Annotated in this window: 52 protein-coding genes, 6 tRNA genes and 1 riboswitch (1 of these 59 cut by a window edge); of the genes, 50 read left to right on the top strand and 8 right to left on the bottom strand. The window is 36.1% G+C overall.

Annotated features, from left to right (window positions below):
* The 7 genes from mnmG to DS745_RS05850 form a co-directional block, all read left to right on the top strand.
* Window positions 1-465, top strand: partial view of a tRNA uridine-5-carboxymethylaminomethyl(34) synthesis enzyme MnmG gene (gene mnmG / locus DS745_RS05880; protein WP_129077349.1) — the end only. Its footprint begins 1,434 nt before the window's first position; 465 of the gene's 1,899 nt are visible here — the last part of the coding sequence; its start codon lies beyond the left edge, outside the window; it ends in the stop codon at window positions 463-465.
* Window positions 465-1,178 (top strand): 16S rRNA (guanine(527)-N(7))-methyltransferase RsmG, encoded by a 714-nt coding sequence (gene rsmG / locus DS745_RS05875; protein ID WP_129077348.1) that lies wholly within the window; start codon window positions 465-467, stop codon window positions 1,176-1,178. The genes mnmG and rsmG overlap by 1 nt, the downstream gene beginning before the upstream one ends.
* A 282-nt stretch (window positions 1,179-1,460) precedes the next feature.
* Window positions 1,461-2,324 (top strand): nucleoid occlusion protein, encoded by an 864-nt coding sequence (gene noc, locus DS745_RS05870; protein ID WP_129077347.1) that lies wholly within the window; start codon window positions 1,461-1,463, stop codon window positions 2,322-2,324.
* Window positions 2,325-2,550: 226 nt separating this feature from the next.
* Window positions 2,551-3,312, top strand: coding sequence for a ParA family protein (locus DS745_RS05865; protein WP_129077346.1), 762 nt, complete (start codon window positions 2,551-2,553; stop codon window positions 3,310-3,312).
* A complete protein-coding gene (locus DS745_RS05860; protein WP_129077345.1) occupies window positions 3,305-4,153 on the top strand; it encodes a ParB/RepB/Spo0J family partition protein in 849 nt (282 codons plus the stop codon). The genes DS745_RS05865 and DS745_RS05860 overlap by 8 nt, the downstream gene beginning before the upstream one ends.
* 117 nt (window positions 4,154-4,270) lie before the next feature.
* Window positions 4,271-5,431 carry an aminotransferase class V-fold PLP-dependent enzyme gene (locus DS745_RS05855; protein WP_129077344.1) on the top strand — a complete coding sequence of 387 codons (1,161 nt, stop codon included), beginning with the start codon at window positions 4,271-4,273 and terminating at the stop codon, window positions 5,429-5,431.
* Window positions 5,432-5,442: 11 nt separating this feature from the next.
* Complete coding sequence (locus tag DS745_RS05850) at window positions 5,443-6,144, top strand: DUF554 domain-containing protein (RefSeq protein WP_129077343.1); 702 nt, start codon at window positions 5,443-5,445, stop codon at window positions 6,142-6,144.
* A gap of 96 nt (window positions 6,145-6,240) precedes the next feature.
* Here the strand turns inward: DS745_RS05850 and yyaC are convergent, their stop codons facing one another.
* Window positions 6,241-6,858, bottom strand: a complete 618-nt coding sequence (gene yyaC / locus DS745_RS05845) for a spore protease YyaC (RefSeq protein ID WP_129077342.1) — start codon at window positions 6,856-6,858, stop codon at window positions 6,241-6,243.
* Window positions 6,859-6,961: 103 nt separating this feature from the next.
* On the opposite strand from yyaC, the gene DS745_RS05840 reads away from it, so the two are divergent.
* The 17 genes from DS745_RS05840 to DS745_RS05760 all read left to right on the top strand — a co-directional run bounded on the left by DS745_RS05840 (window position 6,962) and on the right by DS745_RS05760 (window position 23,484).
* Window positions 6,962-7,984 (top strand): YkvI family membrane protein, encoded by a 1,023-nt coding sequence (locus tag DS745_RS05840; protein WP_129077341.1) that lies wholly within the window; start codon window positions 6,962-6,964, stop codon window positions 7,982-7,984.
* A gap of 121 nt (window positions 7,985-8,105) precedes the next feature.
* Window positions 8,106-8,306 carry a DUF951 domain-containing protein gene (locus DS745_RS05835; protein WP_129077340.1) on the top strand — a complete coding sequence of 67 codons (201 nt, stop codon included), beginning with the start codon at window positions 8,106-8,108 and terminating at the stop codon, window positions 8,304-8,306.
* Between the two features lie 27 nt (window positions 8,307-8,333).
* Window positions 8,334-10,349: a molybdopterin-dependent oxidoreductase gene (locus tag DS745_RS05830; RefSeq protein ID WP_129077339.1), complete on the top strand. Its 2,016-nt coding sequence runs from the start codon at window positions 8,334-8,336 to the stop codon at window positions 10,347-10,349.
* Between the two features lie 326 nt (window positions 10,350-10,675).
* Window positions 10,676-11,776, top strand: coding sequence for a redox-regulated ATPase YchF (ychF, locus tag DS745_RS05825; RefSeq protein WP_129077338.1), 1,101 nt, complete (start codon window positions 10,676-10,678; stop codon window positions 11,774-11,776).
* A gap of 241 nt (window positions 11,777-12,017) precedes the next feature.
* Window positions 12,018-12,305 (top strand): 30S ribosomal protein S6, encoded by a 288-nt coding sequence (gene rpsF / locus DS745_RS05820; protein WP_129077337.1) that lies wholly within the window; start codon window positions 12,018-12,020, stop codon window positions 12,303-12,305.
* A gap of 31 nt (window positions 12,306-12,336) precedes the next feature.
* On the top strand, window positions 12,337-12,858 hold the full coding sequence (ssb, locus tag DS745_RS05815; RefSeq protein WP_129077336.1) for a single-stranded DNA-binding protein: 522 nt from the start codon (window positions 12,337-12,339) through the stop codon (window positions 12,856-12,858).
* Between the two features lie 87 nt (window positions 12,859-12,945).
* Window positions 12,946-13,185 (top strand): 30S ribosomal protein S18, encoded by a 240-nt coding sequence (rpsR, locus tag DS745_RS05810; protein WP_241657732.1) that lies wholly within the window; start codon window positions 12,946-12,948, stop codon window positions 13,183-13,185.
* A gap of 105 nt (window positions 13,186-13,290) precedes the next feature.
* Window positions 13,291-13,956: a potassium channel family protein gene (locus DS745_RS05805; RefSeq protein WP_129077369.1), complete on the top strand. Its 666-nt coding sequence runs from the start codon at window positions 13,291-13,293 to the stop codon at window positions 13,954-13,956.
* Window positions 13,957-14,313: 357 nt separating this feature from the next.
* A complete protein-coding gene (locus DS745_RS05800; protein WP_129077334.1) occupies window positions 14,314-15,249 on the top strand; it encodes a YybS family protein in 936 nt (311 codons plus the stop codon).
* Between the two features lie 15 nt (window positions 15,250-15,264).
* Window positions 15,265-17,235: a DHH family phosphoesterase gene (locus DS745_RS05795; protein ID WP_129077333.1), complete on the top strand. Its 1,971-nt coding sequence runs from the start codon at window positions 15,265-15,267 to the stop codon at window positions 17,233-17,235.
* Window positions 17,232-17,678, top strand: coding sequence for a 50S ribosomal protein L9 (rplI, locus tag DS745_RS05790; protein WP_129077332.1), 447 nt, complete (start codon window positions 17,232-17,234; stop codon window positions 17,676-17,678). The genes DS745_RS05795 and rplI overlap by 4 nt, the downstream gene beginning before the upstream one ends.
* Before the next feature lie 178 nt (window positions 17,679-17,856).
* Window positions 17,857-19,227: a replicative DNA helicase gene (gene dnaB, locus DS745_RS05785; RefSeq protein ID WP_129077331.1), complete on the top strand. Its 1,371-nt coding sequence runs from the start codon at window positions 17,857-17,859 to the stop codon at window positions 19,225-19,227.
* Window positions 19,228-19,643: 416 nt separating this feature from the next.
* Window positions 19,644-20,306: a 7-cyano-7-deazaguanine synthase QueC gene (gene queC, locus DS745_RS05780; protein ID WP_129077330.1), complete on the top strand. Its 663-nt coding sequence runs from the start codon at window positions 19,644-19,646 to the stop codon at window positions 20,304-20,306.
* Window positions 20,299-20,784, top strand: coding sequence for a 6-carboxytetrahydropterin synthase QueD (gene queD, locus DS745_RS05775; protein ID WP_129077329.1), 486 nt, complete (start codon window positions 20,299-20,301; stop codon window positions 20,782-20,784). Before queC ends, queD begins: the two co-directional genes overlap by 8 nt.
* Window positions 20,781-21,506 (top strand): 7-carboxy-7-deazaguanine synthase QueE, encoded by a 726-nt coding sequence (gene queE / locus DS745_RS05770; protein WP_129077328.1) that lies wholly within the window; start codon window positions 20,781-20,783, stop codon window positions 21,504-21,506. Before queD ends, queE begins: the two co-directional genes overlap by 4 nt.
* Before the next feature lie 4 nt (window positions 21,507-21,510).
* Window positions 21,511-22,002, top strand: a complete 492-nt coding sequence (gene queF / locus DS745_RS05765; protein WP_206662917.1) for a preQ(1) synthase — start codon at window positions 21,511-21,513, stop codon at window positions 22,000-22,002.
* Window positions 22,003-22,197: 195 nt separating this feature from the next.
* Window positions 22,198-23,484, top strand: a complete 1,287-nt coding sequence (locus tag DS745_RS05760) for an adenylosuccinate synthase (RefSeq protein ID WP_129077326.1) — start codon at window positions 22,198-22,200, stop codon at window positions 23,482-23,484.
* A 252-nt stretch (window positions 23,485-23,736) separates the two neighbouring features.
* Here the strand turns inward: DS745_RS05760 and DS745_RS05755 are convergent, their stop codons facing one another.
* Together DS745_RS05755 and DS745_RS05750 are read right to left on the bottom strand one after the other, a co-directional pair.
* The gene (locus DS745_RS05755) at window positions 23,737-24,633 is read right to left on the bottom strand and encodes an IS3 family transposase (protein WP_241657731.1); all 897 of its coding nucleotides are present in this window, start codon (window positions 24,631-24,633) and stop codon (window positions 23,737-23,739) included.
* The gene (locus DS745_RS05750; RefSeq protein ID WP_129077324.1) at window positions 24,633-24,926 is read right to left on the bottom strand and encodes a transposase; all 294 of its coding nucleotides are present in this window, start codon (window positions 24,924-24,926) and stop codon (window positions 24,633-24,635) included. Before DS745_RS05750 ends, DS745_RS05755 begins: the two co-directional genes overlap by 1 nt.
* Before the next feature lie 379 nt (window positions 24,927-25,305).
* Between DS745_RS05750 and DS745_RS05745 the strand changes: the two genes are divergently transcribed.
* From DS745_RS05745 to DS745_RS05640, 22 genes are all read left to right on the top strand, one after another.
* Window positions 25,306-25,381: transfer RNA gene (locus DS745_RS05745), tRNA-Lys, on the top strand.
* A 36-nt stretch (window positions 25,382-25,417) separates the two neighbouring features.
* Window positions 25,418-25,492: transfer RNA gene (locus DS745_RS05740), tRNA-Glu, on the top strand.
* A gap of 67 nt (window positions 25,493-25,559) precedes the next feature.
* Window positions 25,560-25,636 (top strand) — tRNA-Met (locus DS745_RS05735).
* Between the two features lie 99 nt (window positions 25,637-25,735).
* Window positions 25,736-25,811 (top strand) — tRNA-Asp (locus DS745_RS05730).
* Window positions 25,812-25,963: 152 nt separating this feature from the next.
* Window positions 25,964-26,039, top strand: a tRNA-Phe gene (locus DS745_RS05725).
* A 22-nt stretch (window positions 26,040-26,061) separates the two neighbouring features.
* Window positions 26,062-26,134, top strand: a tRNA-Thr gene (locus tag DS745_RS05720).
* Between the two features lie 204 nt (window positions 26,135-26,338).
* The gene (locus DS745_RS05715) at window positions 26,339-27,859 is read left to right on the top strand and encodes a peptidoglycan DD-metalloendopeptidase family protein (RefSeq protein ID WP_129077323.1); all 1,521 of its coding nucleotides are present in this window, start codon (window positions 26,339-26,341) and stop codon (window positions 27,857-27,859) included.
* A gap of 175 nt (window positions 27,860-28,034) precedes the next feature.
* Window positions 28,035-28,739, top strand: a complete 705-nt coding sequence (gene yycF, locus DS745_RS05710) for a response regulator YycF (RefSeq protein ID WP_129077322.1) — start codon at window positions 28,035-28,037, stop codon at window positions 28,737-28,739.
* Between the two features lie 3 nt (window positions 28,740-28,742).
* Window positions 28,743-30,569 (top strand): cell wall metabolism sensor histidine kinase WalK, encoded by a 1,827-nt coding sequence (gene walK / locus DS745_RS05705; protein WP_129077321.1) that lies wholly within the window; start codon window positions 28,743-28,745, stop codon window positions 30,567-30,569.
* A complete protein-coding gene (locus DS745_RS05700) occupies window positions 30,562-31,926 on the top strand; it encodes a YycH family regulatory protein (protein WP_129077320.1) in 1,365 nt (454 codons plus the stop codon). Before walK ends, DS745_RS05700 begins: the two co-directional genes overlap by 8 nt.
* A complete protein-coding gene (locus tag DS745_RS05695) occupies window positions 31,913-32,698 on the top strand; it encodes a two-component system regulatory protein YycI (protein ID WP_129077319.1) in 786 nt (261 codons plus the stop codon). The genes DS745_RS05700 and DS745_RS05695 overlap by 14 nt, the downstream gene beginning before the upstream one ends.
* Before the next feature lie 16 nt (window positions 32,699-32,714).
* Entirely contained in the window at window positions 32,715-33,509 is a 795-nt protein-coding gene (locus DS745_RS05690) for an MBL fold metallo-hydrolase (RefSeq protein WP_129077318.1), read from the top strand.
* A 109-nt stretch (window positions 33,510-33,618) separates the two neighbouring features.
* Complete coding sequence (locus tag DS745_RS05685) at window positions 33,619-34,833, top strand: S1C family serine protease (protein WP_129077317.1); 1,215 nt, start codon at window positions 33,619-33,621, stop codon at window positions 34,831-34,833.
* 142 nt (window positions 34,834-34,975) lie between these two features.
* Window positions 34,976-36,403 (top strand): sodium/glutamate symporter, encoded by a 1,428-nt coding sequence (locus DS745_RS05680; RefSeq protein ID WP_129077316.1) that lies wholly within the window; start codon window positions 34,976-34,978, stop codon window positions 36,401-36,403.
* Window positions 36,404-36,525: 122 nt separating this feature from the next.
* On the top strand, window positions 36,526-36,684 hold the full coding sequence (locus DS745_RS05675; protein ID WP_129077315.1) for a CxxH/CxxC protein: 159 nt from the start codon (window positions 36,526-36,528) through the stop codon (window positions 36,682-36,684).
* Between the two features lie 68 nt (window positions 36,685-36,752).
* Window positions 36,753-37,232, top strand: coding sequence for a 23S rRNA (pseudouridine(1915)-N(3))-methyltransferase RlmH (gene rlmH / locus DS745_RS05670; RefSeq protein ID WP_129077314.1), 480 nt, complete (start codon window positions 36,753-36,755; stop codon window positions 37,230-37,232).
* Window positions 37,233-37,680: 448 nt separating this feature from the next.
* Window positions 37,681-38,253 (top strand): hypothetical protein, encoded by a 573-nt coding sequence (locus DS745_RS05665; protein WP_129077313.1) that lies wholly within the window; start codon window positions 37,681-37,683, stop codon window positions 38,251-38,253.
* Between the two features lie 111 nt (window positions 38,254-38,364).
* Window positions 38,365-40,623: a putative bifunctional diguanylate cyclase/phosphodiesterase gene (locus DS745_RS05660; RefSeq protein ID WP_161568185.1), complete on the top strand. Its 2,259-nt coding sequence runs from the start codon at window positions 38,365-38,367 to the stop codon at window positions 40,621-40,623.
* A 298-nt stretch (window positions 40,624-40,921) separates the two neighbouring features.
* Window positions 40,922-42,181 carry an ATP-binding protein gene (locus DS745_RS05655; RefSeq protein ID WP_161568184.1) on the top strand — a complete coding sequence of 420 codons (1,260 nt, stop codon included), beginning with the start codon at window positions 40,922-40,924 and terminating at the stop codon, window positions 42,179-42,181.
* A 288-nt stretch (window positions 42,182-42,469) separates the two neighbouring features.
* Complete coding sequence (locus DS745_RS05650; protein WP_161568183.1) at window positions 42,470-43,174, top strand: Na-translocating system protein MpsC family protein; 705 nt, start codon at window positions 42,470-42,472, stop codon at window positions 43,172-43,174.
* A 195-nt stretch (window positions 43,175-43,369) separates the two neighbouring features.
* On the top strand, window positions 43,370-44,056 hold the full coding sequence (locus DS745_RS05645; RefSeq protein WP_129077309.1) for a Na-translocating system protein MpsC family protein: 687 nt from the start codon (window positions 43,370-43,372) through the stop codon (window positions 44,054-44,056).
* 215 nt (window positions 44,057-44,271) lie between these two features.
* The gene (locus DS745_RS05640; protein WP_129077308.1) at window positions 44,272-45,477 is read left to right on the top strand and encodes a glycosyltransferase family 2 protein; all 1,206 of its coding nucleotides are present in this window, start codon (window positions 44,272-44,274) and stop codon (window positions 45,475-45,477) included.
* Between the two features lie 220 nt (window positions 45,478-45,697).
* On the opposite strand, the gene DS745_RS05635 is transcribed toward DS745_RS05640, so the two are convergent.
* From DS745_RS05635 to DS745_RS05615, 5 genes are all read right to left on the bottom strand, one after another.
* Window positions 45,698-46,918, bottom strand: coding sequence for an IS110 family RNA-guided transposase (locus DS745_RS05635; RefSeq protein WP_129076981.1), 1,221 nt, complete (start codon window positions 46,916-46,918; stop codon window positions 45,698-45,700).
* 327 nt (window positions 46,919-47,245) lie between these two features.
* The gene (locus tag DS745_RS05630) at window positions 47,246-48,787 is read right to left on the bottom strand and encodes an IS1182 family transposase (RefSeq protein WP_129077307.1); all 1,542 of its coding nucleotides are present in this window, start codon (window positions 48,785-48,787) and stop codon (window positions 47,246-47,248) included.
* Between the two features lie 122 nt (window positions 48,788-48,909).
* Window positions 48,910-50,148, bottom strand: coding sequence for a two-component system sensor histidine kinase NtrB (locus tag DS745_RS05625; RefSeq protein ID WP_129077306.1), 1,239 nt, complete (start codon window positions 50,146-50,148; stop codon window positions 48,910-48,912).
* 158 nt (window positions 50,149-50,306) lie between these two features.
* Entirely contained in the window at window positions 50,307-51,500 is a 1,194-nt protein-coding gene (locus DS745_RS05620; RefSeq protein ID WP_129077305.1) for a SpoIIE family protein phosphatase, read from the bottom strand.
* 8 nt (window positions 51,501-51,508) lie between these two features.
* On the bottom strand, window positions 51,509-52,327 hold the full coding sequence (locus tag DS745_RS05615; RefSeq protein WP_129077304.1) for an alpha/beta fold hydrolase: 819 nt from the start codon (window positions 52,325-52,327) through the stop codon (window positions 51,509-51,511).
* 178 nt (window positions 52,328-52,505) lie between these two features.
* Here DS745_RS05615 and DS745_RS05610 point away from each other — a divergent pair, with 178 nt between their 5' ends.
* The 4 genes from DS745_RS05610 to DS745_RS05595 all read left to right on the top strand — a co-directional run bounded on the left by DS745_RS05610 (window position 52,506) and on the right by DS745_RS05595 (window position 57,466).
* Window positions 52,506-53,477: an AAA family ATPase gene (locus DS745_RS05610; protein WP_129077303.1), complete on the top strand. Its 972-nt coding sequence runs from the start codon at window positions 52,506-52,508 to the stop codon at window positions 53,475-53,477.
* Window positions 53,478-54,584 (top strand): DUF58 domain-containing protein, encoded by a 1,107-nt coding sequence (locus DS745_RS05605; protein ID WP_129077302.1) that lies wholly within the window; start codon window positions 53,478-53,480, stop codon window positions 54,582-54,584. It begins immediately after the preceding gene.
* The gene (locus tag DS745_RS05600; RefSeq protein WP_129077301.1) at window positions 54,574-55,890 is read left to right on the top strand and encodes a DUF4129 domain-containing protein; all 1,317 of its coding nucleotides are present in this window, start codon (window positions 54,574-54,576) and stop codon (window positions 55,888-55,890) included. Before DS745_RS05605 ends, DS745_RS05600 begins: the two co-directional genes overlap by 11 nt.
* 148 nt (window positions 55,891-56,038) lie before the next feature.
* A riboswitch (purine riboswitch) is annotated at window positions 56,039-56,138 on the top strand.
* Between the two features lie 38 nt (window positions 56,139-56,176).
* Window positions 56,177-57,466 carry an NCS2 family permease gene (locus DS745_RS05595; protein WP_129077300.1) on the top strand — a complete coding sequence of 430 codons (1,290 nt, stop codon included), beginning with the start codon at window positions 56,177-56,179 and terminating at the stop codon, window positions 57,464-57,466.
* Window positions 57,467-57,671: the final 205 nt, after the last annotated feature.

Raw genomic sequence — 57,671 nt, 5'->3', positions numbered from 1 at the left:
GAAAGACTTGAACAAGTTACTGTTAAACCGACACAGGAAGTGCAGTCACTGTTAGCAGAAATTGGTTCTTCACCATTGCAAGATGGTTACAAAGCATCTGTTTTATTGAAACGTCCAGAAATCACTTATGGATTTATTGCAAGACTATTTCCTAGCGAAGAAGAAGTGTCAGCCGAGGTTGCTGAGCAGGTGGAAATCCAAATCAAATATGCTGGCTATATTGAAAAGCAGTATCAGCAAATAGAACGAATGAAGAAAATGGATGATAAGAGAATTCCAGAAGATCTTGATTATCATGCTATTTCTGGGCTCGCAACAGAAGCGAGGCAAAAGCTGAGTGAAGTAAGACCACTATCTGTTGGGCAAGCTTCTAGGGTTGCTGGGGTAAATCCTGCGGATGTTTCAATTTTATTAGTATATTTAGAGCAGGGGAAATTAAAAAGAACGAAAGAAAGTGGTATATAATGAACAAAACGGAATTTCATTTACGTTTAGCTGAAAAAGGGATTACGCTTAACGAAACTCAAATGAAGCAATTTGATCTTTATTTCCAAGAGTTAGTAGAGTGGAATAACAAAATGAACTTAACAGCTATTACAGATGAAGAGGGAGTTTATTTAAAACATTTTTATGATTCAATCAGTGCAGCATTTTTCCAGGATTTTTCTAAGCCTTTAAATTTAGTTGATGTTGGAGCAGGGGCAGGTTTTCCGAGTATTCCGATCAAGATTTGCTTCCCTAATATTAAAGTAACAATTGTAGACTCGCTAAATAAACGAATTTCTTTTTTACAGCACCTTGTAAATACGTTAGGCTTAACGAATGTGTCACTGTTTCATGACCGCGCTGAGAGCTTCGCCAAGAAAAAAGAACACCGCGAGCAATATGACCTAGTTATGGCAAGGGCTGTTGCGAGAATGCCGGTGTTAGCCGAACTTTGTTTGCCTTTAGCTAAAGTAGGTGGAGCATTTTTGGCGATGAAAGGTCCAGAGGTTGTTAACGAATTGTCTGATAGTAAAAAAGCATTTACTACCCTTGGAGGAGAAATTGTCCGCAATGAAAGTCTTATATTACCTTTTGAGGAAAGTACAAGACACTTTGTTTTTATTGCAAAAAAGAAAAAAACTCCTCATACTTTTCCAAGGAAGCCAGGAACACCGAATAAAACACCTTTATAAACTAAAGAAGCTACTCAATTGGTAAGTAGCTTCTTTCATCTTACTACTAAATCTATTAAACTATAATAAATTTTTCGGAAAAATGTTTCACGTGAAACATTCTTAAGTGGTATTATTATATAGGGGCTTATAATAATTAAGATAGTAAGACTATTAGTTTAAGAGCCTGAAATCTAGATTATTATTCAATCATTTTTATAAAATGAACTAAAATAAAAGAAGGACTTTCTAGCTTGTTTAGCGAATAGGTTAGGAAGGTAGTTTTTAGAGGGTGGTGCTGCAATGAAGCCGTTTTCACGCCTGTTCGGTTTTAATGAAAAGAGCGAAGAAATCATTGAAGAAGTAAAAACAATTGACGAAATTAATGATAACGAAGAAGTAAAGCAACTTCCCGTAAAGGATATAGTTCCAAATCGCTTTCAACCACGTACTGTGTTTGTGGATGAGCGAATTGATGAATTAGCACAAACGATCCGTACACATGGTGTCATTCAACCAATTGTTGTCCGTGAGAGAAATGGGAAATTTGAAATCATTGCTGGAGAGCGCCGTTGGAGAGCTGTTACAAAACTCGGTTGGGAGCACATCCCGGCAATTGTAAAAGAGTTTAACGATGCGCAAACAGCATCCGTAGCATTAATTGAGAATTTACAACGTGAAGGCCTAACAGCTATTGAAGAAGCTGTTGCTTATGCTAAATTACTAGAGTTACACGGCTTAACACAAGAAAGTTTGGCACAACGTCTTGGTAAAGGTCAATCAACGATTGCTAATAAACTTCGATTATTGCAATTACCTGAAAAAGTACAAGAAGCTATATTAAATAGAGTTATTACAGAACGTCATGCAAGAGCTCTATTACCAGTTAAAGAAGTAGAGTTACAAGAAAAGCTTTTAGCTGAAGTAATAGAAAAAGGGTTAAATGTAAAGCAGACAGAGGAGCTTGTAAAAAGAATTTTAGAAGGTCCTGCAGATAAGAAGAAGAAACCACAGAGAAAAGCTTTTTCAAGAGATATGCGTTTAGCGATGAATACAATTCGTCAATCTGTCGATATGGTAGTGAAGAGTGGACTCTCCATAGATACTGATGAAGAAGATCACGACGATTACTATCAATTTACAATCAGAATACCGAAAAACAAATAATAATTTTATTTATGTACGACATTCCCGTTAATTTTATGGCTCACTTCCTCGGATTTGAGTTCTTTTTTTATTGTTTTTTTATATTCAACGTTTTTTTAAGTGAAAAAAAATACTTAGTTTTAAATTTTCATGATAAAATGATACTAATGCTTTTCAAATAAATTATTAGAAGTAACTCTACTAACTAAAAACTAGAGTTAAAGATATAAATGAGGTAGGTGAAACAATGGGGAAAGTAATTGCAATTGCAAACCAAAAAGGTGGAGTTGGTAAAACAACCACTGCTGTTAATCTAAGTGCGTGCCTTGCTCATATTGGCAAGAGAGTACTTTTGATTGATGTTGATCCCCAAGGTAATACTACAAGTGGAATTGGTATTGATAAAGGCGATGTTGAGAACTGTATTTATAACATCTTAGTTGAAGATATAAGTCCAAAAGAAGTGATCATGGCAACAGCTATTGAAGGATTAGATATTATTCCTTCTACTATTCAGTTAGCTGGAGCTGAAATTGAACTTGTTCCAACGATTTCAAGGGAAGTTCGATTAAAAAGAGCGCTTGAGCAAGTAGAACACAATTATGATTATATCATCATTGATTGCCCACCTTCTTTAGGGCTACTAACGATTAACTCTTTAACTGCTTCTAGTTCTGTATTAATTCCGGTTCAATGTGAGTATTATGCCCTTGAGGGGTTAAGTCAGCTTTTAAATACAGTAAGATTAGTTCAAAAGCATCTTAATACTAACTTAGAAATTGAGGGAGTGTTATTAACGATGCTAGATGCTAGAACTAATTTGGGTATTCAAGTCATTGATGAAGTGAAAAAATATTTTCGAGAAAAAGTATTTGCTACAATTATACCTAGAAATGTTCGGCTGAGTGAGGCTCCGAGCCACGGTCAACCTATTATTACTTATGATCCTAAATCTAGGGGTGCTGAAGTTTATATAGATTTGGCAAAGGAAGTGGTTGCAAATGGCTAAAGGCTTAGGTAAGGGAATTTCAGCTTTATTTCCCGATGTTGCTGACGATAAGAAAGAGCAAATTCAAGAAGTTCCTTTAAATGAATTACGACCGAACCCTTATCAGCCAAGAAAGATTTTCTCAGAAGAGTCGATCACCGAACTGAAGGAATCGATCTTAAATCATGGAATCTTACAGCCGTTACTAGTTCGTAAAAGCATTAAGGGGTACGAAATTGTAGTAGGAGAGCGAAGATTTCGTGCGGCAACAGAAGCTGGCTTAAAGACAATTCCTGTTGTCGTTAAAGAATTAACCGAAGATAAAATGATGGAATTTGCCTTAATTGAAAACCTGCAAAGGGAAGACTTAAACTCTATTGAAGAAGCTGTTGCTTATGATAAATTAATGAAGCATTTACAGGTAACTCAAGAGCAGTTAGCAAAACGTTTAGGGAAGAGTCGACCTCACATTGCCAATCATCTTCGTTTGTTACAACTTCCAAATGAAGTACAAGCTCTAGTTGAAAAAGGTGACCTTTCAATGGGTCATGGTAGAGCATTACTTGGTTTGAAAAACAAAGACAAACTGGAACTGTTAATAAAGAAGGTATTAGATGAAGGGTTGAATGTACGTCAATTAGAGCATCTAATTCAGCTATTAAACGAAAATGTTTCACGTGAAACAATTAAGAAAAAACCGGAACCGTCTGTTTTTATTAAAGAAAAAGAAGAGCATTTACGTGAGAGGTTTGGAACTGCAGTTGCCATTAAGAAAAACAAAAAAAGAGGGAAGATTGAGATACAATTTTACTCTGAAGATGATTTAGAACGGATTTTATCTTTATTAGAAGGACAACGTTAAAGATTAGGAATAGCTCTTAAGAGGTCTGACCCAATACCTAAGGGTTAGTCTCTTTTTTTTCTAGTAAAGAGGGCATAGTATACATAACTAGAAATAAGTTGTAAGGAGAGGGTTCAAATGTCGATTATCTACTTCGATCAAGCAGCTTCATCATTTCCTAAACCTAATACAGTCGCTAATGCAGTCGCTAAAGCTATAAATGAATATGGAGCAAACCCGGGTCGTGGTGGCCATCAGCTTGCAAATAGAGCTTCAGAAGTTATATATGAGACTAGAGCGAAGCTAGCAAAACTTTTTGGTGAGAAAGACCCGAACAATGTAATCTTTTGTCAAAATGCAACCCACGCTTTAAATCAAGGCATTAAGGGTTTTCCTTTAGAGAAAGGTGACCATGTAATTTCCACCTCTTATGAGCACAATTCAGTAAGAAGACCCTTGGAGTATCTTAAGCAAGAAAAAGGGATTAAGGTAACCTACTTGAAAAGCGATATAAATGGTCATATTTCTAAGGAAGATCTCATAGGAGAGATATTACCAGAGACGAAATTAGTAGTAACTAGTCATGGTTCAAACTTAACAGGGGCTATTTTCCCGATCGAAATGATTGGTTCTGTTTGTAAAGAAAGAGGAATTTCATTTTTAGTAGATGCATCACAGACAGCGGGTATATTGCCAATACATATGGAACAAATGAATATAGATATGCTAGCTTTCCCAGGACATAAGGGATTGCTCGGTCCTCAGGGGACTGGAGTACTGATTGTAAACAAATCAGTTGAGTTAAGTCCGATCTTTCATGGTGGGACAGGTAGTCATTCTGAACAAAAAGATCAACCTTCAGAGCGTCCAAATCGCTATGAAAGTGGTACTCTCAATACACCTGGAATAGCTGGTTTGTCTGCTGGAGTTGATGAAGTTGTTCGCATTGGGGTTGAAAATATCTTTGAGCATGAATGGGAATTGACGCAGTATTGTTTAGAAAAAATGAATAAGATTGATGGTGTGACAGTCTTTGGGCCAGATAGTAGTAAAAAGAGGCTTGCAGTTATTCCTTTTGTCATTGATGGTACTGATATTCAAGAGATTACAATGATATTTGATCAACATTATCAAGTTGCTTTAAGAGGTGGGCTTCATTGTGCGCCACTTGCACATGAAACAATTGGTACAATAGAAGCTGGTACTATTCGAGCAAGTTTCGGTATTTATAATACAAAAGAAGAAATTGATCAGTTTATTAATATGATAATTGAAATAAAAGAAGGTTTAGTTGGATAGGAGAAGGAATAATGGTGTTGTTAGGAACAATTGTAAATGGTTTAGCGATTATTATTGGCTCATTATTAGGTACACAACTTCGGAAAATTCCTGAAAAGGTAAAGGTTACTGTCATGCAAGCAATTGCTTTGGCAGTCATTATCATCGGAATAGGGATGGGGCTGAAAAGTGAAAATTTTTTAATAGTCATTGGTAGTTTAGCAGTTGGAGCAGTTTTAGGTGAAAAGTGGGACTTAGAAGATAAGCTTAATCGACTTGGTAGATGGTTAGAAGCTAAAACAGGAGCGAAAGAGGAAGGTTCATTTGCCAAAGGCTTTGTTACTGCTACACTCATTTATGTGGTTGGAGCAATGGCCATTGTCGGTGCCTTAGATAGTGGGTTGAGGAATGATCATGCAGTATTATACACGAAGTCAATGCTAGATGGTTTTTCAGCTATCTTATTTACTAGTACATTAGGTATTGGTGTCTTATTTTCTGCTTTTCCAGTAATGATATATCAAGGTTCAATAGCAATTCTAGCAACACAGATTACTCAATACGTTCCACAACATATTATGGACGCATTCATTGTAGAAATGACAGCAACTGGTGGGGTAATGATTTTAGCCATTGGTTTAAATATTTTAGGTGTAACAAAAGTAAGAGTAGCTAATTTACTTCCAGCGATTTTGGTAGTTGCAGTAATTGTTACAGTTTTAAATGTCATTTAAGATAGTTATTTATCAAAGTGAATAATTTACTCATAAAAAGAGACAACCTTTACTATACATGTAAGGAGTTGTCTTTTTTGTATTGTATCATTTCTTTTAGCTTGAAAAATAAGTGGGTTTTACAGGTTTTAGAAGAGATCGTTGTCTATCTTTCTGTAACTGTTTATCTGTTAATAGGACGCTCTCGGCAATCCTCTCAGCCATTTTAAAAACGAAATGTAATCTAGTATTTTGGAGAACCATATACTCCATAAAACCACCTACATTCACTATTCCAGTAATGTGAATGTCACCAACTGGCGGAAGATTTTTATTCACAGCAGCTCCTGGTTTCACTGGTCCATCATTAATTGAGATATACCCAACACTTGTAGAACGGCCTAGACATGCATCAACACCGATAATAAATGGGTTTCTATGTTTAGCATGAATTTCAGCTAATTTTTCCTCTAAGTTAACTGCATGTATAGGATCTTCTAACGTACCATATACGTGAAATGTGTTTAATTGACTCTCTAGTTTTGAACCTATGAGTGGTCCTAATGAGTCGCCGGTAGAGCGATCGGTACCAATGCATACAATAACAATATCTTTGGTTGATAGTTTTGGTAGAAGGTCTGAAAGTTGGTTTGAAAATTCAACTGTAGCATCGGCTTCATCAATATGAACGCGAAAAGGTAATTGCTTTTTTCTAAAAAGATTTCTTGTAATCATCCTATGACCTCCCCATCGATAAAAATAATAGTATTAGTATACGGATATTTTTTCCTTTATATACATACATACTCATCAAAAATTTTGAAAGGTTGCGTTTATCATGATAAGAGCAGGTTTGAAATGGATGTTTTTAATTATTGGAACGATGATTGGTGCTGGGTATGCTTCAGGAAGGGAATTATGGGAGTTTTTCGGTACTGAGAGTAGCTTAGCGATTGTTATATTTGCTGTATTATTTAGCATATGCGTTTCTGTTATATTAAGTATCAGTTATAATCAAAAAACAGTTCATTATCTACCTGTATTACAACTTCTAATGGGAAAAAAGTTAACTAGATTGTATGATTACATGATTATTTTGTATCTGTTTTCAGTTACTGTCATTATGCTAGCAGGTGGTGGAGCAACCCTCGAAGTTATCCAATTACCTTATTGGGTTGGGATTATTATTATTTCTTTATTATTGATTGTTTTGTTTTTCTGGGATACCAAAGGAATAACGTCAATGAATTCGCTAGTGGTACCTATTTTAATTGTATTCCTAGTGGGGATTTTACTTTCCTTTCAATTTCTCGATGGTTTTTCCATTAACTTAAGCTTTAGCAACCAGTCAAATTGGCCAGCTGCTTTCACGTTTACAGCATTAAATATATTGCCTTTGGTTGCTGTACTAGCGGGGATTGGTAGTGAAATAAAAACAAAGGGAGAAATATGGATTGCAAGTATTGGCAGTGGTGCTATTTTGGGAGGCATTTCAATACTTTATAACGAATCCCTTTTAAAAGTAGCACACGATATTATGTTCTACGAAATACCACTATTTGCAATTCTTAAGCACTACCCTTATTTTATGGTACTTGTTATGTCAGTTTTACTATGGGTAGCTATTTACACGACAGCTGCATCTGGACTTTTTGGTTTAACAAGTAGATTTAGAAAATTTGTTTCATTGCCTACTTGGGCAACTGCATCCCTATTAATTTTATTAATGATTCCTTTGACACAAATTGGTTTTTCAACATTAATTGCTGTATTGTATCCTCTCTATGGGGTGTTAAATTTATATATCCTAGCGTCTATCCTTTTGTATCCGATTGCCAAGAATTTTAAAGATGAAGTCTGAGAGTGCAAGACGCACTCTCTATTTTTTATTTCAATAGAAACTAATGTGGTCTGTATTGTATAATGACAAATAGATGATAATGGAGACAGGAATGTTTACTATGGTAGGAGGGGATTGTTTAATGGATAATCAGAAACAATTTGATCTACATGACGTTGTTGAAATGAAGAAACCTCACCCTTGTGGAGAAAATCGTTGGAAAATCATACGATTAGGGATGGATATAAGGATTAAGTGCTTAGGTTGTGAGCATAGTGTGTTAATACCACGTAAAGAGTTTTCAAGAAAGATAAAAAAGATTTTAGTAAAACATATAGAGTAAAAGAAACATCAAAAGGGAGAGGTTCATATGGAAGTGAAACAAATATCAGCCTGTCCCCTCAATTGTTGGGATACATGCGGATTTACGGTAACAGTTGATAGTGATACTGTGACTAAGGTAGAAGGAAACAAACAACACCCAGTAACAAAAGGGCATATTTGTAGTAGGGGAAGAATGCTAGAAACGAGAACAAACTCTTCACTACGAATAACAAAGCCCTTGAAAAAAGTTGACGGTCATTTTGAGAAAATATCATGGGAACAAGCATTAGATGAAATCGCAGAAAAGCTAATAGTTACCAAAGAAGTTTACGGAACAACAGCTGTCTTGCACAGTCACGATTATTCAAACAACGGATTGTTAAAAAACTTAGATTATCGGTTTTTTAATTGTTATGGCGGTGTGACAGAGGTTGTTGGTAGCTTATGTTGGGGTGCTGGAATAGAGGCACAAATCTGGGATTTTGGAAATAGTGCAGCGCATGCACCAGAAGATATTTTTAATAGTAAACATGTGGTTGTCTGGGGTAGAAATGCAGCGAGTACGAATATTCACTTGTTTGCCAATTTAATAGAAGCAAAGAAAAAGGGGATACATGTCACGGTTATTGACCCATTACATCATCAAACAGCAAAGTTAGCTGATACGTTTATTGCAGTTCGACCAGGGATGGACGGATTATTAGCTATCGGCATTATGAAAGTGTTAAAGACAATGAATGCCTTAGCTGAAGACTTCATACGTAAGCATACTTACGGTTATGAAGAGTTTGATAAGTATATAGACAATATTTCTATGGATGAGATTGTCGAGCAAACGTCAGTAACTGAAAAGATAATTCATGAACTCGCCTATCAGTATAGTAATGGACCTACTACCACGTATTTAGGTTTAGGTCTACAAAGATATGCTAATGGGGGCCATACAATCAGACTAATAGACGCTTTGGTTGCCGTAAGCGGAAATATTGGTATTAGAGGTGGAGGAGCAAATTACGGTCATCTCCCGGTTGGTCAATCATTTGATGTAGGCAATTTACTATTAGAGAGTAGAAAGAAAAATAGTAGAACATTTACACGGATGAACCAGGCAGAAAAGATTCTTTCAGAAAGTGAACCACCAATCAAGATGGCATTTGTTTCAAGAGGTAATCCGTTAACACAATTGCCCGACACTAATCGAGTGGAAGAGGCATTTGCTTCGATAGAGACAGTGGTCGTCATAGATCAGTTCATGACAGATACCGCTGAACTGGCTGATTACATTTTACCGTGTTCAACCGTATTTGAAGAAGAAGATATTTATTATGCTTCCATGTACCATAGCTATGTGAATTATGGACCGAAATTAGTCACGCCAAAAGGGGAAGCAAAATCTGATTTATGGATTTGGAGAGAGCTTGCTACACGATTAGGTTTCGGAGAAGATTTTGCCTTTAGTGAAGAGGAATTTCTAAGAATGGGACTAAAATCATTAGAAGCAAAGGGTATTACATTAGAAAAAATAAAAGAAGAAGGCTTTGTTAAGCTTCCCGTCCCAGATGTTCCCTGGGCTGATTTTACTTTTAAAACTCCTAGTGGAAAGTATGAATTTACGACGACGCTACCTTTACTAGAAGGAGAGGAAGGAGCATTATCGTTTCAGTATCCTTTAGAATCGGTAATAAGTTCAAAGTGCAAGAAGTTTCCTTATCACTTATTATCAAAACATCCTGCGAGATCTAATCATTCTCAAAATTATCATTTACTTGATGATAAAAGGGTAATTGTAGAAATATCCGAAAAGATTGGATTGGAAAAAGAGCTTACAGACGGTGAAGAAGTCATCATCTGGAATGAGCGTGGTGAAGTTACAGGGCATGTAAAAATCATGAAAAAAGCCCATGATGATACGATTAATATTGATGAGGGAAGATGGAAAAAGCTCGGTGGATCAGTGAATGTTTTGACATCCTCAGGTAGATCGGAAATTGGCTTAGGTGGCATACAATACGATTGTCTAGTGGATATAAAGAAAAGTGCAAGTGCCCTAGGAAAAATGTGAAGTCTTTTTCCCTGGTTAGCCCCGATAAGCAAATGTTCTGACAAGCAACTTCCTGATAATCTTCTTGCAAGCTTTGCGACGAGTAATCGCAGGAGCAAGTAGTGCGGGTTTTCACTTTTTAACGAGGAAAAAGGGCAGTTCACTTTTTCTTTGGCAGGTTATTTGACTCGAGGGGCTGGGCACTGGAGCTAGACAAGAAAAAACAAGCTTAACAAAGCTTGTTTTTTTCCTATTAAATACATATAATTGTGAAGGATTATTAGTTAATTTTTTAAATTCTATACTTATGTTTATATAAACTATATTTAATGAAGGAAGTGGCTTTCATGGCTTTAACAACTGGAATTGTTGGTTTACCAAACGTTGGTAAATCAACACTATTTAACGCAATCACTCAAGCAGGAGCAGAATCTGCAAACTATCCGTTCTGTACAATTGACCCTAACGTAGGAATTGTTGAAGTACCAGATCCTCGTTTAACAAAGTTAACAGAACTTGTTCAACCGAAGAAAACAGTACCGACAGCATTTGAGTTTACTGATATTGCTGGGATCGTAGAAGGAGCGAGTAAAGGGGAAGGACTAGGAAACAAATTCTTATCTCACATTCGCCAAGTTGATGCTATCTCCCACGTTGTTCGGTGTTTTGAGGATGAAAACATTACTCACGTTTCAGGCAGTGTTAATCCAATTCGTGATATTGAAGTGATTAACCTAGAGTTAATCCTTGCTGACCTTGATTCTGTAGAGAAGCGTATTAGCCGTGTTGAAAAATTAGCAAAATCAAAAGATAAAGAAGCAATCGCTGAATTAGAAGTACTAGTGTTGCTAAGAGAAGCTTTTGAAAATGAAAAACCGGCAAGAAGTGTAGAACTAAATGATGAGCAAAAGAAAATTGTACAAGGTATGCATCTTTTAACAATGAAACCAGTCCTATATGTAGCAAATGTAAACGAAGATGGGCTATTAGTCGCTGATGATAATCCGTTGGTACAAAAAGTAAGAGAGTTTGCCGCTGGGGAAAATTCAGAAGTAATCGTTGTTTGTGCGAAGATCGAGGAAGAGATTTCTGAACTTGAAGGAGAAGAAAAGGCAATGTTCCTTGAAGAATTAGGGATTCAGGAGTCTGGATTAGATCAATTAATTCGTGCCGCTTACAGTTTATTAGGATTATCAACCTACTTTACAGCTGGAGTGCAAGAGGTTCGTGCTTGGACAATCCGTAAAGGAACAAAAGCACCGCAAGCAGCAGGAGTTATTCATACTGATTTTGAACGCGGTTTTATTCGTGCTGAAGTAGTGGCATATGATGACCTAGTGGAAGCAGGCTCACACGCTCAAGCGAAGGAAAAAGGGAAAGTAAGATTAGAAGGAAAAGAATACGTTGTTGCTGATGGAGATGTAATCCACTTTAGATTTAACGTTTAAAATGTAGAATGAAGAATTCAAAATGTAGAGTGTAGAATGGTGGGGCAGTGGCTTCGAAGCACTTCTAAATAATAATTCTAGACTCTACATTCTACACTATCTTTAATTTACATTTTACATTTAAAATGAATTCTGTTATAATCGATAAATGCGAGTAAATGACAAGTTATATTGTTGTGTTATTCGCCCCTTGCTCCTCGTATAAAGAGGGGCCGCTAGACCAAAAGGAGGTGACGTACAAATGCGTAAATATGAAATCATGTACATTATTCGACCAAACCTTGAAGAAGCTGCAACTAAAGAGTTAATCGAACGTTTTAACGGCGTTTTAACTGATAATGGTGCTACTATCGACAAGGCTGATGAAATGGGTAAGCGTCGTTTAGCTTATGAAATTGAAGACTTCCGTGAAGGCTTCTATGTATTACTAAACGTAACAGCTGAGCCAGCTGCAATCGCAGAATTCGATCGTTTAATCAAAATTAACGAAGACGTAATTCGTTTACTTATTACTAAAGACGAAGAATAAGAACTAGTAGATAGAATGGGGAGGGGTACTGATGCTTAACCGTGTTGTTTTGGTTGGCCGCCTAACTAGAGATCCTGAACTTAAGTACACACCAAATGGAATTGCTGTGGCGAGTATTACACTTGCTGTAAATAGACCATTTTCAAACCAACAAGGAAATCGTGAAGCGGACTTTATCAATGTAGTGATTTGGCGTAAACAAGCAGAAAATGTTGCTAATTACTTACGTAAAGGAAGCTTAGCGGGAATTGATGGAAGACTGCAAACTCGCAACTATGAAAACAACGAAGGCAAGAAAGTTTTTATAACAGAAGTTGTTGCAGACACTGTACAGTTCCTTGAAACAAAAGGTGCTGGTGGTGGAAATCAGGGTGGTGGAGGAGAGTATTATAATAATCCTAACCCTAACTCAAATCAGGGTCAGGGTGGTTATCCTAATAATCAAAACCAAAACCAAAATAATTATGGCCGTAGTAATCAGTCATTTTCTGATGATCCATTCGCTAGTGATGGCAAGCCAATTGACATCTCAGATGATGATTTACCATTTTAGATCTATTGGCTTTTAACTATTAACTTTTATGAGGGGTAACCCTACGAATATAAAAATTTATCAGTGAAGGAGGTTTTTTGAATGGCAATGGGAGGACGTCGTGGTGGCCGTGGTGCGAAACGCCGTAAAGTATGTTACTTTACAGTAAACAAAATCACGAAAATCGACTACAAAAATGTTGACCTACTTAAGCGTTTCGTTTCTGAGCGTGGTAAAATTTTACCTCGTCGTGTAACTGGAACTTCTGCTAAGTACCAACGTCAATTAACGACTGCAATTAAACGTGCACGTCAAATCGCTTTATTACCGTACGTAAGCGGGGAATAAGGATTTATAAAAAGGGGATGGCTTATAGTCTATCCCCTTTTTTATATTTTAGCAGAAACTTACCTATAATAAGGAATGCCGGTTATTTTGGAAAGTAAAAAGGGGATGGTATGTTTGAAAAAGCAATTTGCAGTAGTTGGGCTTGGTAGATTTGGTGGAAGTGTTTGTAGAGAACTCTATAAGATGGGGCATGAAGTTTTGGCGATAGATATAAATGAAGAAAGAGTCCATAACTTTGCAAACTACTCCACACATGCTGTCGTAGCCAATGCTACTGACGAAAACACCCTATTATCTTTGGGGATCCGGAATTTTGAGTACGTAATTGTTGCGATAGGGGATAATATTCAAGCAAGTATTCTGTGCACATTACTATTAAAGGAACTTAAAGTAAAGCATGTGTGGGTGAAAGCACAAAATAACTATCATCATAAAGTGGTTGAAAAAATTGGAGCAGATCGTATTATTCACCCTGAAAAAGATATGGGGATAAGAATTGCCCATTATCTAGTTTCGGAAAAGATTATTGATTACATCGAATTATCACCTGATTACAGTATTATGGAGCTCATAGCTTCGAAAAAAGTAGCAAATAAGACAATCGCAAAGTTAGACATACGAGCCAAATACGGCTGTACGATCTTAGGAATTAAAAGAGGTGATGATGTCATTATTACGCCTTTTCCTGACCAGCTAATATTAGAAAATGATATCTTAATTTTAATTGGCCAAAATAATGACTTAAGAGTTTTTGAAGAAGAAGGATTATAAACTTAACCGAAATTTTTCTTATACTATCAATTATGGTGAAAATGAATAATTAATCTGATAGTATAAGAAAAAAATCGACTCTATTTTTAAAAAACAACAACTTCGTTTATAATCAGGAGAGTGAATAAGAGGTTTTTTTAGAAAGGTTCTTTTCGTAAACATTGTGGCTTTTTTACCCTAAAATAATCGGATAAATACCCTAGATGAAGATATCAGCCAATAAATTATGTAAGAAAAGAGCAATACTTACTAACTTAGTTGTGAATTCTTAGTATTTTGTGTAAAAATCCGGCTTTTGGGATTTTTACGAAAGCAACTAACTTTGCGAAAACAGCCTTTAGAGGAGAGGGAAGTTACATGAAAAATACAAAGGTAATGACTGAAGGGGCAATATTCGCAGCTATTTTTGCGATCCTTGCCTTCGCAACAGTTGTGCTACCAATTCTTGCTTCGGTATTAATATGGATTTTACCATTACCATTTATTGTATACACAGTAAGAAATGGGTGGAAACCTGGTCTGATGCTTTGGGTTGTCGCGTCGTTTGTTTCTTTTATTATTGGAGGTTTTGTATTACTTACAAGCGCCATTATGTTTGGAAGTAGTGGTATTGTAGTAGGAGAATTATACAGGCGGAAGAAATCTGCTTTTACTGTGCTCCTTGGTGGAAGTTTAGCATACATTGCTAATTTGATCTTATCTTTTATCGTAAGTATTGTTGTTTTTGATTTAAATCCTATTAAGGTGATTCAGGAATTAATGTTAGAGTCAGTGCAAACTGCTGAAGCAATGTTAGTGGCCATCGGTCAAGACCCTAGAACTCAACTTGAACCGTTACTTGATTTTATTGAAAGAATAATCTTTTTAGCACCATCGCTAATTATTACAACCGGAGTTTTTTATGCCCTTTTTATTCAGTTGATTGCATATGCTGTACTAAAGAGGCTACGAATAAAGGTTGCTCACTTCAAACCGTTTCGTGAATGGGGATTTCCAAAGTCTTTTCTCTGGTATTATTTAATAGCCTCCATTTTTATACTAGTAGGCCTAGAAGAAGGAACTGCTCTATATCTTGTTATGTGGAACTTGTTCCCTCTATTAGAAATTGCAATGACTATTCAAGGTCTAGCTGTTGTCTTTTTTTACATTCATGCCAAAGGGTTTCATAAATCTATATCCGTTATTGTCATCATCGTGACGTTTTTCTTACCATTTCTTCTTTATATCTATCGAATATTAGGTATAATTGATTTAGGATTTGAACTGCGAAAAAGAATAAAAAACTCGAGTTAATTAGGAGTTGAAATTATGCCAGAGTTTCTAATGAAAAGGTTGCATGGATATCATATCATTGCAATATTTACTGTGGCAGTTATTTTTATTGGGATACTGATGATATACCAATGGGTCATAGGGTTATTAGGATTGATGATCATTGCTCTCTTACTTTTTTATACAATACAAGCAAAAAGAACATTTAAAAAGGAAATAGAAGAATATATTTCGACGTTATCCTACCGTGTCAATAAGGCTGGTGAAGAAGCTGTTACAAAGCTTCCAATTGGTATCTTACTTTATAACGAAGACAAGGTAATATTGTGGGCAAATCCGATGGTGATGTCAATTATCGAGGATGATTGTATTGGTCAGCCGATAGCTAAAATTGATGAAGAGCTTCACACTGCCTTGGGTCTTGATCTAAAAGAAGTAACCATCCAACTTGGAGAAAATGTATTTCGTGCAACATTTAAACGTGAAGAGAGATTAATCTATTTCTTTGATATTACAGAAGAATCAAAAGTGAAAAAGATGTACGAAAAGGAACAAACTGTTATTGCTATTATTTATCTAGACAACTATGATGAAGTTACACAAGGTATGGAAGACCAGATTAGAAGTAAGCTAATGAGTCAAGTAACTTCAATTCTTAACAGATGGTCAAAAGATCATGGGATTTTCCTTAGAAGAACTTCTTCTGATCGCTTTTTAGCAATTTTTCGTCAAGAAGTGTTAGAAGAAATTGAGGAAACGAAATTTGATTTACTAGACGAAGTAAGGGAAGCAACTGCACGTGAAAAAATCCCAATCACACTTAGTATCGGTGTCGGCAGCGGCCAAGGTTCTCTGCAAGAACTCGGTACTTTAGCTCAATCGAGTTTAGATTTAGCGCTTGGTAGAGGTGGCGACCAAGTTGCTATTAAACAAAAAAATGGAAAAGTACGTTTTTATGGTGGAAAGTCTAATGCAGTTGAAAAACGTACACGAGTTAGAGCTAGAGTCATCTCCCATGCGATTCGTGACTTTATATTAGAAAGCGATCGTATCATGATTATGGGGCATATAAATCCTGACATGGACTCAATTGGAGCGTCAATTGGAGTACTAAAGCTAGCTGAACTAAGCGGAAAAGAAGGTTATATTGTTTTAGATCCAAATAACATAAGTAGAGATGTTGGTAAGTTGATGGAGGAAGTAGAGAAGCATGACCGTCTATGGGCACACTTTATCTCTCCAGAGGAAGCTTTAGAAGAAGTGACCTCGAACACTCTTTTAGTTGTTGTAGATACACATAAACCTTCTTTAGTCATAGAGCCAAAGCTTTTAGAACGTATAGATCGTGTCATTGTGATTGACCATCACCGTCGTGGTGAAGAGTTTATTAATGAAGCTGTTCTTGTCTACATGGAACCTTATGCATCATCAACAGCAGAGTTGATAACGGAGCTTTTAGAATACCAACCAAAGCAAACAAAACTAGATTTATTAGAAGCAACTGCATTGCTTGCGGGAATTATAGTTGATACAAAAAGCTTTGCAGTTCGAACGGGGTCTAGAACATTTGATGCCGCATCGTACTTGAGGTCACAAGGTGCTGATCCAAGTTTAGTGCAAAACTTATTAAAACAAGATTTAGATCAGTATATTAAGCGCTCTCGTTTAATTGAAAGTGCTCATATATATCGTAACGGTATCGCGGTTGCCAAAGGTCACCCTGATGAAGTTTGTAGCCAAGTACTAATTGCTCAAGCAGCAGATACACTCTTATCGATGAATGGTGTTGTTGCATCGTTTGTTATTTCAAAACGGAAAGATGGAGCGGTAAGTATTAGTGCAAGATCGCTTGGGAAAGTGAATGTACAACTTATTATGGAGAGGCTTGATGGTGGTGGCCATTTATCAAATGCAGCTACTCAATTAGGTGATGTCACCTTAGATGAAGCAGAACAATTATTAAAGGAAAAAATAGATGAGTATTTTGAAGGGGGAAAAACCGAATGAAAGTAATTTTTTTAGAAGATGTTAAAGGTAAAGGGAAAAAAGGTGAAGTGAAAAATGTTTCTGAAGGCTATGCAAGAAACTTTTTACTACCAAACAAATTAGCAGCTGAAGCAAGCGCTGGAAACTTAAAAACATTAGAAGTAAAGAAACAAGGCGAAGAGAAGCGTGCTGAAGAAAAGCTTAATGAAGCAAAAGCTTACAAAGATGAACTAGAAAAACTTACAGTTGAAATAAAAGCTAAGTCTGGTGAAGGTGGCCGTCTATTTGGCGCAGTAACTAGTAAACAAATTGCAGATACATTGGCAAAAATGAAGAAGAAAATTGATAAGCGTAAAATTGAGCTAGATGAGCCAATTCGAGCGTTAGGCTATACAAACGTTCCTGTTAAACTGCATTCAGAAGTAACGGCGACGATTAAAGTACATGTAGTGGAAGAGAAGTAATAATTGTCAATTGTGAATTGTGAATTAGGAATTAAAAGATGAGTGATAAATGTAGAATTGAAAATGGAGAATTGTTTTTAGGGAATAAGCTTCGAAGCTTAACTAGGCATTCTACATTCTAAATTCTACATTTTACATTTATAATGCATTCTACTTTTTATAAAGAGGTGAAACCATCATGAGTGAGTTATTCGCTGATCGTACTCCACCACAAAATATTGAGGCAGAACAAGCGGTTTTAGGCGCAATTTTCCTAGAAGCAGAAGCACTTGTTTCAGCATCCGAGAGGTTACAACCTGAAGATTTCTACCGGGCAGCCCATCAGCGGATTTACAGCGTGATGATCCATTTAGCTGAAAAAGGTGAGCCTGTTGATTTAATAACTGTAACGGCAGAACTCCAAGATAAGAAATGGTTAGAAGAAGTAGGCGGAGTCTCTTATTTAAGTGACTTAGCTAGCTCAGCTCCAACGGCAGCTAATATTGAATACTATAGTAAAATCGTTGAAGAAAAATCATTGTTAAGACGATTAATTCGCGTTGCATCTAATATTGCTGCAGATGGCTATGCTGAAGAAGAAGAAGTAGACACTGTATTAAGTGAAGCAGAGAAAACTATTTTAGAAGTTTCTCGTAAAAAAAATACAGGTGCATTTATATCTATTAAAGATGTATTAGTTGAAGCATATGATAATATTGAAAAATTGCAAAATAGGACAGGCGATATAACTGGAATTCCAACTGGTTTCTCTGAGTTAGATCGAATGACAGCTGGATTTCAGCGTAATGATCTAATTATTGTGGCCGCACGTCCTTCAGTAGGTAAGACTGCCTTTGCGTTAAACATTGCTCAAAATGTGGCAACAAAAACAGATGAGAACGTAGCAATCTTTAGTTTAGAGATGGGTGCATCTCAGCTAGTAATGAGGATGATTTGTGCAGAAGGAAACCTTGATGCTCAAAGACTTCGTACAGGTTCACTGATAGAAGAGGATTGGACAAAGCTAACAATGGCTATGGGTAGCCTATCAAAAGCGGGTATATATATTGATGATACCCCAGGTATTCGTGTTAATGATATCCGAGCCAAGTGTCGAAGGCTAAAGCAGGAAAAGGGTTTAGGCATGATTTTGATTGATTACTTACAGTTAATTCGTGGCGATGGCCGTAGCGGTGAAAATAGGCAACAGGAAGTTTCAGAGATTTCTAGATCACTAAAAGGGATTGCTAGGGAATTAGAAGTGCCTGTAATAGCCTTATCGCAGTTATCTCGTGGAGTAGAGTCGCGTCAAGATAAACGACCAATGATGTCTGATATTCGTGAATCAGGAAGTATTGAGCAGGATGCCGATATTGTTGCCTTCTTATATCGTGATGATTACTATGATAAAGAATCTGAGAACAAGGATATTATTGAAATCATTATTGCGAAACAAAGGAATGGTCCCGTTGGAACCGTTGAGCTTGCCTTTGTTAAAGAATACAACAAATTCGTAAACCTCGAACGGCGTTTTGATGAACGAGATCTTCCAGCGGGAGCAAACGCGTAGCGAAGCTACTGACCTCGTTCACCTCATGGTTTACTTCTAAGAAATACTACATGCAGCTTTGCCTCGAGGACCTACTGGACCGCAGAGGCAGGAGCGTAACTATCAATTGTCAATTGTCAATTATGAATTATGAATTAAGAATTGGTGAGAGTATTCACTTGGAGAATTTTTAATAGATTATTTGTTGTGCCATATAGAATGCAATCCCCTTTAGCGCGGTTAATGCACTAAAGGGGTTTTAGTGTGCTAATTACCAAGTTATAACGTATATTTTTAAAAAGAATTAATGTAGAATGTAGAATGTAAAATGTAGATATAAAATTTTACCATGTTACATTCTAAATTTTGCATTCTACATTGCATTTCGAGAGTTCGCGATCTCCTCTCGTTAAAAAAAACTAAGGAGTGGTTTATATATGAAGAAAGCATTGGTGGTTTTCAGTGGCGGTCAGGATTCGACGACCTGTCTGTTTTGGGCATTGAAGAACTTTGATGAAGTAGAAACAGTAACGTTCGACTACAACCAAAGACACAAAGAAGAGATAGAAGTAGCTAAAAAGATAGCTCAAGACCAAGGTGTGAAAAACACGGTGATTGATATGAGCCTGTTAAATCAGCTTACTTCTAATGCATTAACGAGAACTGATATTGAGATAAAAGAAGGCGAAGGTGGAGGGTTGCCTACAACCTTTGTTGATGGGCGTAATCATCTTTTCTTATCGTTTGCAGCAATCATGGCAAAAGCAAAAGGGATTAATAATCTAATCACTGGAGTTTGTGAAACTGATTTTTCAGGTTACCCAGATTGCCGAGATATGTTTGTGAAATCTTTAAATGTCACGTTAAATTTGGCGATGGATTACAATTTTGTCATCCATACACCGTTAATGTGGATTGATAAAAAAGAAACGTGGGCACTAGCAAATGAGCTTGGTGCGTTTGAATATATAAGAGAAAATACACTCACTTGTTACAATGGAATTATTGGTGATGGTTGTGGAGAGTGTCCTGCTTGTAAACTGCGTAGTGACGGTTTGCAAAAGTTCTTAGCTGAGCAAGGAGGAAAGCTCCATGTGTAATGATGGCTTATTTGGTTTTCGTATCGTTGATAATCTTCAGAAGTTAGGTGAAGATATTCAAATTAAGGATTTGAAATATCATAATAAACGTGTAATGGTAAGTAAAGAATTCACGTTTGATTCGGCCCATCACCTTCATCATTATGAAGGGAAATGCAAAAACCTTCACGGTCATACGTATAAGGTGATCTTTGGAATAAGCTCTTTTACTGATGAAATCGGTATTGCTATCGATTTTGGTGATATAAAGAAGATTTGGAAAGAGGAAATTGAAATCTACCTAGATCATAGGTATTTAAACGAAACATTACCTCTAATGAATACGACTGCAGAAAATATGGTTGTTTGGATTTATGAGAAAATGGCTGACTATTTGAAAAAAAGTCAGTTTCAAAGATTAGAGCCGAGAGTAGAATTTGTTCGGCTGTTTGAAACTCCAACAAGCTATGCAGAAGCTAGAAGAGAGTGGATGGAATGAGAATACCTGTATTAGAGATTTTTGGGCCAACAATCCAAGGCGAAGGCGCAGTGATTGGTAAAAAAACAGTGTTTATCCGAACGGCAGGCTGTGATTATCAATGCTCGTGGTGTGATTCTGCTTTTACTTGGGATGGAACAGGGAAAGATGACATTCGCTTAATGACTGCTGTAGAAATTATTGATGAGTTAAAAGAAATTGGATTGGAAAACTTTCAACATGTTACGATATCTGGAGGAAATCCAGCCCTATTGAAACAACTTGGCGAACTAGTAGATTCTTTGAAAAATTTACAAATGAAGATTGGACTAGAAACTCAAGGGACGGTTTGGCAGGCGTGGATGTTACGCATTGATGATCTAACAATCTCGCCTAAGCCGCCTAGTAGTGGAATGAATACTGATTTTGAAAAACTCGATGGCTTAGTAGAGTCCTTAACAAAGCGAATTGGCGAAGGTCATGTGAGTTTGAAGGTTGTTATTTTTGATGAGGGAGACTTAGCTTATGCAAAAAGAGTTCATCAAAAGTACCCAACTGTACCATTCTATCTTCAAGTAGGCAATGATGATCTAACAGTTGATGATGATGAACAACTTTCAATAAAGCTACTGAAAAAGCTAGACTGGCTTGTTAGTAAAGTGATTATTGATCCAGAATTTAATCAAGTAAGAGTATTACCACAGCTTCATGCTTTACTGTGGGGGAATAAAAAAGGAGTGTAATAATATGAGAAAAGATCATGAATTAGAAGGCGTATCTTTATTAGGTAATCAAAACGTTGAATATAAGTTTCAGTACGATAAATCAATTTTAGAAACATTTGAAAATAAACATCAGGATAATGATTATTGGGTTAAGTTCAATTGTCCAGAGTTTACAAGTCTTTGTCCGAAAACAGGGCAACCAGATTTTGCAACTATCTATATTTCGTATGTTCCAAGTGAAAAAATGGTGGAAAGTAAATCATTAAAGCTTTATCTTTTCAGCTTCCGTAATCAGGGAGATTTCCATGAGGATTGTATTAATATTATTATGAAGGATCTAATTGAATTAATGGATCCCAAATATATAGAAGTATGGGGCAAATTTACACCACGTGGTGGTATTTCCATTGACCCATATGCAAACTACGGGAAAAAAGGAACAATGTTTGAGGAAATGGCCAAGCAGCGTTTGTTCAATCATGATATGTATCCTGAAAAAGTTGATAACCGATAATGGTAAGATGGTAACTCAAGTGTGGGTTACCATCTTTGTTTGTTTTTACGAACAAAAAAATATTTATATATGAAAAATGTTCGGAATTTATTGACTTCACTAAAGTAAATTGTTACACTAGCTATGGTTTTGAATGAATAAAGAGAAAATAGTAAAAAGTATATATAGCATTGACAATTTGCGGAGGTGTACATAATGGCATCAGTTGTTGTAGTTGGAACTCAGTGGGGAGACGAAGGGAAAGGTAAGATTACCGATTATCTTTCAGAAAAAGCAGAAGTAGTAGCTAGATATCAAGGTGGAAATAATGCAGGACACACAATCGTGTTCGGTGGGAAAAAATACAAGTTACATTTAATTCCTTCAGGGATTTTTTATAAAGATAAAATTTGCGTGATTGGTAACGGTATGGTTATTGATCCAAAAGCTTTAGTTACAGAGCTTAAATATTTACATGACCAAGGTGTTGACACAAGCAATTTAAGAATTAGTAACCGCGCTCATGTTATTCTTCCTTACCATATTAAACTTGATATTGTAGAAGAAGAGAGCAAAGGTGCTAACAAAATTGGCACAACGAAAAAGGGGATTGGCCCTGCTTATATGGATAAAGCTGCTCGTGTTGGTATCCGAATTGCTGATTTATTAGATAAAGAAGAATTCGAAATGAAGCTTGAGCGTAATTTAAAAGAAAAAAATCGTATGTTTGAAAAGTACTATGAAGTAGAAGGGTTTACGAAAGAAGAAATCCTTGATGAATATTTTGAGTATGGTCAACAAATTGCTCATTATGTTGTTGATACTTCAGTAGTGTTAAATGATGCATTAGATGAAGGTAAACGTGTGTTATTTGAAGGTGCTCAAGGGGTAATGTTAGACATTGACCAAGGAACCTATCCTTTCGTAACATCGTCAAACCCAATTGCTGGTGGAGTAACTATTGGTTCTGGTGTAGGTCCATCAAAAATCAACCATGTTGTTGGTGTTTCTAAAGCATACACTACACGTGTAGGTGATGGTCCATTCCCAACGGAATTAAACAATGAAATTGGTGACCGAATTCGTGAAGTAGGAAATGAGTATGGAACTACTACAGGGCGTCCACGTCGTGTAGGATGGTTCGATAGTGTAGTTGTTCGTCATGCTCGCAGAGTTAGCGGTATAACTGACTTATCATTAAATTCAATTGATGTATTAACTGGCATTGAAAAATTAAAGATTTGTGTTGCTTACCAGTACAAAGGTGAAGTAATGAAAGAGTTCCCAGCAAGCTTAAAAATTCTTGCTGAATGTGAGCCAGTCTATGAAGAGTTACCAGGTTGGACTGAAGACATTACGGGAGTGAAAACTCTTGATGAGCTACCTGAAAACGCACGTCATTATATTGAAAGAGTCTCTCAGCTTACAGGGATCCCATTAACAATCTTCTCGGTTGGACCAGACCGTAATCAAACAAACTTACTAAGAGGCGTTTTTGCTTAATATAGCACGACAGAGGCACACCTTACTTGGTGTGCTTTTCTTATTTTTGAGTCTGGTATTAAATTTGGCTAATAAATTTTTGTTTTTGGACAATAAGCAATAAAAATTAGACAATATTGGAGTTCTGTCAAGAAAGTGGACATAAATAATTGGAACTTTTTTAGGCGGTAACCTACCGCACTTCGTTTGGTGGGGTGTTAAAAATGATTACTCAAAAACATGACTAATCACTTTTAACACCAAATGGACCATTTATGAGACAGAGTTACACTCAACTTGACTATGTTTTCTCTCAAATTGGTTAGGAGAACAATACCCTAAAGTTGAGTGTTTCCTTCTCTCATTATAAAAACCACCAATATAATGATTGATTGCCTTTACTGCTTCACTACGTGTCTTAAATCGTCTTCGATGAACTAAATCTTTTTTCAAACTTGCATGAAAGGATTCAATGCATGCATTGTCATAAGGATCTCCTTTTCGACTCATACTAATTTGAATTTCATGCTTATTTAACAGATCAATATAACCATTGGAACAGTATTGAGAGCCCCGGTCTGAATGATGAATTAATTGATCTGTAGGTTGTGGCTGCCTGGATACAAGAGCCATATTCAAGGCTTGTATTGTAAGTTCTTTCTTCATATGTGCTTCAGCTCTCCAGCCGACTATTTTTCTAGAAAACAGATCCATAATGCTGGCTAAATAAACCCAGCCTTCTAGAGTCCAAATGTAGGTAATATCAGAGACCCATACTCGATTGGGTTCATCTACATTAAATTGACGCTTAACCAGGTCAGGGTAGACGTTTAAATCATGATTAGAATCTGTAGTCACGACATACTTTTCTTCAGGTATAGCTCTTAGACCCATTTCTTTCATCAGGCGGGCTACTGTTTTTTCTGAGATAGTATATCCCCATTCAACTAGATCATCATGAACTCTAGGGCTTCCGTAAGTACCCATGCTTAGATGATAAGACTTTTTAATCTTTTGTTTAACTTCTTCTTTGTAGGTCTCCTTCTCAGATTGAACACTACTATTCTGCTTATCTACCCACTTATAAAATCCACTTGTGGAAACTCCAAGTACTTTGCACATCTTCACAACAGTATGTTCATCTCTATGAGCAAAGATGAAGTTATAGATTACATGGGGTTTTTCGTGAAGATGTGCATTGCCTTTTTTAATATTTCGTTTTCCTCTTTCAATTTTTGGAGTTCTGCCTCGTGTTGTTTCTTTAACTTTTCTAACTCTTTTGGGGTAATATACTCTTCTTTTGAACTACTAGTATTACGTCTTTGTTTAAAGTCTCTAACCCAATTCCCAACAGTAGAATGGGAAATCTCTAACTCATATGACAGTTCTCGAATTTTTCTACCTTCTTCTACTATTAGTTTCGCTACATAATCTTTATATTCCTGATCATAATGTTTCCCCATGTGAACACGTCCTCTTAAATGATATTTGTATTATACTTTATATCCATTTTTACGTGTCCACTTTTTAGACTAACTTTAATATATAGGTAATCTGGACAATAAAACAAGAGTTTTGGACAATAACAAGGTTAGATTTAGTAAAAAGTCATTTAAGTTAGGGGGGGAGAATGGCAATAATGATTGTTTTAGCAAAAAATATTTCGTTTTAAGAAAATAGTATTGATTTTAATGAAGAACTTCTGTAATATAAGAAAAGTGTTCAAAAGACACACAATAACTACTTTCCTAAAAAAGTTTTTTTGAAAAAGACTTGCACACATCTCGAAAACATGATATTATAAATATTGTCGTCACGAGATGACACGTAAATACTTAATAAGAGCCATTAGCTCAGTCGGTAGAGCATCTGACTTTTAATCAGAGGGTCGAAGGTTCGAATCCTTCATGGCTCACCAAAGTTTTTTGCAAGGCAAAATAACTTGCCTAAAAGTGGCCCGTTGGTCAAGCGGTTAAGACACCGCCCTTTCACGGCGGTAACACGGGTTCGAATCCCGTACGGGTCACCAATTTATTCTTGTTGAATAAATGAGGAATTTTGGGTATAATAATATTTGTGGTTACAACTTATATTATCGCGGGATGGAGCAGTCTGGCAGCTCGTCGGGCTCATAACCCGAAGGTCGGAGGTTCAAATCCTCCTCCCGCAACCAATTTATTTGCTACAAGTAACCGCAGGAGCAAATACCATCTAGTTTATCTAAAAAACCAACCAACTTATTGGACAAGTAGTTTCATTGATAACTTTATATGGACCCGTGGTGTAGCGGTTAACATGCCTGCCTGTCACGCAGGAGATCGCCGGTTCGATCCCGGTCGGGTCCGCCATTAAATGGCTCGGTAGCTCAGTCGGTAGAGCAACGAGCAAAACATCTCTGATTATACTACGAGTTGTCTCGACGCATAAGGCTTCGAAGCAATACTAGTAGAGGAAGAGACAGAGGTTGTAGCAATAATATTAGCGGGTAATTAAAAAGTATGGCTCGGTAGCTCAGTCGGTAGAGCAGAGGACTGAAAATCCTCGTGTCGGCGGTTCGATTCCGTCCCGAGCCACCATTTCTAATAAAATAAATAGTATGCCGGCCTAGCTCAATTGGTAGAGCAACTGACTTGTAATCAGTAGGTTGGGGGTTCAAGTCCTCTGGCCGGCACTCTTATAGTAATTATGAGTCTATCATTTATTTGATAGACTTTTATTTTTGGAATAAAATTACCAAAATTACTACAGTTTTATTACGGTTGTATATTTTCAGACAATTTTATGATATATTATGGTAAAATACAAAAGGTTACAAAAATTGCTTACTAGATTCATAGAGAGAAAACTGTAGGTATAGTAGTGTAGGAGGAGAACCATGGAAGATTACAAGAGCCGGTTAAATCAACTACAAGAAAAACTTATTGGCTTAACGAAAAAGAACATTAATTTATTTAAACATACATCAAAACAGTATAAAAAGTTAGGGACAAGCCTTTGCATAGCTGCATTACTGACGACAAGTGTACATACTACAGATCGTGTGAGTGCTGAATCCACACATTTGGCTAAATTAAATGTTGAAACAATCTATCATGTATATGTAGATAATAATAGAATAGGTGCTGTAGACGATAATAACTTAGTAGATCAATTAATAAGTAACAAGATCAATAAGTATTCTAATGAATACTCTGCACTTAATTTAGTCGTTGGTGAAAATGTAAAGCTAATACCAGAAGTTGTTTTTAACTCACGTACAAATACAAGTCTTACTCTTGCAGCTCTTGAGGAAAACTTAACAATAAAAGCTGAAGCTACTGCACTAAAAGTTGATGGCGAGGCAATTGCGTATGTAAGTTCTGAAGAAGAATATGAGGCAGTTCTTACAAAGCTGAAGTTACAGTATGTTTCAGAAGAACAATTACTAGCAGTTTTAAATGCTAAAGAAAACAATCAGACTATTGCTGACCCTGCTGTTGGTGAGAGGGTTATTAAGGATGTTAGACTATCTAAGGACATTACAGTTGATAAGGTTCCTGTGTATCCAAAAATGATCTTGTCTGTTGACGACGCAGTGAAACAACTTATTCTAGGAACACTAGAAGATGATGTTTATGTAGTTGAACCTGGAGATGTATTAGGCGCGATTGCACAAGCGCATGGTCTTTCAATGCAAGATATATTAGCTTTAAATCCTTCTATCACAGAAAACACATTGTTGCAGATTGGTGATAAACTAAATGTCACTATATATGAGCCAGTAGTGAAGGTAATTATTGAAGAAGCAACAAAGATTAAAGAAGAAATACCATTCCAAACAGAGACAAAAGAAGACAAGAATATGTGGCGTGGTGACACAAAGGTTCTGCAAGCTGGACAAGCTGGAGAACGAGTTGTCAGCTATAATATTGCCCGGGAAAATGGTAGAACAATCCAAAGGCAAATCGTCAGTGAAAATATTACAAAAGAACCTCAAACTAGAATCGTTGTAAAAGGAACGAAAGTAGCTACGTCAAGAGGTACAGGTAGGTTAGCATGGCCTGCTGTCGGTGGGTATATATCAAGTTACCAAGGAATGCGCTGGGGTAGGTTTCATAGAGGAATTGATATAGCTCGTCCTACTAACCGCAATATTCTCGCTGCAGACAATGGAACAGTCTCGTTTGCTGGGTGGGATGGTGGTTATGGCAATAAAGTTATGATTAACCATAACAATGGGATGACTACATTATATGCTCATCTATCCTCAATTGATGTAAGAGTCGGCCAAACAGTTTCTCAAGGTCAAAAAGTTGGTGTGATGGGTTCTACGGGAAATTCTACAGGTGTCCATCTACACTTTGAAGTACTGCAAAACGGAAAATTGAAAAATCCAATGGATTTTTTAAATAGGTAAATTAGATAGGTCTGGACCTTGCAAAAGTATTGGTAACACGTCAATCCTTTCTTGCATCGGCCAGATCTTTTTTGTTTAATTTTGTAAACAGGAAAAAAAGATTAATAGTATGTTAAAATGGTTGTAGTATAATTAATCGAAATTCGTTGATATTGAACCAGGAGTTGAGAAGCGTATGGAAAAGAAAATCTTAGTTGTTGATGATGAACAGCCAATTGCAGATATTTTAAAGTTTAGCCTAGAAAAGGAAGGTTTTACAGTTGAATGTGCTCATGATGGAGAAGAGGCTATTAAGAAGGTCATTCAGTTAGTTCCTGACTTAATTTTATTAGATATTATGTTGCCATTAAAAGATGGCATGGAAGTTTGTCGTGAAGTAAGAAAGAAATTCGATATGCCGATTATTATGCTGACAGCGAAAGACTCTGAGATTGATAAAGTTCTTGGTTTAGAGCTAGGTGCTGATGATTATGTGACAAAACCTTTTAGCACTAGAGAATTGTTAGCGAGAGTCAAAGCGAATTTAAGACGCCATCAGCAAAAGTCTGAAGAGTTAACTCCGGACAAAAAAGAAATTTATATTGGTTCACTTGCGATACAACCAGATGCCTATTTAGTAACAAAACGTGGTGAGGCAATTGAGCTGACACACCGTGAGTTTGAGCTTATATATTATTTGGCTAAACATATGGGTCAGGTTATGACTAGAGAACATCTCCTCCAAGCAGTTTGGGGTTATGATTATTTTGGTGATGTTCGAACTGTTGATGTAACTGTGCGAAGGTTACGAGAGAAAGTCGAGGACAATCCTAGCCATCCGAATTGGATTATCACAAGAAGAGGAGTCGGCTATTATCTTAAGAATTATGAGGAGAACTAACATATGCAAAAAGTCGGTTTTTTTAAATCGATCCATGTAAAAATCGTCATCATCTATGTTCTACTGATCTTAATAGCTATGCAGGTAATTGGTGTATATTTTACCAAACAGCTTGAAGACCAACTGGTTGAGAATTTTTATGATATGCTCGATGAGAGAGCTAGCTTACTTGCCTATAATGTTGAACAGGAAATGAGAAAAAACAGAGATGACTCAACTCCCACGTTACGATCAGACATAGATGTTCTTCTCCGTGAGTTTTTCTCAATTGAAAACGCAGAAGTGCAAGTAATAGATAAAAATAAAGTCGTTTTAAGTGTGTCTAACTTTCAAAAACGTCATGTTATTGGACAGCGGACAACAGAAATTCGAGTGAAACGAGCTCTCCTTGGTACAGATGATGAGGATATTCTCCGTGATCAAAATACAGGGCACCGAATGCGTGTATTAGCTGTACCTGTAAAATCAGAAAACGAAACTATTGGTGCCATTTATATAGAGGCATCTATGGAAGAAATATATGAACAAATGCGTCAGATAAATCAAATCTTAATGACAGGTACGATTATTGCTTTAGCAATTACTGCTGCATTAGGCGTGCTTTTAGCGAGAACAATTACAAGGCCGATTCTTGATATGCGAAAGCAAGCACAGGTACTAGGAAAAGGAGATTTTTCTAGGAAGGTTCATGTTTATGGAAAAGATGAAATTGGCCAACTAGCGATTACATTTAATGAATTAACGAATAAATTAAAAGATGCTAATGCAATGAAAGAGGAAGAAAAGCGTAAACTAAGCTCTGTTTTATCCCATATGACCGATGGGGTAGTTGCTACCGATAAAGAAGGGAAAATTATCTTAGTAAACAGGCAGGGCGAGCTTCTCTTAAATGTATCTCAAGATAAAATACTTGGTACGTCAATTGTCGACCTACTACGTTTAACGGAAGTCTTTGGTTTAAACGATTTAATTAAGCAAACAGATTCGTTGCTTCTAGACTTTGGCAATAAAGATAAAGAGTATCTGCTTGAAGCAAGTTTCTCTGTCATTCAGAAAGAAGAAGGAGAGTTTAATGGGCTTATTACCGTTCTTCATGACGTGACTGAACAAGAGAAAATTGAGCAAGAGCGCCGTGAATTTGTAGCGAATGTATCTCATGAGCTGAGAACACCTCTAACTTCGATGAAGAGCTACTTAGAAGCCCTAGAGGATGGTGCTTTACATGATCCTGCAATTGCCCCAAGGTTTTTAAATGTAGCTCAAACAGAAACGGAAAGAATGATTCGTCTCGTAAATGATTTGCTACAACTTTCAAAAATGGATAGTAAAGATTACCGCTTAAACTTTGACACGATTGATGTGACAAAGCTAGTGAATAGCATTATCGATCGTTATGAACTTGTTTCCAATCGGGACATGATTGTTTTTCATAGGGATATCCCTGATCAAACCACCTTTGCGACGGTAGACAGAGATAAGTTAATCCAGGTGTTAGATAACATCTTATCAAATGCTGTGAAGTATTCTCCTGAAGGTGGTAGAATTTCGATTTTATTAGGAGAAGGCGAAAAGCATTTTAAAATAAGTGTCAGTGATGAAGGTGTTGGAATCCCAAAAGAAAGTTTACCGCAAATATTTGAACGTTTTTATCGTGTTGATAAAGCACGTTCTAGAAAATTAGGTGGTACAGGTCTCGGACTAGCAATTGCTAAGCAAATCGTTGTTGCACATGGTGGTAGTATTTGGGTTGATAGTGAGTGGAATGTAGGTACAACGATTACGTTAACATTGCCTTATTCAGTAGAAAAGGTGGTGGGTTTCAATGGTTGAACATATTAAAACTACTACGTTATGGTTCTTAATATTATTAAGTGTGTTTTTGACATACCAAATATGGACATTTCAGCCCGAGTACGCAATTTTAAAAAGTACAGAGTATATTGATAATACACAAATTGGTCTAGAAAAAAAGCTACACGAAGTGATTAAACCGAAACAGGTAATTTTACACGAAGAGGGTAAGTCTTTCGCTTCAATAGACAATAGTGTATTTGCACAACGTTTCTATGAAGAGTATTTTGGAACTCCGTTAGAAAAGTTTATGATAAGGCCTAATTTAAGTCCTTTTCACCGAATTAATTCTGACTACAAAATTGAGTTTATTTTTCCAACGAGTATACCGAGTGAAATCTTTAAAGATATTTATCAAATGAATCATAGTGATCAGTTATTTATTAGTAAGATCGATCGCATGGTTTTTGCCTTAGAAAAAGAAAGAGACAAAGAGATTGTAAGAGTGAAGCTCATTTCGAATGATGAGAGAGTCATTGTCGAAGCAAATACAAATATTCCAGTTAGTAGGTTTATCGAAGATATTGCATTGAATTCCACGAATGTGTTCTATGAAGTCTTCCCTTTTGACATTATTGATTTCGGAAATGGCTATCGCAAAACAACCTATTTACCTATAGAAGCTATGTATTTGAATAGTGCGACATATATAGCTAAGCCACTACCAACGGACCATTTTAGACAAGTATTATTTAGTGATCCAAACTTTGTTAAACATTATTTACAGTCAAACGGTGAAGAGTCTTTCACTGATGGGAATAGAATGGTGAACATTTTACAAGGTGGTAACATCCTACGTTATATTAATCCCACCTTTGGTGATTTGGTAGAGCGCAATAACAAACATGTTATATTTAGTGCACTTGATTTTCTCAATGGGCATGGTGGTTTTACAAGCTCATTTTACTTTGACTCCCTAAAAACGTTTGGCACATCAGAAGAAGTAACCTTTCGTTTATTTATAGGTGGGCTTCCGGTCTATTCGACTAACATTTTTGAGGTAAATAACCTATTTGAAATTACGTTACATCGTGGAAATGGAAACCAAATTGAGCAATATGTTCGTCCGATGTTTATCATGGATGAAGAACCAATTAATATTTCTAAATCTACGCGATTGCCTTCTGGTAAAGAGCTTATTGAAGCGCTGGAAAACAAGGAAGAGTTCGAGCGCTCCTTATTAACAGATATTAATTATGGATTTACGATGATTATGAGGCAGTCATTTGTTGTGCTTGAACCAAGATGGTTCATTCAATACAACGGCAACTGGCAGGTAGTTCATATTGCTGAAGAAGTTGATGATAGCGAGGCGATAACAAATGGATTGGAGTAGGGCAAAAACGATTTTTATTATTACCTTTTTGCTTCTAAATATTTTCCTAGGCTATCAACTAAATGAAAAAAAGACGGCAAGTAACATTAATTTTACAGCTGAAGCAACGTTGCAAGAACGATTATCTGAAATGAATATAACGATTGTTGTTGACTTGCACGAAGAACAATTAACAGGAACCTATATTAGTGGTACAACAGAGCTTTCTTTAGAAACTCAGATACCAGATAATCAAGAAGTACTCATGGTTGAAGATGAATTTGTGACGGTCTTATTAGAAGATCCTTACCCACTTCTTCAGGGTGAGCAAAGCATTCATGTTCAAGCAAAGCAGTTTGTCGTTGACAAAGTCGTTAATGGACAAGAGTATCGTTATAGTCACTTCGACAGAGAGTTGATGCAAATCTATTTTTATCAAACCTATGAGGGAAAAAAAGTTGATAACTATGAAAGTGGGCGACTACCACTTATGTTACAGCTAGATGAAGATATGGAAATTGTCATGTACGAGCAAAACTATTTAACGATATTACCAATACACCCCCAAGGAAAAGAACAGGAAGTTATCTCAAGTATAAAAGCAATTGAGAAACTTTTTAACGCACAGCTAATACCACCCGATAGTAAGATTACGAAGGTGGAATGGAGTTATTTTAGCTTTTTTAAGCCACATGGAGAAGTACAGGTTTTTGCTCCTATGTGGAACATTGGGGTCAATGATCAAATTTATTATGTAAATGCCATCGACGGGGCCATTCAAAATATACAATAATGGAGAGAGAAACAATATGAGCTTAAAATTCAGCGTTTTGGCAAGTGGTAGTACAGGAAACGCCATTTATGTAGCCACTGAGAAACAGCGAATTTTAGTAGATGCTGGTTTAAGTGGAAAGGCAATGGAAGAACTGTTTAAGAAAATCGATTGTTGTCCAAGTGAATTAGATGCGATATTAGTAAGCCATGAACACAGTGATCATATTAAAGGTGTAGGAATATTAGCTAGAAAATATGATATTCCTATCTATGCCAATGAAAAAACATGGCAGGCAATGGAAGGACATTTAGGAAAAGTATCATTAGATCAAAAATTTGTGTTTCGAATGGAAGAAACACGAGCTTTTGGCGATCTTGATATTGAGTCTTTTGGAGTTTCACATGATGCGGCTGAACCAATGTTTTACGTATTTCACCACGAAGGAAAAAAGCTATCGGTGATTACAGACACTGGTTATGTTAGTGATCGAATGAAAGGAACAATAAAAGAGTCAGATGTATACATCTTTGAGTCAAACCATGATATGAATATGCTTAGAATGGGAAAATACCCATGGAGTGTAAAGCGTCGGATATTGAGTGATGTTGGACATGTTTCCAATGAGGATGCAGCTATTGCCTTAGCTGAAGTAATTGGGACAAAGAAAACAAGAGTTTATTTAGCTCACTTAAGTAAAGACAATAATATGAAGGACCTTGCTCATTTAACAGTGAAGCAAACATTAGCAGAACAAGGCCATGAAGTCGGCGATGATTTGAGATTATTTGATACAGACCCAGCCAAACCTACTGAATTAGTAGCAGTTTAAAAGTTTCATAGCTGGGTATACTGAGAGTAAAAAAATAATTAAAATACTGGATTCCTCTTTATCAAATTTGATAAATTATATGTGAAATCATATAAGGAGGGTAAACTTTATGGGATATTACGATGAGCATTATCAAACAGAAACAAGAAGAGAAAGAAAATCATCTAAAGGCATCGGAGTAACTGCATTCTTTAGTTCAGTAGTCGGAGCTTTGCTTGTCATATTTTCTGTTCCATTCCTCTCCGATGCAGGCTTACTTCCATATGAAGTAGTTCCGAAAGGCAGCAGTACTGTAACAACAAATGAAAGTGAACCAGCATCCTCGCAACTAGGTAGTACGTTAAACGTGTCTGTTAACTCAGATATTATTGATGCTGTCGAAAGAGTATCAGATTCAGTAGTTGGTGTCATAAATTTGAAACCATCAAATCCGTGGATGACATCAGGTGAAGGAACAGGATCTGGTGTAGTTTATAAAATATCAAACGGTGTTGCCTATATTGTAACCAATCACCATGTTATTGAAGGAGCTAGTCAGATTGAGGTTAGTTTAAGTGATGGTTCTAGAGTACCAGCAGAATTAGTTGGAACAGATGTTATTACAGATTTAGCAGTATTAAAAATCTCAGCAGAAGGAGTTACTACTGTTGCTGAGTTTGGAAATTCTGAATTATTGCGAGTTGGCGAACCTGCAATTGCAATTGGAAATCCACTAGGATTACAATTTTCTAGGACAGTCACACAAGGTATTATTAGTGCTACTGAGAGAAGTGTACCTGTAGATTTAAATAAGGATGGACGTGTTGATTGGGAAGCTGAAGTCTTACAAACTGATGCTGCCATTAACCCAGGCAACAGTGGAGGTGCCTTAATTAATATTCAAGGACAAGTAATCGGGATTAACTCCATGAAAATGGGTGGATCTGTTGAAGGAATCGGTTTTTCGATACCAAGTGCAGTTGCCATTCCGGTAATTAATGATTTAGAAACATATGGTGAGGTCCAGCGTCCACAAATGGGTGTAGTTATTCGCTCGTTATCTGAAATTCCAAGCGTACATTGGAAAGAAACGTTTAAGCTTCCTGACGAAGTCAAAACAGGAGTTATTTTAGAGCGAGTTGAACCAATGACACCAGCGGATCGTGCAGGGCTGAAGCAGTATGATGTGATTGTTGAATTAGACGGAGAGGCAGTACAAGATACTCATGATCTTCGCAAGCACCTATATACGAAAAAGAAAATTGGCGATGAGTTAGAAGTTAAATTCTATCGTGATGGCCAATTACAAACAACGACACTTATTCTTGCTAAACAAACATTATAAATATCTTGAAGAGTCACTGATTAAGTTCAGGACTCTTTTTTTTACGCACGTTAGCAGGGATTTTAACGGTTCTGCGTATATGTTTACTCAGCTGTGAATAGGGTAAAAAAGTAAAAGACTAAGAAGAAGGAGGAGTTAAGGTTTGACACCTAACATAATCGGATTTAGTTTTATTCTACTGGGCATTTTTTTGATTATCGGAAAAATACTGCGCTCTAATATAACAGGTTTACGCAAGCTATTTTTGCCAAGTTCAATCATTGCAGGGTTTGTGGCCCTTTTTTTAGGACCAGAAATATTAGGAAGAATAGTAGAGTTATTTGCAAAGGAAGAAACGTTTTTTCACAACGGACTTATTCCAGAGGATATATTAAGTGTATGGTCCACCTTACCTGGTTTATTTATTAATATTGTATTTGCTGCATTATTCTTAGGCAAGGTTGTCCCTAACTTAAAGAAAATATGGTTAATTGCTGGTCCTCAGGTAGTCATGGGGCAAACGGTTTCTTGGGGACAGTATGTAGTAGGTTTACTCTTAACAATTTTTATCCTTACGCCTTTTTTCGGGATGAACCCGTTAACAGGAGCTTTAATTGAGATAAGCTTTGTTGGAGGACACGGTACAGCAGCAGGGTTATCGGGAACGTTCGAGGAGTTGGGATTTGCTGAAGGTGCGGATTTAGCCGTTGGACTTGCGACAATTGGGATTGTCTCTGGGGTAATTGTAGGGATTATCATAATTAACTGGGGAGCAAGAACAGGTCGAGCTAAATTTGTAGGTGGAAAAGATAAGAGAGAACTAACAGAGGAGGAAAAGGAGAAGTTAGCCGAGCTAGAAGACCGAGAAACGAATGTAACAAAAACTAAACAAACGACTTCAATGGAGCCGTTAGCATTTCATTTAGCAATTGTAGGTGCAGCGATTGCTCTAGGCTATGTTTTGCTAGAACTAATCGTATTACTAGAAAGGTATACATGGGGTTCGTGGACAGGTGTTCAGTTATTCCCTTATGTACCATTGTTTCCACTAGCAATGGTAGGGGGAATGGTTATTCAAATCTACTTAGATCGCACAGGTAAGAGTAAGTATATTGATAGAGAAATGGTTAACCGTATTTCTGGTTTTTCATTAGATATCTTAATTGTGAGTGCATTAGCAAGCTTATCTCTAGCTGTCATCGGAGATAATTTAGCTCCATTTTTACTTCTAGCCGTTGTGGCAATTGGATGGAATGTCTTTGCCTTTCTTGTTTTGGCACCGAGGATGATCCCACAGTTTTGGTTTGAGAGAGGAATTGGTGATTTAGGCCAAGCAATGGGGATGACTGCAACTGGTCTATTGTTAATGAAGATTGCTGACCCTGACAATGAAAGCCCAGCCCTTGAAGGTTTCGGGTATAAGCAGATCTTATTCGAGCCACTTGTAGGAGGAGGAATTTTCACAGCAGCATCATTGCCACTCATTTATCAGTTCGGAGCACCAGCCATATTGGTTTTATCAATTGTGGTTATGACATTCTTTTTACTGTTTGGATTATTCTATTTTGGTGGAAGAAAAGCAAAAGCCTAATAGCAGCAGACTTATTCACAAAGCCAAGTGAGTAAGTCTTTTTGTTTTGGTGTGGATAAATAAAAAAAAAATAGGTAGAATGGATAAATGTAAGAAGTATTTAAGAAAGAAGTGATCGTACGATGTATTATTGCTGTGAGGAACATGTAGATTTGGCTCTAGATATCGTTGTAGATGAGACTGAGTTAGCCCCTGTAATGGAAAAGTTAGAGCAAGAAATTCAGCTATCCACAGTGTGTAATTTCTGCGATCAACAGGCAATTTATAAAATAAGTGGATAATTTAACTATACCCTGTTGATATGTGGATAACTTCTGTGGATAAAAGATGAAAAGTGGTGTATTAACCTGTGAATATCTCAATTGTTACTGTTGGGAAGCTAAAAGAGAAATATTTAATTAATGGAATTAATGAATACATAAAACGGATGGGCCCATATGCCAAAGTAGATATGGTTGAAGTAGCTGATGAAAAAGCACCTGAACAGTTAAGTGAAGCAGAGATGCTCCAAGTAAAAGACAAAGAGGGAGAACGGATCTTAGCAAAAATCCCACAGGATGCGTATGTAATTGCTTTGGCCATTGAAGGTGAAATGTGGAGTTCAGAAAAGCTAGCGAAAGAATTAGACAAGCTAGCTACATACGGACGCAGTAAGGTTGCCTTTATTATTGGAGGTTCACTAGGACTAAGTACAGCTGTTATGCAGCGTGCCGATGCCAAATTGTCCTTTTCAAAAATGACATTCCCACACCAGTTAATGCGACTGGTTTTAGTAGAGCAAGTCTATCGGGCATTCCGGATTAATAGGAATGAACCGTATCATAAGTAGGATAATATAAGGTTATAAGAAGAGGTAGCCTTTTGCAAAAGGTTATGGCGTTTTCTTGAGTAAAAAACACCTTCAATTTTTAAAAAATTGAAGGTGTTTTTATATGCTTTAGAAATATTAACAATATTAAGAACTAGGATGTTTTGTATGAAATTTAGAAGTCTATGGAGCTGCCGTCAAAAATATGGGAGACGGTGGTTAGAACATCATTTAGTAGGGTTGTATGTTTAAAAACTCCTAAGTTATTAAATTCGAACATCTTCGACACTTTTATCTTCAAATACATTTACCATTTGTCATTTTTCATGTATTCTTGCGGTATAGCAAATTTTTGTCCAGTTTTTACATAAGAACCTATATTTTCTAGTTTAATAGAAATGGTACTTTAATTACTCATTTCACGAGAATACCGAAGGATAAAAATTCACTAGAATAGGGGCTGGTAATAATGTACGTTAAAGTGGAAACAATAGCTGATTTTAATATTTTCAACCAGATTTGGATGGATTGTTGGCTTGAAAAAGGGTATATGCTAGAACCCTCTTTAGAAGAAAAGTCAGACCGCTTTATATTACGAGATGTGGAAAAAAGAAGTATTGGTACAATTGAGTTTAAGCCATATTACACTACATTTGAGAACAACATAAACAATGTGTATCCTTTTCATAAACTTCAGCATATTGCTTCAAATCCTAAACAAGTAGTTGAGATTGATAAGGTGGCTATTCTGAGGGAATACAGAGGAAAAAATTTAGAACGATTAATTTCACTATATGTAAGTTACACTGAATTTCATAAAATAGAATATTGCGTTGGGCTTGTGGAACGATTATTTTATAAAGCCCTTAGAAATGTATATAAAGTCCCTTTAGAGGCAGTAGGGGAACAGACTTATTACAAAGGTGATCATGTCATCCCTGCAGTCCTTTACCCCAGTCTCATTTATAAGAAAAAGGTTAATTACCCATGGTTAACCACAGTTAAACCAGAGTTTACCAAAATCAAGTATATCACAAGATAGGAGAAGTTTATGTTCAGCAAGAGAGATAAAAAATTCGCATATATATTTATTGCCACTTATATAGTTTTAAATCTTTCTTGGAATTATCTGTTTCAATCCAAGGAGCTAATATTGGATTGGGGTATAGCTGTTTTTCAAGTTGTGGCTTGTATTACAGCCTTTACATGGATTATGAACACCTATAGAAAAGAAGAGGGGAAAGCAAGAGCGTTTTGGCTTTTTCTTGGATTAGGTATCTTGTCTTACTTATTAGGTATCGTAGTTTGGGCATTTTATCATTTTACAATGACTACTGGTGCCGAAGCTGCAATGGTACCAAAGATACTATGGATTTCTCAAAATGTCTTTTATTTTATAGCACTTCTGTTAATTATGAGTGTTATGAAGAAGAATAATTTGCTAACCATTCGTTTCCTATTAGATATCTTGATAGTAATGTCAGTTGCGGGAACATTTATTTGGTTTTTTATTATGGATCCATTAATCAAAAATTTTAATCAAACTTTCTCGTATATAGATATACTCTACCCCATATTAGACTTAGGTGTCTTGGCTGGTGTAATTAGTTTAGTGGTCGCCTCAAATTCAATTTTTACTAAGACAACTTCTTATCTCTTAATCTTTGGACTATTAGTTCAAATTATTGCTGATTTGATATTTTCTTATCTAACTGTTAAAGGTGTTTATACTGTAGGTAGTATTACTGAACCGTTATGGATTTTATCCTTATTTATTATTAGTCTTGCAAGTATTCATCATGAGCCCTTTATTGGATATGAAGATAATAAAAGTATTCTTAAAAACAAGCCAAAAGGAAGTCTTTTCTTGAAACATAGCCTCCCTTATATTGGTGTTATTCTTCTATCCATTTATGTTATTTCTGAACTCCAGCATAGTACACCAATAGTTATTGGATTGTTTTTCAGTATTTTACTAGTTATCCTTAGACAAGTTTTTACACTTCTTGATAATGACCGTCTAGTATCAGATTTAAACAACTTAAATGAAGCACTAGAAATAAAAGTAAAAGAACGGACAGACCGCTTAGTAGAAACAATCAACCAAATGGAGCACTTTGCCTTTCATGATGTAGTTACAGGCCTCCCGAATCGGCGATATATTGAAAAAAGGTTAGCACAAGCAATAAAAAATAGAAATCCTGTTGGCGAAAAGAAGATTGCCTTCTTACTATTAGATTTAGACCGTTTTAAGCAAATTAATGATAGCCTGGGACATTCCTATGGAGATTTATTATTAAAAGAAGTAGGTAGAAGGCTTAGTCAAGTCATGCATTCTAATGAGCTAGTTTGCCGAATTGGTGGCGACGAATATGCAATATTACTTGAAAATGTAACTATGTCAAAAATAGAAAGAAAAGCAGAGTTAATACTTCAAGTATTAAGAAAAGTCTATGACATATCGGGTGTCGATCTTCATGTTACACCAAGTATAGGTATTTCCATTTACCCAGAACATGGGGAAAATTTTGAGGCACTCCTGATGAAGGCAGATACGGCGATGTATAAGGTAAAAGAAAATGGGAAAAACCATTTTAAACTTTATCAAGCCTCTATGGATATGGTACCACAGCTAGCATTGGAAAATTCTTTACGAAAGGCACTTGATCGAAGTGAGTTTGTGTTATACTACCAACCTCAACTGTCATTAGAAACTGGCCAAATTATTGGGGTAGAGGCTTTAATTAGGTGGATTTCACCAAGTAGGGGCTTTGTTCCACCATCTGAATTTATTTCTATTGCTGAGGAAACAGGTCTTATTCTACCTCTAGGGGATTGGGTTTTAAGAGAAGCTTGTAAACAGTCTGTTACATGGGAAAACCAAGGGATACCACGATTAAGGGTAGCTGTAAATATATCCTCGATACAGTTTCAACAGACAAATTTCGTAAAAATAGTGGCAAATATTATTGCTCAAACAGGTGCTAACCCGGATAACATAGAGTTAGAAATTACAGAGAGTATTGCAATGGGTTCTATGGAGAATACAATTTTTAAACTTTCACAATTAAAAGAAATGGGCTTTCATATAGCCATGGATGACTTTGGAACAGGTTATTCATCTTTACAATACATGAACAAGTTCCCAATTGATCGCCTAAAAATTGACCGGTCGTTTATATCTTTATTGAATACCAATGAAAAGAACGATGCTATTGTAAAATTAATTGTTATGATGGCAAAGGGTTTAAATTTTAAGGTTATTGCAGAGGGAGTAGAAACAATACAGCAGCGGACCTTCCTTGAACAAATAGATTGTGACGAAATTCAAGGCTATTTAATTAGTAAACCTTTAAAACTAGAGGATTGTAATGAGTTTCTAAATGCAGCTACAGTATCTTGTACAAAGTAGTAACTTTAGTCTATAGTGAGTTAATTAGTTTATTGTTTTCCTAATATTTTTACATTTTATTGATATTATTGTAAATCTGTTATATCCTATAGAAGGATATTGGGAAATAATGCCCAAATCTAATCTTCTTTAAAATGAATACACAAAATTAACTTAATAACAGGCAAAGAATTATTAGATAGATGCTAGAGTTTAAAGCCATAAATAAGAAGTAACAGTATTTTGTTACGCTTATTTTGGCTTTTTTTGTTGTCTGACCTACAAATATCAAATATGAATTGGAAAGATGGGAAACATTGTGGAGATAGTTAAGGACTTAGTATTCAATCTTTTTATCATATTCGTTTGTTATTCAGTCTTTTTTTTCCTTACCATAAAAAAACGTGGAAGAGCTAACTATAATCTAGTTCTTTTAGGATCTCTTGCTATTATTCTTAGTATGACATTTCCTACGCATCTGGCTGAGGGGTTGTTTATTGACTTAAGGTTAGTACCAATTGCTCTAGCAGGTTTATACGGAGGATGGAGAGTTTGTCTTCTTCTAACCTTAGTTCTGATTAGCTACCGGATGTATCTAGGTGGTGATGGAATGGTTTATGGCATTTGGCTTGGTATATTTCATGGCCTGTTCATAAGTCTTATTTCTCAGCATTTTCATAGGGTATCTTACCGCAGGCGCGTTTCATTTAGTATTTTAGTAGGTATGATTTCGCCTTTACTGATCATGTTGATAATAGGATACACTTTGCCAGAGTCATTCTCTTCGTTACTCTTCTTCAGTACGGTTTTTATGCATTTGGCAGCGATAAGCCTATTAGTAATTTTAAGCGAGCGAATTAATAGTATTCAAAGTTTGTATGAACATGTGACTCGTATAGAGAAGATGGAAATCGTTAATCATGTTGCTTCTAGTTTTACGCATGAAATTCGGAATCCAATAACGACCGTTAAAGGTTTTTTGCAATTAATGAAAAGACCAGAATTAAAAAGACAGGAACTAGACAACTACATTTCCATTGCCATAAATGAAGTTGATCGAGCTGAGAAAATCATTACTGAATATCTATCATTTACGAAACCAACGAATGAAAATCTATATGTAATAGAAGGCGAACAAGTATTACAGAATTCAGTAGATGTTATTCGACCGTTAGCTAATTCAAATTGTGTAGATATAAAATATAAGGATTTGCCTTTCTTAGTGAAAGCCAACAAGCAGAAATTGCAGCAGGCGTTAATTAACCTATTCAAAAACGCCATTGAAGCCATGCCAGACGGGGGAGATCTATTCATTTCTGTAATGCCTCATGGTAGTATGGTAAAAATCATGATAAAAGATACTGGTGTTGGCATGACGGTAGATCAAGTAAGTCGCCTTGGAGAACCATATTTCTCTATGAAAGGAGAAAAAGGAACCGGTCTTGGGATGATGGTTGTATACAATATTATTGGTGCTATGGGAGGAACTATAAATGTGGTTAGCGAACTAGGGAAGGGTACGACTTTTATCTTAACCTTACCTACATCCTCACAGTTAGACGAAGGGGAAACAAAATAACAAGGCATCCATTCGCGATATATAATTGTCATATACTAAAAATAGTGCTAAAATATTTAAGAACCAATTTCTTGCTGTTATCGGTTTAAGTTCTAAGTGAAAATGAATTATATTGATATAATAACTTTAAATCTCATTAAATTGGTAAATGGAAGAAACTATTACTCAATAGCCAGTCTATCCATGGCCTAACTCAATCAACAAACGAGTTAGGCCTTTTTACGTTCTCATAGAAAATCCAAATTTGGTAAAGTAAAAGACTGTCTAGACAATAAAGGAGGAATGAAGTTGACAAAAACGCTCACTAATAATCGTACTCAAGACAACCTCCTTCATTTAGGTAGTTTGTTTAGCAAAATGCTGAAACAGCGGTTTGGTAAGGGGCCAGAAACTTGTTTAGTTACAATTTATGATAGTAGGCTTACAGTATTTATTCGTAAGTACATAACACCTGCAGAAGAAGTTCTGATTGAGTCTAACCAATATAATTTAGCTTATGAATTTCGGAATGTAGTAATAGCTAAGGTTATAGATGAGTTTGTCGAAGAAGCGAAAGTTATTTTAGGCCACCCACTTCATACATATTTTTGCGATTGGGATTATGAAAAAAATACAGGAGTTATCGTTATAGATAATGGTAAGAGCTATGAATATTCTGAGTCCATGATTTCTACGAAACTAAAAGGTAAGTTAGCTGAGCAAATTGCTCGTGTTAGTTCTGGGGTTCATAAAGTTCCTTCCAGCATTGATATAATAAAATTAAATCAAAATATGTTTGCTGTGGAGTGCCAAGAAACAATGCTTGAGGTTGAAAAGGTTTTATTTCGAAAAGATTGTATGGATATATTACAAGAACGTTCAAGAGAAATAAAAAAAAGCTATGTTAATCAAAGAGAATTGTTTGAGTTAGCATTTGGAAGAGTAATAGAAGGTTTATTTATGACCTGGGATTTTAAAAATGATCGAAGTTATATCTTCTTTTATTTACAATAAGCTATCAGCAATTAAAAATCGTTATTTGTAAAAAAATTATTTACTTAACCGAAAAACTATTGATCTAAAAACCAGTATAGCTGGTTTTTATTTTTTCCTTTGAGATAGTACATACTAAAATTGATAAATGTTGGTTAGGAATTTTTTATAGAAATCTAACTAGAACAATTTGTAATAATGACAAGAGGTGAGTAAATGGAACAAGAAGTACTTAATTCAATTAGCAGTTATTTGAGTAAACTGTTAAGAAAGAACTTTGGTAAAGGACCTCAATCATGCCAATCCATTGTATACAAAAGAATTTTTGTCGCTTATATACGAGGTTTTATATCACCGATGGAAGAGGTCTTAATGGAACAAGGCCAAAGTGTACAAGTTGAAAGGGCAAGGTCGGTCATCATTAACCATGTGTTAGATCAACTAAAGGGAGTTGTAGAGGTCTCTTTAAAATGTGAGATTGAAGAAAGGTATCATGACTGGAATTTTCCGAATAACTCAGGAATGATCATTTTTAAATTAGATCAAGAAATGAGTGGAGATCACCATTTGCCTCAACAAGTAAACGTAGAAGAGTTAGAAAAGGAAGTAGCAAGGATTAGTTTATTGGTTCAAAAAGCTCCTGATATCATTAATATCTATCCGGTTTCTTCAACTTTATATGTTATTGAACGAAAAGGCATACTAATACCAATTGAAAAGGCGCTTATTGCAAAAGGTTTTGAAGAGGAACTAAGAGTGACTAAAGATGAGTTGGAAAAGAAGTATTTCCATAGGTACGGCAAGTACGAGCAAATATTTTTTAGAGATGTGAAAGAAGTTTTTATTGACTGGTGTTTTAAGGAAGATAAGTCCTTGATGGGCTTCATAATTAATGAGAAATAATGAAAGTTGAATGGTTTAGCTAACTGTAGCTAAGCCATTTTGTTATTTTAGCGGGAAGGTGATGAAAAAGTCCAACATATTATGCAAATTGCCGTCCAACTTTAGCTTAAGAGCTCACAAAGGTAAATTTTGCACATATTTTATTGAAGATAGTAAACAAAACTTTTTCTAGCTATCAGAGAAATTATCTTTAGACTAGGATGTGATAGTTGGTCATGGGCAAAAATAAGGATGAAAAATCAGAGATATTAGTTAGTATAGTTATACCTTCGTATAATCGCTACCCTCTAAATTTGTATCTGCTAGAGTCGCTAAAAAGTCAAACGTTTCCGCATGATAAAATGGAAGTAATTTTTGTTGATGATGCTTCGACTGACGAGACCAAAAAGCTTAGTTCACAAATAGACACGCCTTATTCTATTAAATGGGTAAGAAATGAGTCACCATTAGGAAGAGCAAAAGCAAGAAATAAAGGAGTGACCTTTGCATCTGGGGAAATCCTTGTTTTTCTAGATGCGGAAATGGTAGCGGCACCAGGCTTAATTGAGACTCACTACTTTACTCATAAAGATCAGGAAAATCTCGTTATGTCAGGGTGGATGGAAGTAAGAAAGTTATTTACAGTTTTGTATCCAGAATTTAAAAGAAAACAGTTGAAAAAGTTACGTTCTCTATATAAGGATAATCAAGATGTGCTTTCATTAAATAATCAGGATATTTCTTCGCAAATAAACCTATTATCCCTTGAAGAGATCACTAATTTAGGAGTTTTAGATAAAAGATCATACCCTTTAGAGGACTATGAACATATACTAAATTCTTTTGGAGACAAGTTAAAGGGCTTTAAATTTTCTTGGATAAACTTCTGTACTGGAAACGTCTCACTTTCTAAATATTTATTTCAAAAAGTAGGTGGATTTGACGAGCAGTTTACTGGTTATGGCTTTGAGGATTGGGATTTGGGTTTTAGGTTATATAAAGAAGGCGCTAAGTTTATACACAACGGCAATGCAAAAGCGTATCACCAAGAACATCCAATCTCTAAGTCCAACTGGCAAGATGTTTGTAGAAACCAATATAATTTTCAATCTAGATATAAGGATATAAAACCGAAATTACTTGTGCTTTATCTATCTGCCTATCCATTAAATAGAGACTTTGTAGAGCTAAACCAAATTGCATGTGAATACAAAGAATTACGTAAGGATTATCCTAGACAGTATAAACTCTTTAAAAAAATACTTCCTCCCATACTGAGTCATGCTTCGCTTCTATTGTCGAAAAAGAAGAAATTAAAAAATCTAGCTAAATCAGCTAGAATTAACGAAGAGGTATTGGGTGCCTTTTCTAAGGAAGTTGAGTATTTAAGGGAAGAATATCCTAATCTAATTAATTTGTATGAACAATTAATTAAGTTATAAAGAAAGAGGCTGACTCAAAAGGTCATTGAAAAATGACTTTTGAGGTCAGCCTCTTTTCTTACCTACAGTCAAGTGTTTTTATCTTTTTATTTATGTTAGATGAATTAATTTTGAGTGGGAGGGGTACCCCTCCCACTCAAAATTAATTTGCGCACGCCAAATAGACCTTACGAGTTGAGTTTTTTCGAGAGGCCAAGTATGGTATAGTATAAATAACGATTTACGAACAGGTTGATGCCGCTTCGTAATCATAGGTGATGTTGTGTGTGATTAGATGAAATGCCACTTTCAAAAACTTATTTACACACGCAATGGACGCAACTTTATGGGGTTTTCCATGAGGTTGCGTTTTTAATTTGTCGTAGTATTCTATAATATGATTGTTAGTCTTCTTACGTAGTTTAATCATCGTCTGAATCATAAAGTATAAGATTTTTCGTAGCTTGTTATTCCCACGTTTGTTAATTTTATCTTTATAAAATGTATTACCAGATTGATACCGCATAATGTCGATCCCAACATACGCATTCAATTGTTTATGGTTTTGAAAGCGTCGAAGATCTCCGATTTCTCCAATTAATCTTACCGCTGTTACTTCACCAATCCCCGGAAAAGAAGTTAGCACTTGAAATTCTATGCGTCCTTTTGATAGCTCTGCCATTTGTTTAATAATCTGTTCTTTTTTCTCTTTTAAGTCTGAAATACGTTTAGCATAATCACGCACTTGTTCACATCTCACATCTTCTTTCGAAATTGCTGGATATGAGTTTTGGGCAGCGTGAAGCAGTCCTATTCCTTTTTCTTCAGCGCGTGTAAGGGATAGATTCTTTTTTGTATTCGCTTTTAATCGGTTTCGTATCACAGTTTTAGAACACTCCAATACTTCATCTGGGTGTGGATAAAGCTGAACAATATTTAAAAAGAGTGCAGAACGTTTTGAAAAAAGATGTTCTAGCTCAGGGAAACTTAGTTGTAAAATAGCGTGCATACGGCTGAATAGGTTGGTAGATTCACTTTCTAATTCATCATAATAACGTGTAAGTGCGCGCATCTGTTTATAATAGTTTTCTTCTTGATATGTCGTTGTACGTTCTGTCCGAAAGTGGGATTTAGCAAGCTCATGGGCATCGCTTTTATCAGTCTTATGACGGCGCATTGAAGCTGTTTGTAAATTCGCTTCTAACGGGCTAACTCTATGATAGGGGTAGCCTTCTGTTTGAAAGAAGTATTCTAATGGTCTTGAATAAACTCCTGATGCTTCGAATACAATTTCAGGTGCCTGACCATCCAGTTTAGTGATTTCACAAATCTTTTCATTCAAGGCTTTAAAAGACAACTTATTATGATTAATTTCGCCTTCAAATTCACATTTCTTATAGTGGTTATAGATAACCATCGTACTTTTCCCCATACTAACATCGAATGCCAGTACATGTTTCATATTCATTTCTCCTTCTCCTGCCAGTCATAGAAGCCTTCACATTGCCTTATCGATTCCACTTTCTTTTACTCGATCTCTTATGGACCCAACATACTAAACTGATTCAAATAAGGGTGTGAAGTCGGCCGGTTTTTAATACGGACTCTTAAATGGTCCTAGAGGCTGATCGGCCTTACTTCACTTCTACTATAAAAAATAGTAGCACAAACCCTGGCCGGGGTCTGCACTACTAATCTTAGTATGTTTTTTCTGGTGTATTTTTTACTTTTTTTCGTACTAATTTGGCTGGTATTTAGTTTTTAGAGGCAAATTTTCTCATTCTATCTATTAATGCGATATCAATTTGGTCCACTTCAATAAGTTATGAGCAGCACAAATAAGACCCCATTCAACTTGAATTTTTGAAAGGCCTCTTAAAGAAAATCGTTGAAACTGTCTATTATGCTTGATTTGTCCAAATACAGGTTCTACATCAATTTTCCGCTGTCTATATTTTTTATCGCCAACTTTAGTAGAGAGGCGTTCTCGTACTTCTTTTCTTTGCTTCTGATTTTCCATTGATACTGATATGGATTTCGTATCTTTATCTTTGGCACAAGAAGACTGAAATGGACAATTATGACAGTCTATACACTGATAAGTTCTTTTTATGGAGATATAACCATTATCTGATTTCTTTTTACTTTCATATGTGAAAACTAGTCGTTTATTATTTGCACAAATCCATTCATCAAGTTCCTCATCGTAGACCATATTTTCCAATCGACCAATTTGTTGTTTCCAGACTTTCGTTTGTTCTTTATCAATCGTGTTGTATTTAACTAATGCCTCAATCTCTTCTTCTTCGCAATATGTATAGTTTTCTTCACTGCCATACCCAGAGTCTGCAATCAATACCTTCGGTTTTGGACGGTTATACTTTTTTAATAGATCTAAATGCGGGATTAGGCAGCCAGGATCCCCTGCTCGTTGATGGATACTGAACCCTGTAATAATTTGACCTTCTGTTCCTATTTGAACATTATAGCCAGCTTTTAATTGTCCGTTTCTCATATGATCATCTTTCATTCGCATAAACGTCGCGTCATGATCTGTTTTAGAGAAGCTATTTCGATCTCCTACTATTGCTTTTTGATCTTCATATTTTTGTTTGCGAGGCAAGAGGTCTTTTTCGAGGGTTCGTTTGGCCCGTTTCAATTCTTTATTCTTCGGCTCTTTTTCTAATCGTACTTCTACCTCTTTAATGGTTTCTTTAATTTTATCTGAGGTGATCGGAGTTTCTTCTAATTTTTCTTGAAAATCTTTTTCGTTTTCTGCTAGTTGATCCTCTTTCACAATACGTTCTATGCCTAAAACAATTTGTTGGTACTTTTCATCTAGCGCCTTGTCATATTTTTCAATGGATTTCTTCCAAACGAATGTAAAACGGTTAGAGTTTGCCTCTACTTTGGTGCCGTCAAAATAGTAATCTTCTAGCTTAACCAGCCCTTCTTTGCAGAGTAGATCAACAATACCAAAGAATGTTTGGTAAATAATGTCCTTCATCCGAGTAGAGCGAAAGCGATTAATGGTACGGAAATCAGGCTTCTGGTTGCCAGAAAGCCACATGAAATAAATATTTTCTCCCAGTTGCTTAGCGATTTGTCGAGATGAATACATTCGATTTGCGTAGGCATATAGGATAATTTTTAACATCATTCTTGGGTGATAAGATGGTCGACCGCCACCTGGATGAAGGGAAGAAAGGAGTTTTGGACTTATTTGTTCAACGGCTATATCAACAATTCTACATAGATGATGTTTAGGAATAAGAACCTCAATATCCATAGGTAGAACTAGTTGACCAGAAGTGCTATAATTAATATACATAAGAGATCGTTCCTTTCGGTAGTTTGGTTGTGGTGACTTAATTATACCAAAAAAAGGACGAGCTCTTATTTTTTTTTGCAAAAAAAGGTGCCCAAAAGCTATGCTTTTGGGACACCCTCTTATTATCTTGTAATCGGCAAAGTGATTACAAAGGATGTTCCTTTATTGAGCGTACTTGAAACAGTAATAGCCCCGTAATGTAGCTCAATAATTTTTCTTGAAAGGGACAACCCAAGACCTGTACCAGTTTCTTTCGTTGAGTAAAATGGATCAAAAATATCTCTTAAAACAGTTTCACTCATACCGCACCCATTATCATTAAAATTAATGACAATGTTACCATCTTCCTTTTTACAATTTAGTGTAATGGATAATGGCCGTCCATCAACCCTTGAGTCAACAGCATTATTAAATAGATTAATGAAAACTTGAAGTAACTCATTATGGTTTAATAACGAAATCGTGTCAGTAAGTTCGTTACTTATATTTACGCTAAACTCAACTTCCTTCATTACTGCTTCACTATACATCAGATTTTTAAAATGAGTCAGAAAGTTGTAAATTCTTTCAGGATTTTTCTTTACGGGAGTACTTTTAGAAACCATTAAGAAGTCACTAATAATTCGATTTGCTCGATCGAGTTCTGGAATTAATAAATCATTTAGTAGTTCTGCAGCAAATGGCAATTGTTCTTGAGACAATAACTGAAGGTATCCTCGAACGGTCGTTAAAGGATTTCTGATTTCATGGGCAATACTTGCAGAAACTTGACCAATCATTTTCATTTTCTCTGCTTCTTTCAGAGGATTTAAAAAGTGAAATAAACTGACTACCCTTAGAAGATCGCCATTTTGATCACGAATAATTTTTGTATTACAAATACCATAGTTCTTGTCGAGTACCTCTTCACAAACTATTTCTTTCTCTGTTCTCAAGGTTTCGAGGAGCTTAATTTGATCTTCGTCGATTTGCAAAAGTTGTTTAATATGTTTTCCCAAAACAGCATCTCTAGTGGTCTGAAAATCTTCAAGTGTCTGTTTGTTACAGAGTGTGACAATACCCTTATTATCAATAAAAACAATATGATGTGGAACTAGGTCAAATAAGGGTTGTAAGAAGGCTTCAAGATTTCTAAACGAATAGCTATCCATAGGAAAGCTTATTGTTGGCTCGAGCTTATCTTCTGCATGATCAGTTGTTACAGTAAAATAATCCTCGTTCTTTTTTTTGTGAATTCGTTTCTTGGTCTTCTCATCAAAATAATCAACTTCAAAAGGAAGATTGGAGATTAAGCGTTTATACAGTTGAAGTTCTTCTTCGAGAGTCTCGAGGGAACATTGATTTAAACCTAGCTCAGACACTATTGTTCACTCCACTTCAGTACTTAAAGAGTCTAAAAAACTGTAAATATACATAGTTAAAGTAATCATACTCTATTCGGGAAATAATGTAAATTTTCTCCGGAGTCATATATGAAAAATCCCCATGAGAGCTCCTTTGAAGCATCATGGGGGTATGGTTATTTTATATCAACAAGAATAAAACACTGATCATCATTTTTACGGTAATTAAATTCACTACTGTTATTAAGTGAATAAACCATTTTCTCCTTACATCTGGTTAGAGATAAATTCTTATTTTCTAAAACGAAATTTGTTAAAAAAGAAGGGCCAAAAAGTTCAGAAACTCCATCAGTATATAGGAAGAGACGTCCACCATTGCTGTAGTTGATTGTATTTACCTTAAACGTAAGTCCCTCAAATGATCCAATTGGTAAGGTTGTTGAGCGCAACTGAGTTTGTGACCCATCATTAGCTTGCCAGATTGCTGGTGGGTGTCCTGCATTAACATAAGATATTACTTGCTTTTTTGTATCGATCATCAGGTAAATAGCTGTGCAATAATGCCTAGTATCTTCATTATTACCAAATAGATTGTGCAGGTGGTTATCTAACTCCTTCATAACCACATCTGCGGTGTCTCCTTTAGAAATTAGCCGTTGGAAGAGAGACTGAAGGGACATTGTAATTAATGAAGATGACAACCCATGTCCCATTACGTCAAGAATGATGATCCCATAGCGGTACTCGTCCAACTGGTAGCAGCCATAGATATCGCCTGATAACTCACTTGATGCTTTGTAGTAGGCATCAATCTTCAGTTGCTCGTTACTAATTGGATCAGTTAACGAGGTTTCCTGAATCGTTCTAGCTAATTCTAATTCTTTCATTGTAGCAATTTTATGCTTTAGTAACTCTTCTTGCTTTGTTTGCAAATTTGCTAGGGCAGTCTCTAATTCAGCATGGGCTTTATGTTTTTCTTCTAAAGCTTTCTCGGCCTCTTTTTTTGCGACGAGCAATTCATTTTCATACATATCCCTTTTTTGCATAGGAATAATGACACAATCAATGAAATTCATACTATTTTCTACCCTCTGGTTGGCATTGATAAGTACTGGTATTTCAGTGAGACTACTAGATTGGAAGGAGAGATACATCTCTTCAACATGACCTTCTAATTTTAATAATGGAAAAAAGTAAAGCTGAGTAAAAAGTCGAGTAGGGCCGGTGAGAATTGTATTTAGATGTTGGCCCAGCAATTCATCAGCCTGATAATTTAGTTGGGTAAGTAAGGTTTGGTTAACATCTTTAACTATGCCATCCTCTGAAAGAGATAGAAAACCACATGGTGCATGATTAAGTATTTGATCCATTGGATACTTCACCTTACCTCTGCTGTAACATTTAAATACTCTCGTAAAATAGAGATGGTTTCTTCTGGATGACTTAAATGCGGGCAGTGTCCGGTTGCCACCATTTTAACTAGTAAACTATTAGGAATATGTTTATTTAAATAATCACCAACAGCATCTGGTGCAATAATGTCCTCAGAGCATTGTAAGATAAGGGTTGGTACAGTAACTTTCGGCAAGTCACTTCTGTGATCTGAAAAAAACGTTGTTTCTGCAAATTGACGTGCAATTAACGGGTCAGTTGAGCAAAAACGATTTTCTAACTCTTTGATAACTGTTTCTTGCGCAGTGTTATTCAAGACTGTTGCTGCAAAAAAGGTCGCCCAGCCTATGTAATTTTTTTGCATCATATCAATTAATCCTAAAAGATCCTCTTTTTCAAAACCCCCGAAGTAGTGAGGTGGATCGTTTAAATAATAAGGAGAGGGACCAACCATAACAAGTTGAGAAAAATATGTTGGCTCTTGTATAGAGGCTAATAAACCTATCATTGCTCCTACAGAATGCCCAACAAAAATAGCATCTTTTATATCTAAGGCAGAACAAATTTCTACTACATCCTGAGCGTATCCATTAAGAGTACTATAGCGATCTTGATTATACGCTTGAATATCGGAACGTCCTGCTCCTACATGGTCAAATAAAATAATTTTAAAATCATTTTTAAAAGCCTCAACTACTAAGTTCCAGACACTCTGGTCACAGCCAAATCCTGGTGCAAAAATCATCGATTGGGTACCGTTTCCGAAAATCTTAACATTATTTCGAACTTTAATTTTCTCGCCCATCGAGATGCCCCTTTCTCTATGATTTTTAATATAGATAGTAATACAATCATACCATTTTTTAATTAAAAAGAGTTATTACAAAGATTAAGAGTTATTTTAAAAATTACTAAAGGAATTAGTAGTTTTTCGTCAAACCCTATAATTAGGATAAAAAAAAGGTGTAAGGAGTGAAAAATAGTTGGAGCTAAATGATATAAAAGAAATCGCTGAAAGAGTAAAACACAATATACAGAGAGTGATTATAGGTAAGGAAGAAGTAATTGACCACCTTCTAGTTGGATTAATTGCTTCTGGGCATGTCCTCTTAGAAGATGTACCGGGTACAGGAAAGACGTTGCTTGCAAAATCACTAGCTAGGTCATTAGACTGTACGTTTAATCGTGTCCAATTTACACCTGACTTACTCCCTACCGACGTAACTGGTATTAATTTTTATAATCAGAAGCTAGGTGAATTTCAACTACGTCAGGGAGCTATTTTTTCAAACGTTGTCTTAGCAGATGAGATAAATCGAGCAACTCCTAGAACACAATCTAGCTTATTAGAGTGTATGGAAGAGAGACAAACAACCATTGACGGAGAAACACATGTCTTAGAGAAACCTTTTATGGTGATTGCCACCCAGAACCCGGTAGAAAACCAAGGTACCTTCCCATTACCAGAAGCGCAGCTTGACCGCTTTCTACTAAAGGTCAAATTGGGTTATCCAAGCAAGGAAGAAGGAATTAACCTCCTAAAGCGTTTTAAAGAAAATAACCCGTTAGAAAGGTTAGAAGCTGTTGTGAAGAAAGAGGAGTTAATAGCGGTTCAAGAGCTTTACTCAAAAGTTCATGTAAGTGTTGAAATGCTTTACTATATGATGAATATTATTGAGAAAACAAGGGTTATGGCAACGGTTGAGTTAGGAGTTAGTCCAAGGGGTAGCCAAGCATTATTAAAAGCTGTTCAAGTGTACGCGGTTTTAAAAGGTAGAGATTATGTTATTCCTGATGATGTAAAAGCCATGGTCAAGCCTGTATTAGGACACCGAATTATTGTTAAGCAAATGATAAAAACAAAAGGTGTGCAGGTAAATCAAATTTTGGATGAAATTTTAAACGAGATACCAGTGCCAACAGAGATAGAGTTAATGAAAGGTCTTCAACTGTAAATGAGCATGGTCTGGTTCATCGTTGTAACAATCCTGATGATATTAGTTCAATCCTTCATTTTCACGAAGTGGGGATTAACGAAAGTAAACTATACTCGCTATTTCAACAAGGAGGCAGTATTTCCTGGGGAACTGTTTGAGTTGGTTGATGAGGTTTCAAATAGAAAATTGCTGCCATTACCATGGTTACGGCTTGAATCAAAGGTTAGCAGTAACCTGCAATTCACTAAAAAGCAAGACCAACTAGTAGTAGAAGATAGTGAGGAGTATCATCGTACGTTGTTTAGTTTATCTCCATTTGAGAAAGTAACGCGTAGACATATGGTTGCTTGCAGAAAAAGAGGATACTATCAATTGAAAACAGTATCGCTAACTCTAGGTGATATTGTTGGTTTTAACGAAAAAGCCGAGGCCATCGATGCGAAAGCAACGATTATCGTTTATCCTGAGCTAGTGGAAATAGAAGAAATACCTTTGCCTTCTCATAGCTGGCTAGGGGATCTATTGGTGAAAAGGTGGATCATTCAAGATCCCTTTGTCACTGCTGGTGTACGTCAATATACGTACGGTGACCCCTTAAATTCTGTCAACTGGAACGCAACTGCAAGGACAGGTCAGCTACAGGTTAGTAAGCGAGATTTTACAGCAGACCACCATTTAATGATTTATCTCAATTTCGACGAGACTGAGGATATTTGGATGCCTATCCTTAATCCTGAGTTAATTGAAACAGGGATATCCTATGCAGCCTCAATTGCTACATTGACTCTTTCAAGAGGGATAAGGACAGGGTTTGGGTGTAATTCCTATTTGGTCGATCAAGCAAACTCAGATATTAAACAAGCTATTCGAATAGAACCACACCATAGTACTGACCAACTTACATATTTGTACGAGAATATGGCTAAGTTGGCTATGGACAGGAGCATGAACTTCCCACGCTTTTTAAAAGAAGAGGCCGAAAATCTTTATAATACCGATATCCTTATGATCTCAGCAATCATGTCACCGGCTATAGAAGAAGTGATCAAGCAGATTGAAACTCAAGGAAGTAAGGTTGAGGTGTTGCTGTTGGCACAAGAAACGGGTGAACAACATGGTAAATAGTGTAACTAAACGATGGACTATTGGCTTGATTGAATACATGATCATATTTCCAATTATACTTTTCATAGGTATCTATTTTTCTACCCAACCGTTATTGTGGGCAGGTAGTTTACCAGTTTTAGCTTTTTTAGGTCTTTTGCTTAGGACGATCCTGAAATCCCAAAAAAGATGGGTGTATGTAGTCATTACTACCGTTATTGCGGTTAGTTTTACCTTCTTCTTTAACCAAGGCTGGGTGTCTTATTTGCTCCTGTTTTTAGTTAGTTGGGTAAGTATTTACCGAGGGGTTGGCTACGGCGAGCGGGATCTTGAGGATTTAAATCCGTACCCTTTATTATGGAAGACTGGTTTTCCAATTTATATTATTGGTTACTTTTTCTATCGGTTACTAGAAACGCTAAATGAGTATCTTAGTATCATTAGCTGGCTAGGAGTCCTTATGGTCATAATTTCCTTATTTATCTCAAATAGCCTTTCACTGCGAGATTCGACGCTTTCTAAAAATAGAAAACCATTTGTGGCAAGCTCTATAAAGGGGAAAAACCGCTTCTATATTTTCGTAATGGTGGCGAGCATTGCTCTAATAACAAATTTTAAGATTGTCCAGACATTCGTTCAGCAACTATTTATTCTATTAGGTAATGGCTTGTTATGGTTAACGACATTTTTTGGATCGGATGATGAAGGTGAGATGTCAATCCCACCAGGTGGGATGGGGCCATTGTCTTCATTTGAAGCAAGTGAGCCAGCAAGATTTTGGGTTTTACTTGAAAAAGTAGTATTTGTAGTTATGGCAGTTGGTGCTGTCATAGTAGGCATTGTTCTCCTTTACTATGCAGCGAAGAATATAGTGAGCTGGTTAAAAAAGAGTTTCCGTTGGTTACAACAATTTTTAACAAATGTATTTCACTTACGTCCTAGAGAAGATGATGGAGACTACCAATATATTGATGAAAAAGAAAGTCTGGTTGATTTTACAACTTGGGGCAACAAGAAAACAACTCAGGCAAGAGAGAGGTTTAGGAAACTATTGCAAAGTAAACCTAACTGGGAAGAGCTATCTAGCGCTGAAAAGGTTAGGTATGTCTTTCGCGAATTTGTTGCGGAACAACAAAAGCGTGGCTATCAGTTTAAACAGTCAGAAACACCGAATGAAATCGTTCAGATTGTTAGTAGAAAAGAGGATATAGACTATTCTCCAATAGCAGATTTGTACGGTAAAATGAAGTACGGTGAGCAAGAGATAACTGAAGAGGAAGCAGGTAAGGTATCGGTTTTATTGGATAGGGTTGAAAAGAAGAGGTAGGTGCATTTACATTTATAGGTTTTATTAAATGTACAACAGGAGTAGAAATACTTCTGTTTTTTTTTATAGTACTTTAAGAAAATGCGAATAATAAATTATTGACACGTATTTAATGTCCGTGTAATATAACAAATGTTGTTTAAAACAATAAATTAGCGTAATGTTCGTTCGTATATTCTCAATGATATGGATTGAGAGTTTCTACTAGGGACCGGAAAGTCCTAACTACGAATGGGGTGGAAATTCTACTCATTTGCTAGGAATTTATTTTTAGGAGGTCTTTTGGTTGGAGCGTTTTTTTAAACTAAATGAACTAGGGACAAATGTTAAGACGGAGGTAATTGCTGGAATAACAACTTTTTTAACAATGGCTTATATTGTCGTGGTCAATCCAGCGATTTTATCTGCGGCTGGTGTCCCATTTGAGCAAGTGTTTATTGCAACTATTTTTGCTGCAGTTATTGGGACGTTAATTATGGCGTTTGCTGCTAACTTTCCGATTGCTGTCGCGCCTGGTATGGGAATGAATGCCTATTTTACAAGCGTTGTTATTACACAAGGTGTAAGTTATCAGGTTGTTTTTGGTACGGTTTTCCTGGCTGGTATTTTATTTTTACTTTTAACGTTTACTAGGTTTCGTGAATTACTTATTCAATCAATCCCACCTTCCATAAAATATGGGATTACCTCTGGAATTGGACTTTTTATTGCATTTATAGGTTTGCAAATGTCTGGAATAGTTGTAGCAAGTCCAGCGACGCTAGTCACAATTGGTGATCTACGAGCACCGTTTACTGCATTAACGATTTTTGGACTATTTATTACATTCGTTCTGATTGCTCGTAAGGTCAAAGGGGCTTTATTCATTGGTATGCTAGCAACTGCAATTGTTGGTTACTTTGCAGGCTTTTTAGAATTTGATGGAATTGTATCAACACCACCAGCAATAGTATTCTTCGATTTAGATCTTGCAGGAGTATTTACAAATGCATTATACACTGTTGTTTTTGCGTTTTTACTCGTAACGATTTTTGATACAACAGGTACGATGATTGGAGTAGCAGAACAGGCAGGCTTAATGAAGGATGGGAAACTAACAAAAGCTAAATCGGCATTAACGGCTGACGCTGTAGCAACAACTGTAGGGGCTACTCTTGGGACAAGCCCATCAAGTGCCTATATTGAGTCATCAGCAGGAGTAGCAACAGGTGGTCGTTCTGGTTTAACAGCACTAGTTGTTGCAGGTTTATTTCTGGTGGCCTTATTCTTTTCGCCATTAGTGTCAGCAATTTCTGCGCTTCCAGCAATTACTGCACCGGCCTTAATTATTGTTGGTTGTTATATGATGGAAGGGTTAGCTAAAATAAAGTGGAAAGAATTCGATGATGCATTTCCATCCTTTGCAATAATTTTAACAATGCCACTAACATCAAGTATTGCTACAGGAATTGCGATTGGTTTCATTACGTATCCATTAATTAAACTAGTTAGTGGAAAAGGAAAAGAGGTTCATCCGATCCTTTATATTTTCGGAGTTATATTCGCGATACAAATGGTGTTTTTTCCAGCACATTAATACGCTAGAGAGAGTTAATTTTTACTCTCTCTTTTTTATTTGAACAATTAGATCTGTTAGGGGTAATTCGTTCAAAAATGACATAAAATCATAGAAATAAATGACAATTTTAGATATAATTTTTAAGATACGAATACAATTCTGATATTCGGAAAATAAAAACGGTTACTAGTTACAGTTTTAATAGGAAATACATAGAAGAATG

The organism is Anaerobacillus alkaliphilus, from assembly GCF_004116265.1.
Classification (GTDB): Bacteria; Bacillota; Bacilli; order Bacillales; family Anaerobacillaceae; genus Anaerobacillus; species Anaerobacillus alkaliphilus.
This window is presented reverse-complemented; position numbering and strand designations above follow the sequence as displayed.

What these genes read in the sequence shown, in the direction of transcription:
- DS745_RS05855 (WP_129077344.1), top strand. Translation starts at nt 4,271, where the DNA reads ATGTCGATTATCTACTTCGATCAAGCAGCTTCATCATTTCCTAAACCT.
- DS745_RS05640 (WP_129077308.1), top strand. Translation starts at nt 44,272, where the DNA reads ATGGGCAAAAATAAGGATGAAAAATCAGAGATATTAGTTAGTATAGTT.
- DS745_RS05605 (WP_129077302.1), top strand. Translation starts at nt 53,478, where the DNA reads ATGAGCATGGTCTGGTTCATCGTTGTAACAATCCTGATGATATTAGTT.
- DS745_RS05690 (WP_129077318.1), top strand. Translation starts at nt 32,715, where the DNA reads ATGAGCTTAAAATTCAGCGTTTTGGCAAGTGGTAGTACAGGAAACGCC.
- DS745_RS05860 (WP_129077345.1), top strand. Translation starts at nt 3,305, where the DNA reads ATGGCTAAAGGCTTAGGTAAGGGAATTTCAGCTTTATTTCCCGATGTT.
- ychF (WP_129077338.1), top strand. Translation starts at nt 10,676, where the DNA reads ATGGCTTTAACAACTGGAATTGTTGGTTTACCAAACGTTGGTAAATCA.
- DS745_RS05835 (WP_129077340.1), top strand. Translation starts at nt 8,106, where the DNA reads ATGGATAATCAGAAACAATTTGATCTACATGACGTTGTTGAAATGAAG.
- queC (WP_129077330.1), top strand. Translation starts at nt 19,644, where the DNA reads ATGAAGAAAGCATTGGTGGTTTTCAGTGGCGGTCAGGATTCGACGACC.
- ssb (WP_129077336.1), top strand. Translation starts at nt 12,337, where the DNA reads ATGCTTAACCGTGTTGTTTTGGTTGGCCGCCTAACTAGAGATCCTGAA.
- DS745_RS05830 (WP_129077339.1), top strand. Translation starts at nt 8,334, where the DNA reads ATGGAAGTGAAACAAATATCAGCCTGTCCCCTCAATTGTTGGGATACA.
- DS745_RS05695 (WP_129077319.1), top strand. Translation starts at nt 31,913, where the DNA reads ATGGATTGGAGTAGGGCAAAAACGATTTTTATTATTACCTTTTTGCTT.
- DS745_RS05685 (WP_129077317.1), top strand. Translation starts at nt 33,619, where the DNA reads ATGGGATATTACGATGAGCATTATCAAACAGAAACAAGAAGAGAAAGA.
- DS745_RS05805 (WP_129077369.1), top strand. Translation starts at nt 13,291, where the DNA reads ATGGTATGTTTGAAAAAGCAATTTGCAGTAGTTGGGCTTGGTAGATTT.
- rsmG (WP_129077348.1), top strand. Translation starts at nt 465, where the DNA reads ATGAACAAAACGGAATTTCATTTACGTTTAGCTGAAAAAGGGATTACG.
- DS745_RS05600 (WP_129077301.1), top strand. Translation starts at nt 54,574, where the DNA reads ATGGTAAATAGTGTAACTAAACGATGGACTATTGGCTTGATTGAATAC.
- DS745_RS05715 (WP_129077323.1), top strand. Translation starts at nt 26,339, where the DNA reads ATGGAAGATTACAAGAGCCGGTTAAATCAACTACAAGAAAAACTTATT.
- DS745_RS05635 (WP_129076981.1), bottom strand. Translation starts at nt 46,918, where the DNA reads ATGAAACATGTACTGGCATTCGATGTTAGTATGGGGAAAAGTACGATG.
- DS745_RS05630 (WP_129077307.1), bottom strand. Translation starts at nt 48,787, where the DNA reads ATGTATATTAATTATAGCACTTCTGGTCAACTAGTTCTACCTATGGAT.
- DS745_RS05840 (WP_129077341.1), top strand. Translation starts at nt 6,962, where the DNA reads ATGATAAGAGCAGGTTTGAAATGGATGTTTTTAATTATTGGAACGATG.
- DS745_RS05750 (WP_129077324.1), bottom strand. Translation starts at nt 24,926, where the DNA reads ATGGGGAAACATTATGATCAGGAATATAAAGATTATGTAGCGAAACTA.
- DS745_RS05795 (WP_129077333.1), top strand. Translation starts at nt 15,265, where the DNA reads ATGCCAGAGTTTCTAATGAAAAGGTTGCATGGATATCATATCATTGCA.
- DS745_RS05620 (WP_129077305.1), bottom strand. Translation starts at nt 51,500, where the DNA reads ATGGATCAAATACTTAATCATGCACCATGTGGTTTTCTATCTCTTTCA.
- DS745_RS05615 (WP_129077304.1), bottom strand. Translation starts at nt 52,327, where the DNA reads ATGGGCGAGAAAATTAAAGTTCGAAATAATGTTAAGATTTTCGGAAAC.
- yyaC (WP_129077342.1), bottom strand. Translation starts at nt 6,858, where the DNA reads ATGATTACAAGAAATCTTTTTAGAAAAAAGCAATTACCTTTTCGCGTT.
- queF (WP_206662917.1), top strand. Translation starts at nt 21,511, where the DNA reads ATGAGAAAAGATCATGAATTAGAAGGCGTATCTTTATTAGGTAATCAA.
- noc (WP_129077347.1), top strand. Translation starts at nt 1,461, where the DNA reads ATGAAGCCGTTTTCACGCCTGTTCGGTTTTAATGAAAAGAGCGAAGAA.
- DS745_RS05700 (WP_129077320.1), top strand. Translation starts at nt 30,562, where the DNA reads ATGGTTGAACATATTAAAACTACTACGTTATGGTTCTTAATATTATTA.
- DS745_RS05645 (WP_129077309.1), top strand. Translation starts at nt 43,370, where the DNA reads ATGGAACAAGAAGTACTTAATTCAATTAGCAGTTATTTGAGTAAACTG.
- DS745_RS05760 (WP_129077326.1), top strand. Translation starts at nt 22,198, where the DNA reads ATGGCATCAGTTGTTGTAGTTGGAACTCAGTGGGGAGACGAAGGGAAA.
- yycF (WP_129077322.1), top strand. Translation starts at nt 28,035, where the DNA reads ATGGAAAAGAAAATCTTAGTTGTTGATGATGAACAGCCAATTGCAGAT.
- rplI (WP_129077332.1), top strand. Translation starts at nt 17,232, where the DNA reads ATGAAAGTAATTTTTTTAGAAGATGTTAAAGGTAAAGGGAAAAAAGGT.
- dnaB (WP_129077331.1), top strand. Translation starts at nt 17,857, where the DNA reads ATGAGTGAGTTATTCGCTGATCGTACTCCACCACAAAATATTGAGGCA.
- rpsF (WP_129077337.1), top strand. Translation starts at nt 12,018, where the DNA reads ATGCGTAAATATGAAATCATGTACATTATTCGACCAAACCTTGAAGAA.
- DS745_RS05675 (WP_129077315.1), top strand. Translation starts at nt 36,526, where the DNA reads ATGTATTATTGCTGTGAGGAACATGTAGATTTGGCTCTAGATATCGTT.
- DS745_RS05850 (WP_129077343.1), top strand. Translation starts at nt 5,443, where the DNA reads ATGGTGTTGTTAGGAACAATTGTAAATGGTTTAGCGATTATTATTGGC.
- walK (WP_129077321.1), top strand. Translation starts at nt 28,743, where the DNA reads ATGCAAAAAGTCGGTTTTTTTAAATCGATCCATGTAAAAATCGTCATC.
- rpsR (WP_241657732.1), top strand. Translation starts at nt 12,946, where the DNA reads ATGGGAGGACGTCGTGGTGGCCGTGGTGCGAAACGCCGTAAAGTATGT.
- DS745_RS05865 (WP_129077346.1), top strand. Translation starts at nt 2,551, where the DNA reads ATGGGGAAAGTAATTGCAATTGCAAACCAAAAAGGTGGAGTTGGTAAA.
- queD (WP_129077329.1), top strand. Translation starts at nt 20,299, where the DNA reads ATGTGTAATGATGGCTTATTTGGTTTTCGTATCGTTGATAATCTTCAG.
- queE (WP_129077328.1), top strand. Translation starts at nt 20,781, where the DNA reads ATGAGAATACCTGTATTAGAGATTTTTGGGCCAACAATCCAAGGCGAA.
- DS745_RS05800 (WP_129077334.1), top strand. Translation starts at nt 14,314, where the DNA reads ATGAAAAATACAAAGGTAATGACTGAAGGGGCAATATTCGCAGCTATT.
- DS745_RS05665 (WP_129077313.1), top strand. Translation starts at nt 37,681, where the DNA reads ATGTACGTTAAAGTGGAAACAATAGCTGATTTTAATATTTTCAACCAG.